Origin of the sequence: Microbacterium sp. Be9 (genome assembly GCF_011754135.1) — a bacterium.
GTDB classification, from domain to species: domain Bacteria; phylum Actinomycetota; class Actinomycetes; order Actinomycetales; family Microbacteriaceae; genus Microbacterium; species Microbacterium maritypicum_A.
Map to the genome: position 1 here is coordinate 1 of NZ_WNWT01000005.1, position 57,671 is coordinate 57,671.

The following is a 57,671-nucleotide window of genomic DNA, read 5'->3' on the forward strand; positions in this document are numbered from 1 at the left end:
GCGCATCACATCCGCTGGTGGAGACGCGATCGCGGGCCGACCGATCTCTCCAACGGGGTGCTGCTGTGTGAGACCTGTCACCATCGCATCCACGACAACGGGTGGGAGATCCGCATCGACGCTCCCGGGAACGGGAGTGGGAGTGGGAGCCGGGGTAGAGCGCGGGTGTGGTTCATACCGCCCCGATATGTGGACCCACAGCAGGCCCCGAGGCTCGGCGGGCGCGCACGCTTCGACATCGCCGCCTGACGACGACGCCCGCCTGACGACGACGCCGGCCTGATCACGCGGTGCCTGATGACGCGGTGCCTGATGACGTCGATGCGTGACGTCGGCGCCTGTGCTCTCGAGGCTCAGCGATGCCTGCGGACTCAGGCCCTGCGGACTCCGGCCCCGTCGCCACCGGTCGCACCGACTCCGGCTCTGCGCAGACGGTCGGCGACCAGAATGCCGAGGGCCGTGCCGCCCACGCAGCTCGCGATGGTCACGGCAAAGAACGCGATCTGGGCGAAGAGCGACATCGACCCGAGATCGAACCATGCCCACGCGGAGATCGGGTACACGATGCCGACCGTGACCGCACCGAGATAGTGCATCCACGTGCCCCAGTAGCGCCAGAGCACGAAGAGGAACGGCAGCTCCGTGAATGCCGCCCACCAGAGATTGGTCAGCACGGTGCGGAAACCATACCCGGAGAACGGCACCATGACGAGGCCGGCGATCAGGGCAACGAGCAGGCCGACGAGTGGGCGACGCAGCAACCGCAGCGCGATCACCGACGGCAGCAGCCAGAGACCGGCGAGCGCCATGCCCACGAACGGGAGCGGCCCGGTCAGCACGGTCGAGAACCAGTTCATCGGTGCGAGCAGCACCGCTCCGGCGACGCCGAGTGCCGCGCAGGTCAGCAGGATGGCGGTAGGGAAGCGGAACCGTCCGCCGGCGCGGGGCGTCCGGCCCGCGGCATCCGCGCTCATGCCAGGGGCTCCGCGGCAGCTTCGCGGGCGGCCTTCGACGCGGGGGAGGCCGCACCGATCTTCCAGTATCCGCAGAAGCTCACCGCGTTCTTGTCCACCCCGCGCTCGCCGACGAGGTGTTTGCGGGCACCCGATGCGAGCGCCTGCTCACCCGCCGCGTACGCATGGAACGGGGCCTCCGGCAGGGCGGTGCGGCCGAGCGTCTCCAGAGCGAGGGAACCGGGAGCGACATCGTGCGGACGCGCGATCCACACCACCTCGATGCCGGCGGGATGCGCGAACTCCAGCGCATCCTCCTCGCTCGGCGTCTCGACGATCGCTGTGCCGACCGCGTTCGCCGGCAGCGAGGCGCAGATCGAGGAGATCGCGGGCAGGGCGGTCTCATCGCCGACCAACACGACACGATCCGTTCCGCGCTGCGGATTGAAGGTGAGACCCTCGTCGATGATCAGCACGTGCTCGCCCGGCCGGCAGGCCTCGGCCCACCGAGACGCCGGGCCGGCCGTTCCGTCGGCCGCCGAGCCGTGCAGGACGAAGTCCACGTCGATCTCGGCGCCGGCGTCGGCCGTGGCCGCTCGATATGCCCGCACGCTGTAGTTGCGCATCACCGGACGTTCGCCGTCGGGGATGCGCAGGAACTTCAGGTAGCCGAACATCTTGTTGGCCTTCGCCGGCACCCGGTCGAGGCCCGCGTCGCCGCCGATGGGCAGGAACAGCCGGAACCACTGGTCGAACCCCATCGGGCGGAACTTCTCGATCTCGCCGCCGCCGAGGGTCACCCTGATCCAGTGCGCCGACAGGCGTTCCGTACGCAGCACCACCAGGTGGATGAGCTCGGTCGACTCGGGCTTGACCATCTTGCTGAATGCCATCGGGTGCCTTTCAGGGAAGCTGCCAGGGGAAGAAGGCGACGAAGATGGCCGCGGATGCCAGCAGGGTCGCGATGGTGAAGACGGTGTCGCGTGTGCGGAACGGGACGAGGTGCCGCTCGGTGCGGGTGGGATGCGCACCGAAGGCGCGCGAGTCCATCGCCAGCGCCACCCGCTCGGCGTGACGGATCGCGCCGGCGAGAAGCGGCACGATGTAGCCCCACCCGCGGGCGATGCGGGCGAACGGTCCGCGTCCGCCGTGGTAACCGCGCACCCGGTGGGCCGCCCGGATCACGGCGAGCTCATGCCCGAACCGCGGCACGAACCGGAACGCTGCCAGTGCCGTGTAGCCGATCCGGTACGGCACCCGCAGCTGCTGCACACTGGCGCGCACGAGGTCGGGCCCACTGGTCGTGAGCCCGCCGACGAGCGCGAGAGCGACGATCGATCCGAGCCGCAGCGCCGTCGCGAAGCCGATCAGGAGCGCTCCGCTGTAGAGGGTCCAGTCGCCGATCCGCAAGACGGGGGAACTGCCCGCGACGAGTCCGGTGTCGACCCATACGGAGAACCCGATGCCCACCAGGAGCATGCCGGCCGGGAGACCGAGCAGCAGGAGAGCGAGGAGCCGAACCGTGAGACGCGCCCCGACCAGGATCAGCGCGTAGGCGAGAATCAGGAAAGCGGCGGGCGTCGTCAGGTCGCGCACGAACACGAGCAGGACCATCGCCGGCGCGAACCCGGCGACCTTCGCGAGCGGATTCAACGCATACAGGAACTGCCGCCGCGACGTCGCCGTGATACGTGCGTACGGATCGAAGGTCGTCGTGGTCACGCGGTCGCCCCGAGCCCGGCCGAGGCCAGCACGCGCTGCAGCGGGGGCAGGCGCAGCCCCGCGTCGGCGAACAGCCGCTCGTCCTGCAGCAGGGTGGCGGTGGGGCCGACCGCCTGCACCCGGCCGGCCGCCAGGACCACGACGTGGCTGGTGTGCTCGGCCACGAGCTGGAGGTCGTGCGTGACGATCACGATGGTCGTGCCTTCAGCGCGCAGGCTCTGCAGCAGGTCGAGCAGCTCGGCGGCTCTGGCGCGATCCTGGCCGAACGTGGGCTCGTCGAGCGCCAGCACCCGCGGGCGGGTGATCAGGGCGGTCCCCACCGACAGTCTTCGCTTCTCGCCGCCGGAGAGCAGGAACGGATGCACGCCCGCCTTGTGCTCGAGGCCGAAGCGGGCCAGCATCTCGCCGACCCTGGTCGAGATCTCGTCATCCGATACGTGCCGCAGCCGCAGTCCGTGGGCCAGCTCGTCGAACACCGTGGGGGCGATGAACTGGTGCTCGGGATTCTGGAAGACGAACCCGATGCGCGCGGCGAGGTCGCGCGGCGATGCGGTGCCCGGATCGATCCCGTCGACCCGCACCTGGCCACGAGGCGGTGGCACGACCCCTGCGAGCGCCTGGATCAGCGTCGTCTTGCCCGCGCCGTTCGCACCGACGATCGCCGTGAGGCTGCCCGGTTCGAGATCGAGATCGATCCCGTGCAGGATCTCGGTGCGGCGTCGGCGCACGGTCAGCCCGCGAGCGCGGATGATCGGCTCGACACGTGCCGTCGCCTCGCCGGAGGGTGGAGAGATCTCGTCGGCTGCGCGCCGAGGGGTGGAGGGCGAGACGTTCTCACGATCGAGCGCTGCGGCGAGCTCCTGCGGCGACAGCGGCAGGGGGGCGAGCGAGAATCCCCGTTCCCGAAGGCGGAGTGCCGCCAGGGTGGCAGCGGGAAGCCACACTCCCATCCGGACCAGCTCATCCGCGTGGTCGCGGATGACCTCGGCGGCCGGGCCGTCGAAGGCGACCCGGCCGTCGCCGTCGAGCACGATCGCGCGCGTGACGAAAGCCATCGCCGCGTCGAGGTTGTGCTCCACGAGCAGGATCGCGCGGTCGCCGGTCGCGACGACCTCCGAGAGGGCGGCGTACACGTCGTCGATGCCCTGGGGATCGAGGTTCGCCGTCGGCTCGTCGAGCACGATGAGCGGAGAGCCCATCGCCAGGGCTCCGGCGATCGCGAGTCGCTGCCTTCCGCCGCCGGAGAGGTGGTCGGGGTTCTCGTCGCGCCGTTCCCAGAGTCCGACCCGACGCAGTGCCTCCTCGACGCGACTTTCGACCACGTCGAGCGGAAGCCGCAGGTTCTCGGGGCCGAACGCGACCTCGTCGTAGACGCTGCCGGTGACGATCTGCGCATCGGGATCCTGGAAGACCATCGCGACGTGTGTGCTCAGCGTGGCCGTCTGCGCGCTGGCGGTGTCGATGCCCCCGGCTTCGACGGTGCCGACCAGCGTCGCGGGGAGGGCGTGGGGGATCAGTCCGTTGAGCGCGAGGGTGAGCGTCGACTTGCCGGAACCGGAGGGACCGAGCAGGAGCACGACCTCTCCGGCATCGATGTCGAACGTCACGTCGCGCGGCGAGGGGTGCGCCGCATCGGCGTGGGTGAGGGAGAGGTCACGCACGCGGAGCAGGGGCGCGGATGGGCGCACGGCGAAGTCCCGGGTCGGCGGATCGTACGCTTCTAACTTAGCTGAGCCTTACCTGATTCTCCATGCGGGACGAGCGCCTATCGGCGGGCGACGCCCGCGCGACTGAGCGCGGAACCGATCGCGAGGCCGACTGCGGTCCACGCGATCGGTCCGAGCACCGAGATCGCGAGGTAGAGGATCTGCGCCCACAGGGGCATGACCGCGAGGTGGGCGGCGAAGAACACCACGACGGCCACGAATATCCCGATGATCGCTGCCGAGATGAAGAACCGCCACGGCCCCCAGGAGCGATATCGGGTGAGGGCGGCCACCCCCTCCTGGATCAGACCGAACAGCAACGCGGTGCCGATGAAGCGCAGTGCCCAGGCCGGGTTGAAGGCGCTCGCGATCAGCGCGGCGAACACATGAGTGATCAGTGCGACGAGCGGAAGGCGCAGCACCTCCTGCGCGATGATGCCCGGCAGCACGTGCGATCCGAGCACCAGTCCGTAGAGGAACAGCAGGGGGCTCGCCAGCAGCACCGGTGTCACCCATCCGGCGATGCCTGCGAGGATGCCCGTCGCGACGCCGATCGCCGCGCAGACGAGCAGCACTCGAGTCGACAGGACGGAGGTACGGGCCACCTCTCCAGCTTACTGTCGACCTATCGGGAGGGCGGCCGTGGATAACCCTGGTCGATCGGCGAATGCCGACTGGTCGATCGACCAGATCTCGCGTCGATCGCTGAGGGCGGGACTATGTTGGCCGCGGTGCAGCAACGCGGTTGCACCGTGATCATCGGGAGCACCACATGGGTCGAACACCCCTCCGGATGGCAGCGGCCGCCACCCTGGCCACGCTGTTCATCGCATCGACAGCAACCACCGGCTACGCCGCGACGGAGGAGGTGACGCACCCCGTCCCCGTCGCAGGAACCCCCGGACATTACATCGTCGTGATGAAGTCGGATCCGCTCGCCACCTATGAGGGCGACGTGAAGGGGCTGAAGGCCACCAAGCCCGCGGAAGGCGAGCAGCTCGAGACGCAGTCGCAGGATTCGCAGCGCTACGTCGAGCACCTCCAGACCGAGCAGACCGACCTCGTCAGCGACATCGGCGTGACCCCCGACACGACGTATCAGGTGGTGCTGAACGGGTTCAGCGCCGACCTCAGCGGCGAACAGGTCGATGCGCTCCGTGCCTCGAAGGACGTGCTCGGTGTCTACCCCGACGAGATCCGCCACCCCGATGCGCAGACCTCGACCGACTACCTCGGTCTCGGCGACGACCGCAAGGGCCGCGGCGGCGTGTGGCAGCAGACCGGAGGAGTCGAGAAGGCCGGAGAAGGCGTCGTCGTCGGTGTGATCGACACCGGCATCGCCCCCGAGCACCCCTCCTTCGAGGGCAAGAAGATCAAGAAGCAGAAGCAGCAGAACACTCGCAACAAGGGTGGTCAGCCCTACACCGACGGCACCTACGTCTACTTCGACAAGTCCGACGGTGGCCAGTTCCAGGCCGCGATGGTCGAGGGCCAGGACTGGGACAAGAGCGACTACTCCTCGAAGCTCATCGGCGGACAGTACTTCTACGCCGGAGCCGAGGCCGCCGGGTTCGACTTCCAGTACGACTACCTCTCGCCGCGTGACGGCGACGGCCACGGCTCGCACACCGCGAGCACTGCCGCGGGCAACTTCAAGGTCAAGGCCAGCATCGAGAACGTCGATTTCGGGACGGTCTCGGGAGTCGCACCGGCCGCGAAGATCTCGGCCTACAAGGCCTGCTACGTCGGCCCCGACACGTCGACCAAGGACGATGACATCTGCGCGCAGAGCGACCTCATCGCCGCGATCGATCAGGCTGTCGCCGACGGCGTCGACGTGATCAACTACTCCATCGGTGGCGGCGCCGCCAGCACTGTGATGGCCCCGGAGGACCTCGCGTTCTTCAACGCCGCGGCTGCCGGCGTCTTCGTCGCGACCAGCGCCGGCAACGACGGCCCCGCCCCGGTCACGGCCGACCACGCATCGCCCTGGTACACGACCGTCGCCGCCTCGACCATCCCGACCTGGGAGGGCACCGTGCAGTTCGACGGGTTCGCGCAGGCCGGAGCCTCGGTGAGCGTGCCGTTCGGTCAGAGGGTCACCGGCCCGTCCATCGCCGCCGTCGATGCCTCCGCAGCAGGAGCGAAGGATCCGCAGCTCTGCCTGCCGGGCACCCTCGATCCGGCCAAGGTCGCCGGACACATCGTGGTCTGCGACCGTGGCGGCAACGCCCGCGCCGAGAAGTCGCAGGTCGTGAAGGATGCCGGGGGCATGGGCATGGTCCTCGTGAACGTGCCCGGTGGCGCCGACTCGCTCGACAACGACTTCCACTCGGTGCCGACCGTGCACCTGAACGCGGTGCACCGCGCCGCGGTGCTCGCGTACGTGCAGGGCGGCGTGGATCGTCCGATCACGCTCGTCGGGGAGAACACCACGGGCGTCACCACCCCGACGCCGCAGATCGCAGGCTTCTCGAGCCGTGGACCGATGCTGGCAGACGGCAGCGACGTGATGAAGCCGGACATCGCGGCTCCCGGCGTCGCGATCCTCGCGGCGACCGAGAACGCTCCGGGCGAGAAGCCGACCTTCGGCATCCTCTCCGGCACGTCCATGGCCTCGCCGCACGTCGCGGGTCTCGCGGCCCTGTACCTCGGTGAGCGCCCGAAGGCGACGCCCGCCGAGATCAAGTCGGCGATGATGACCACCGCCTACGACACGGTGCTGCCCGACGGATCGAAGAACACGAACCCGTTCGAGCAGGGTGCGGGTCAGGTCAATCCGAAGCGGTACCTGAACCCGGGTCTGCTCTACCTCAACGGTGTGAAGGACTGGGCGGCGTTCCTCGACGGGAAGGGGTTGTCGGACTTCCCCGGCATCGATCCCATCGACGGCAGCGATCTGAACCAGGCGTCGATCTCGATCGGCTCGCTGACCAGCGCGCAGACCGTCACCCGCACGGTCACCTCGACCGAGAAGGGCACGTTCACCGCCAAGGCCTCCGTGCCGGGAGTGAACATCAAGGTCACGCCGCAGCAGCTGAAGTTCGATCGCCCCGGTCAGACGAAGACCTTCACGGTCACGTTCGACAACGCGAGCGCTCCGGTGGAGCAGTGGGCCACGGGTTCGCTGACCTGGACGAGTGCGAAGAACTCGGTGCGCTCTCCGATCGCGCTGTTCCCGGTCACGGCCGATGCTCCGGCCGAGGTCACGGGCAGTGGTGTCGACGGCAGTACGTCGGTGGACATCACCCCCGGTCTCACCGGAGATCTGGCGCTCGGACTCTCGGGTCTGACTCCGTTCGAGCTGCTCGCCGATGCGGACAACCCGGTCGAGGGTCACTCGGGTGACGAGAAGTCGGGTGATGCGAACAAGGACGTGTCGTGGATCGTGAACGTGCCGGAGGGTACGACGCTCTCGCGGTTCGACCTCGACTCGTCCGATGACAAGGGCAGCGATCTCGACCTCACCGTGTACCGCGTGGTGAGCCCGGACGACCTGCAGTACTACCAGCGCTGGCGCTCTGCGACCGGCTCGGCGGATGAGCAGGTTACGATCCCGTCGCCGACGGCGGGTACGTACCTCGTGGTGGCCAACATCTACTCGACGACGGGCCCGATGACGTGGGACATGACCTACGCCAACGTGCTGCCCGACGGCGAGGGAGACCTGACCGCCACGCCGAACCCGCTCGCCGCGGTCCGCGGCACGCAGACGTCGTACGACCTCAGCTGGACCGGCCTGGCCGCCGGCACCCGCTACCTCGGGGTCGTGCAGTACGGCGAGTCGGATGTCCGCACCGTGCTGACGGTCGACGTGCCGCAGGCGAAGGCTCCGGAGACCCCGGCGCCCGAGACTCCGGTACCCGAGACTCCGGCGCCCGAGACTCCCGCGCCGGAGACCCCGGCTCCGGAGACGACCGCGCCGGCGACTCCCGCACCGCAGACGTCAGCGCCGGCGACTCCCGCACCGCGAGGGGAGAAGCGGGAGTAATACGGAAGCACGACAGCACGGCACCTCGTGGTCGAAGGGCCACGGGGTGCCGTGCTGTCGTGTTGCGCGGGCGCATCCGTTCACCGCGTGAACGGCGCCGCTCGTCGCAGCACCTGCTCCCTCGGTCCTCTCCGACGGCGTCGTCTTCCTAACGTGGGGGAACGCAACGTCGCGTACCCCGAGGAGACCCCCATGACCGCACCTTCGTCGCGCCGCCGCGACGGCGCCGGACTCGTCGACGACGAGCCCGTGATCGTCACCGATCCGAAACTCCCCTCCGTCGCCCTCACCGAAGAGCATCACGAGAAGGCGAACCGCTGGACCCTGCCGAAGATCATCCTGTGGGCCGCGATCGCCCTGCTGGGTGCCGTCGCCTGGACCATGCTCGCGATCGTGCGCGGCGAGACCGTCAACGCGATCTGGTTCGTGTTCGCGGCGGTCTGCACGTACCTGATCGGCTACCGGTTCTACTCCAAGGTGATCGAGAAGTACATCACCCGGCCCGATGACCGCAGGGCGACTCCCGCCGAGGTCAAGCAGGACGGCAAGGACTATGTCCCCACCGACCGCCGTGTGCTCTACGGTCACCACTTCGCCGCGATCGCCGGCGCCGGCCCGCTCGTCGGACCCGTGCTCGCCGCGCAGATGGGGTACCTGCCCGGCACGATCTGGATCATCGTCGGCGTCGTGCTCGCCGGCGCCGTGCAGGACTACACGGTGCTCTTCTTCTCGATGCGCCGCGGCGGCCGCACGATCGGTCAGATGGCCCGCCAGGAGCTCGGCAAGATCGGCGGCACCGCGGCGATCATCGCATCGCTGCTGATCATGCTGATCATCGTCGCCATCCTCGCCCTCGTCGTCGTCAACGCGCTCGGCGAGAGCCCGTGGGGCGTCTTCTCGGTCGCCATGACCATCCCGATCGCCCTCTTCATGGGCGTGTACCTGCGTTATCTCCGCCCCGGCAAGGTCACCGAGGTCTCGATCATCGGCTTCGCCCTGCTGATGGCGGCGATCATCGGCGGCGGATGGGTCGCCGGCACCGAGTGGGGTCAGGCGATCTTCCACCTCGACCGCACCACCATCGCCTGGGGCATCATCGTCTACGGCTTCATCGCCGCCGTGCTCCCGGTCTGGCTGCTGCTCGCCCCGCGCGACTATCTGTCGACCTTCATGAAGATCGGTGTGATCGTCATGCTCGCCGGAGCCATCGTGCTGGTGCGCCCCGAGATCACGGTCCCCGCGGTCAGCATCTTCGGCGAGAACGGCATGGGTCCGGTGTTCGCCGGTCCGCTCTTCCCCTTCCTGTTCGTGACGATCGCGTGCGGGGCGCTCTCCGGGTTCCATGCGCTGATCGCCTCCGGAACGACCCCGAAGCTCATCGAGAAGGAGCGCCAGACGCGCTTCATCGGCTACGGCGGCATGCTCATGGAGTCGTTCGTCGCGATCATGGCCCTCGTCGCCGCGATCTCGATCGACCAGGGCATCTACTTCGCGATGAACGCACCGACGGCGGCGACAGGCGGCACGGTCGAAGGGGCCGTCGCCTTCGTGAACTCGCTGGGGCTGACGGGGGTGAATCTCACGCCCGAGATGCTCACCGGCACGGCGGCCGCGGTCGGCGAGGAGTCGATCGTGTCCCGCACCGGTGGCGCCCCGACGCTCGCCCTCGGACTCGCGCACATCATGCAGCAGGCCCTCGGCGGTCAGGCGCTCATGGCGTTCTGGTACCACTTCGCGATCATGTTCGAGGCGCTGTTCATCCTCACCGCAGTGGATGCCGGTACACGCGTCGCCCGCTTCATGCTGCAGGACTCGATCGGCGCCTGGTTCCCCAAGTTCCGCGACGTCTCGTGGCGCCCCGGCGTCTGGATCTGCACGGCGATCATGGTGGCCGGATGGGGCGCGATCCTCATCCTCGGTGTCACCGACCCGCTCGGCGGCATCAACACCTTCTTCCCGCTGTTCGGCATCGCCAACCAGCTGCTCGCCGCGATCGCGCTCGCCGTGGTGCTGGCCATCGTCGCCAAGCGCGGCCGCAGCTACTTCAAGTGGTTGTGGATCATCGCCCTGCCGCTGGCGTTCACCGCGGTCGTGACCATCACGGCGTCGCTCTACAAGATCGCCTCTCCGGTGCCGGCCATCGGCTACTGGGCGAACCACTTCCGCTACGTCGCGGCACGCGACAGCGGAGACACCTCACTCGGCGAGCCGCAGGTGCTCGACGCGGTCATCCGCAACACCGCCGTGCAGGGCACGCTGTCGATCATCTTCGTGACCCTGGCGATCATCGTGATGGTGACCGCTGTGATCGTCACGATCAGGGCCATCCGCAACGGCGGCGGCGAGAACACCGAGGAGCCGCCCGTGGCCTCGCGCCGCTTCGCCCCGGCCGGATTCCTGCCGAGCGCCGAAGAACGTGAGCTCGAGAAGCAGTGGGAGCCGATCCTCGCCGACGAGCGCAAGGCGTCGACCCACTGATGTCGATCCCCCTGAGATGGCCGACACCATGAGGCGGACGGATGCCGCGACCACCCTGCTGCGGACGCTGCTCAGCGCCGCGGCGCGGGCCGGTCGCGGCATCCGCTGGTACATGACGAGCCTGATGGGCGACACCGCCTATGCGACCTACGTCGCCCATCAGCGTCGACAGCATCCGGACGAGGAGCCGCTGACCGAACGGCAGTTCTGGCGGCAGCGGATGGACGACCAGGATCGCAACCCCGGTGCCCGCTGCTGCTGAGCGCAGCCACGCCGGTGCCTAGGCTGGGACCATGACCGACGTCGTTCTCGCAGCGATCCTCGGCGTGCTCGGCGGCATCGTCCTCTCGGTGCTCCTCCTGCTCGCACGCCGACTCGCGCGCGGGGCCGCCGACCTCGGAAGCGACGCCGAACAGGCCGCCCTCACCGCACTGCATCAGGCGAGCCTGGCGGCGCCGCATCTGCGCGCCGGACTCTCGGATCCCGATGTGGTCAAAGCCGCGCGTCACCTGCGAGTGCTGCTCGGCAGCGCGGCGGTCGCGATCGTGAGCGCGGAAGGCACGGTGTCGTTCGACGGTCCGTCCGATGGACTCGAATCCGCGGCCCGCCGCATCGCCGCCCAGGTCGGGGCCTCGGGGCGGAGGCAGGTGTTCCCGGCGCAGGGCAGGGAGGACGACCTGGAGGCGGTCGGGGCTCCGATCCTCGTCGACGGCCGCGTGGTGGGCGTCGTCGTGGCCTTCGCGGCACCGGTCAGAGCCGCGCTCGTGCGGGCGGCGGAAGAAGTCGCCGACTGGTGCGGGGCCCAGGTCGAACTCGGCGGACTCGATGCGCAGCGGACGCAGCTGGCCGAGGCGGAGCTGCGCTCGCTGCGGGCGCAGATCTCCCCGCACTTCATCTACAACGCCCTCACGGCGATCGCCTCGTTCATCCTCACCGACCCCGCGCGGGCCAGGGAGCTGGTGCTCGAGTTCGCCGACTTCACGCGCTACTCGTTCCGCCGTCAGGGCGAGTTCACGACGGTCGCCGAGGAGCTCGGCAGCATCCACTCCTATCTGGAACTGGAGCGCGCCCGCTTCGGTGATCGGCTCCGCGTGACCCTGCAGATCGCCCCGGAGACGCTGGCGACCGTCATCCCGTTCCTCTCGGTGCAGCCCCTGGTCGAGAACGCGGTCCGCCACGGGCTCGAGCCGGGTGAGGGCGGGGGAGAGATCCGCATCGCCTCGCGCGACGACGGCACCCACACCGAGATCACGGTCGAGGACGATGGCGTCGGCATGGATCCGGAAGCCTTGCGGACCACGCTGACGGCCGGTGACGACGGTGTGCACGTGGGGCTTCGCAACGTCGACACCCGGCTCCGCCAGCTCTACGGTGCGGACGGAGGGCTGGTGGTCGAGACGAACACCGGCGCCGGTACCCTGGTGCGCATGCGGGTCCCGAAATCTCAGCCGCAGCACGACCCGGACGCCGACTGACGATCATGACGAACAGCGCCCCCTCGATCGACGTCCTCGTCGCGGATGACGAGCGTCCAGCCCTCGACGAGCTCGTCCACCTGCTCGGCACTGACGCCCGCATCGGCGAGATCCTCACCGCGTCGTCGGGCGCGGATGCGCTGCGGCTGATGTCGGAGCGCGCGGTGCGGATCGCGTTCCTCGACATCCACATGCCAGGGTTGACCGGGATGGAGCTCGCGCGGGCGCTGCTGACCCTCGCCGAACCTCCGGCGGTCGTGTTCGTCACCGCCGACGAGGCGAAGGCGGTGGAGGCGTTCGAGCTGCGTGCCGCCGACTATCTGCTCAAGCCCGTGCGCCTCGAGCGTCTGCGGCGGGCGGTCGACCGGGTGGTCGAGCTCGGGGACGCCGCGGCATCGGGCGACGACGAGATGCTGCCGGTCACGGTCGGCTCGGTCGTGCGGTTCGTGAAACGCAGCGACGTGCGCTGGGTGCGGGCGCAGGGGGACTACTCCCGACTGCACACCGGAGATGGGACGGGTCATCTGGTGCGCATCCCGATCTCGGAGCTGGAGGCGCGATGGGCGGATGCCGGGTTCCTCCGCATCCACCGCTCTTCGCTCGTGCGCATCGCCGCCGTGACCGAGGCGCGGCTGTCGGGGTCGGAGCCCACCGTGTCGATCGGTGCGACGTCTCTCCCGGTCAGCCGGCGACTGGTACCCGCGGTGCGCGACGCGCTGCTGCGCGGAGAGGGGGCAGGATGACCGAGAAGCCGAAGCGGGTTCGTGTGACGGCCGACCTGCCCGATCGGAGGCCGACCACCTTCACCCGCGGCATCGCGCTCCCCGGCTCGCCCGTCGACGAGGCGGATGCCGTGTATGCGCGCGCCCTGATGCGCAGTCAGCTCCGGCTCGCGCTCGGGACCGTCGCGGGGTTCGTCGTCGTGGTCATCGCGCTGACCCTGACGATCGCTCTCGTCCCCGAGGTCGGACAGGTCGTGGTCTGGGGCCTGCCGCTGTCGTGGCTGCTGCAGGCCTACGCGTTCTATCCGATCATCCTCGTGTTCGCGGTGCTCTACGTGCGCACGGCCGCCCGCAACGAGCGCCGATACCGGGCGCTCCGTGATCGCGAATGAACGCGGTGCTCGACCTCATCGGCGTCGCGCTCGTCATCGTCGCGACCCTGCTGATCGGGGTCTACGGACTGCGCATCTCGCGCACGACGGGAGACTTCTTCGTCGCCTCGCGCACCGTGCGGCCGGTGTGGAACGCGTCGGCGATCAGCGGCGAGTACCTCTCGGCCGGCACTTTCCTCGGACTGTCGGGTCTCGTGCTGCTCGACGGCGCCCGCGGCTTCTGGTTCCCGATCGGCTATGCGGCCGGCTACCTGCTGGTGCTCGCGTTCGTGGCGGCGCCGCTCCGGCGCAGCGGCGCCTACACGATCCCGGACTTCATCGAGGCGCGGCTGGAGTCGACGTCGGCCCGGCGCGTGACCAGCATCGCGGTGCTGGTGATCGGCTGGCTCTACATCGTGCCGCAGCTGCACGGAGCGGGGCTGACGCTCCTCGTCGTGGCCGGCCTTCCGGAATGGGTGGGGGCCGTGACCGTCGCGGTGCTCGTGGCGGCGGCGGTCGCCGCGGGCGGCATGCGGGCCATCACCTATGTGCAGGCGTTCCAGTACTGGCTCAAGCTCACGGCGCTCCTGGTGCCGGTGGTGTTCATCGCGTTCGCCCTCAGCGACGGTCCGCACGACGTCGATCCCGCGCTGGTGTTTCCCATCGAGGCCGGGCCCTCGGGTTTCGACGCCTACGAGACGGCATCCCTGTTGCTCGCACTGCTGTTGGGGACGATGGGGCTCCCGCACGTGCTGGTGCGGTTCTACACGAGTCCGACCGGGGTGTCGGCGCGGCGGACCACCGTCATCGTGATCGGCATGGTGAGCGCGTTCTATGCGGTGTCGAGCACGATGGGGCTGCTGGCGCGCATCGCCGCTCCCGACCTCGCGGTTCCCGGTGTCGCCGACACGGTGGTGCTGCTGTTGCCGTCGCGAGTGTTCCCCGGAGCGTTCGGCGAACTGCTGACCGCGCTGATCGTCGCGGGGGCGTTCGCGGCGTTCCTGGCGACATCGGCCGGCCTCGTGGTGTCGCTCGCCGGCGTGATCAGTCAGGACGTGTTCTCCGGTTCGGTGCGGTCGTTCCGGCTGTCGGCCGTGCTCTGTGCGCTGGTGCCGCTCGTGGTGGCGCTGCTCACGGCACCAGCCGGCCTCGGGTCGAGCGTCGGCGTGGTGTTCGTGGTGGCGGCGTCGACGCTGTCGCCGGTCGTGCTGTTGGGAGTCTGGTGGCGAGGACTCACCGCCCGTGGCGCGGTCGCCGGGATGCTGTCGGGCGGGATCGCCGCCGGACTCGCGCTGCTCGTGCACGCGGCGGTCGGGGGAGTCGGAGTGGCCGCGCCCTACCTCGCGCAGCCCGCCGCCTGGACGATCCCGCTCGCCACGGCCGTGACGGTCGTGGTGTCGCTCCTCGATCCGCGGGGACCGTCGCCGCGTACAGAGCGCTTCCTCGCTCGTGTGCACACGCCCGAGCGCGGCTGAGTCAGAGTTTCCGGCTGCGCGGCATGAGCCGCACGTCAGGGAGCGGCGGAGCGGGGATGCGCACGTCGTGACCGTCGACCGCGCCGAAGCGGGGGGATGCCGCTCCCGTCACGGACTCCGCTTCCCACTCTTCGCGCGCCTCGACGATCTCGTCATGCGAGCGGCCGGCGAAGTTCCACCACATCACGATGTCGTCCTCGAAGGGCGCGCCGCCGAGCAGGAACAGCAGGGCCCCCTCGGTGCTCGACACCTCGACGGTGTCGCGGGAGTCGCCGAGGTAGAGCAGTGCGTTGCGATCGAGCGGATGCGCGGCCACCACGGCATCTCCCTCGACGAGCATGAGGGCGTGCTCCCAGTCGGAGCGCAGCGGCAGATGCACACGCGAGCCGGGAGCGAGCACGATCTCGGCCCCGACGATCGGGGTGTGCACCGTGGCGGGCGAGCGCACGCCGGCGAACTCGCCGAGCACGACGGTGGCTTCGGCATCCGCTCCCTCGTCGGCCGAGACGGTGAGTGCGGGCAGTGCGGTGTGCCGTTCGAACCCGGCAGCGCCGTGGCGGGCCGAATCCGGGAGCGCCACCCAGAACTGCAGCGCATCGAGGGGGACGGGATCCTCGCCGATCGAGTACTCCGAGTGCGAGATCCCGTTGCCCGCGGTCATCAGGTTCAGCTGCCCGCGACGCAGGTCGGCGTCGCTGCCGAGCGAGTCGCGGTGACGGATCTCTCCGACGAGCGGCCAGGTCACGGTCTGCAGACCGATGTGGGGGTGCGGCTCGACCCGCATCTTCGTGTCGGCCGGTCCGAAACGGTCGAGGAAGCACCAGGCGCCGATCGTGGGCAGGTTGCGGTGCGGCAGCGCGCGCAGCACGTTCATGCCGCGCACCCCGCCGAGCGGCACCTCGCGGGGCTCGAGGAGGAGGCGGTGCTGCCCGATCATTCGGCGCGGCCCGTCGGGTCCTCACCCGCGGTTCCCACAGGTGCAGAGGGGGTCTTCGGCCAGCGGATCTCGGCACCGGCCACCTCGTGCGTCTCGAGGTACTTGGCGATGTACGGGCACAGCGGCACGATGGCGTCACCCCGTCCTGCCGCATCCGCCAGCGCCTCGGCAGCGAGCTTCCCGGCCAGCCCCTGGCCTTGGAACGCCGGGTCGACCTCGGTGTGGATGAAGCGGATGGATCCGGGGCGCAGGTCGTACGCGGCGAAGCCGGCGAGCACGTCGTCGGAGCGGATCTCGTACCGCGATTCGTCGTCGTTGCGGGTCACGGTGATGTCGGTCATCGGAGGCTCCTTCGAACGGATGCCTCCAACCTACGCCCCGCGTGCGCGGTCGGGCCCGGCGGAAACCCAGACCGTCTGCTGCCGCACCGGCGCGTCGGAGTGCGACACTCCGTGGGGGAGGCGGGTGGTCTGGGTTTCGGCAGCCGGGCGGTCGAGGGTGTGGAGGAAGCGCCTCCCGCGTCGGCGGGGGTCGTTACGCTGGAGGGATGCCGCAGACTCCCCGTGACCCGTACGCGGACCTGCCGTACGCCGACGAGCCCTACGACGACGGCTGGGAGTCGTCCGCCCCGCCCGAGCCGATGGACTGGGAGCCGCAGGGGGCGGGCTACGAGCCGCCGCTCGACTGGGGTCAGGGTCCGGTCACGCCGGTGGCCCCCGCATCCGCGGCTCCGGCCGCTCGTCGCGCGACGCCGAGCCGGTACGCGACCGCGCGCGAGGCTCTGCACACCGTCTTCGGCTACGACGAGTTCCGTGGCGACCAGGCCGACATCGTCGAGCAGGTCATCGCCGGCGGAGACGCCGTCGTGCTGATGCCGACCGGTGGCGGAAAGAGCATCACCTACCAGGTGCCCGCCCTCGTCCGTGAGGGCACGGGCCTCGTGATCAGCCCGCTCATCGCGCTCATGCACGACCAGGTCGATGCCCTGCGGGCCAACGGTGTGAAGGCGGCCTACCTCAACTCCACCCAGGCGATCGACGAGCGTCGCGAGGTCGAGCGGGCCTACGTCGCCGGCGAGCTCGACCTCATCTACGTCGCCCCCGAGCGCCTCTCGAACGCACAGACCACCGCGCTGCTGCAGCGTGGAACGCTCAGCGTCATCGCGATCGACGAGGCCCACTGCGTGTCGCAGTGGGGTCACGACTTCCGTCCCGACTACCTGGCTCTCGGCGACCTGGGCGAGCGGTTCCCCGGGGTGCCGCGCATGGCGCTCACGGCGACGGCGACCGCGGCGACGCACAAGGAGATCACCGAGCGGCTGCACCTCGAGGGTGCCGCCCACTTCGTCGCGAGCTTCGACCGCCCGAACATCCAGTACCGCATCGTGCCCAAGGTCGACCCGCGCAAGCAGCTCGTCCAGTTCATCCGCTCGCAGCCGGAAGGCGCGGCAGGCATCGTCTACGCGCTCAGCCGCAAATCGGTCGAGCAGACGGCGACCTCCCTCGCCGCCCAGGGGTTCGATGCGCTGCCGTACCACGCGGGTCTGCCCGCCGAGGTGCGGGCGGCCAACCAGGCGCGCTTCCTCCGTGAAGACGGCGTGGTCATGGTCGCGACCATCGCGTTCGGCATGGGCATCGACAAGCCCGACGTGCGCTTCGTCGCGCACATCGATCTGCCGAAGTCGGTCGAGGGCTACTACCAGGAGACCGGTCGCGCCGGCCGCGACGGCGAGCCCTCTGTGGCGTGGATGGCGTACGGTCTGGGCGACGTCGTGCAGCAGCGCCGGCTCATCGACCAGAGCCCCGGCGACCGCACGTTCAAGATGCGGATGGGTCAGCACCTCGACGCGATGCTCGCGCTGTGCGAGACCGTGGAGTGCCGCCGGCAGAACTTGCTGGGGTACTTCGGTCAGGAATCGCAGCCCTGTGGCAACTGCGACACGTGCCTCGAGAACACCGAGACGTTCGACGGGCTCGTGCCCGCGCAGAAGCTGCTCTCGACGATCGTGCGGCTGAAGCGTGAGCGCAATCAGGCGTTCGGTGCCGGCCACCTCATCGACATCCTCCGCGGCGCCTCGACCGAGCGCATCCGGCAGCAGGGACACGAGAAGCTCGCGACCTACGGCATCGGCAACGACCTCTCCGATCAGGACTGGCGCAGCGTCGTCCGGCAGCTCCTCGCTCGTGGCATCCTGGTCGCGCAGGGCGACTACGGCACCCTCGCTCCCGGAGAGCAGGCCGCCGGAGTGCTGCGCGGCGAGACGGCTGTACCGCTGCGCAAGGACACGATCGGGCGTCCGACCTCGTCCGGTCGGGCTCGCAAGGCCAGTGCCGCCGATGCCCTGGACGCCGGAGACCGGGGTCTGTTCGAGGCGCTGCGCACCTGGCGGGCCGAGACCGCTCGCGAGCAGGGCGTCCCCGCCTACATCGTGTTCGGGGACGCGACCCTGCGCGCGCTCGCGGAGCATCGTCCTGCCTCCCTCGCCGACCTCGACGGGATCACCGGCATCGGCGCGAAGAAACGCGAGGCGTACGGCAAGGGTGTTCTCGCGGTCATCGCTGCGGCCTGATCTGAGCCCTGACCATCACCGCCCGACTCCGCGCGCGCTCAGCGCGGAGGCAGCACGTCGTCGAGATGTGCGCGCAGGTGGGTGGCGATGTCGAGCCGCTCCCTGTCGTACAGCCACTGGTACTGCAGTCCGTCCCACATCGCGATGAGCCACGTGGCCTCGTGCGCGGGGTCGCGGTGCGCCGGTAGGTCGCCGTCGACCTGGGCGAGCCGGAAGAGCTCGGTGAAGTAGTCGAGGGCGTTCGCGAACCGCATCGCGAAGTAGTCATGCGCGGGGTGGGTGGCGGGCACGGCCTCGCACGACAACACCGCATACACCTCGATCAGACCGGGTTCCTCCTGCGCGCTGAGCGCGGCACCGTCGGGGATGCCGCGCAGCAGCTCGCCCGCTGACGCGGCGCCGGCGAACCCCTGGTTCTGGTTGATGGCGCTGTCGCGTTCGGTCAGGACGGCGCTGAGCAGCAGTTCCTTCGACGGGTAGTGGTGCAGCAGCGTCGACTTCGACACCCCGACCGCGGTCGCGATGTCCTGCAGGCTGGTGTCGCCGTAGCCGTCGCGGGCGAACAGGCGGGTCGCATCGGCGAGGATCTGCGCGCGACGACGACGGCCGACCGCATAGCCGGGATCGACGTCGGCTGCAGCGGTCGTGCGCAGTGCGGGCAGGGGCCCCGCCGGGTCAGAGGTGTCCGACGAGGGCTCGTCGTCGGGGTTCCGCCACCCGAGCGGCAGTGCCCAGAGGTTCTCCCGCTCCTCGAGCATCTCCACCACGTCGACCCGATCAGGCAGATACTGCGACAGCAGCTGCAGCCCGTCCCATCCGGCGGTGTGTCGCACCGTCTCCCCGTCGACATCGCGATCGGCCGCGATGACGCCGTGGTGCTTCGCGTCTTCCAGGACGTCGATGCTCAGCGAGCGGAGTCGGCAGTACCGGGCGCGCATCCGCTCGTGCGCAGGGTGTCCGGGAGCAGAGGCTTCGCCCGTGAGCGCGGCGAACAGCTCGAGGTAGCCCGCGGTGCGCGCGTTCCGCTCGGCGATGCCGGCGAACACCAGCTCGCCCGGCTCGGAGGCGGCCGAGATGGCGCTGAACACGGTCTCGTTCTCGGCTTCGAGCTCGGCGACCACTTCGCCGAGCAGGTCGTCCTTCGAGGCGAAATGGCCGAGGAGCCCTGGATGGCTGACGGAGGCCGCGGTGGCGATATCGCGCAGAGACGTCGACCGGTAGCCGCGGGTGACGAACAGGTCATGTGCGGCGGTGAGGATCCGCTGGCGCGTGGCGGCAGCGCGCGCGTGCCGGGAGCCGGTCGCCGTCGTCGTCATCGCATCCTCCTTCCACATCCTATCCTCGCTCATTACCAATCGGTCTGGTTTCAGTTACCAGACGGTCGAGATTGGTGTATCGTCATCCCAGACCGCATCGCCCGAAGACGTGCGGTGAATCGAAAGGACTGTCATGACAGAGCTGTCATCCGCCGCCACGGCGGCCGCGGTCGGCACCACCGGGTTCAAGGCCCCCGGAACCACGCCGCCGAAGACCCCGCGCGGCTACACGCCGGGCCTCGCCGCCGTGAACTTCGGCGTCTACCTCGCCCTGCTCACCCCGGTCATGGTGTCGATGGCATTCAAGATCCAGCACATCGACCCCGTGAACACCGAGGGCAGCCTCGGACTCGTGATGGGCGTGGGCGCGATCTTCGCCTTGATCGCGAACCCCCTCGTCGGTCGACTCTCCGACCGCACCACCTCGCTCTGGGGCATGCGTCGTCCGTGGATCCTCGGCGGCGCGATCGTCGGGCTCGGCGGCTTCCTCCTCATCGGCTCGGCGACCTCCGTGTGGATGGTCCTGCTCGCCTGGTGCCTCGTGCAGACCGCGATGAACGCCGTGCTGGCCGCGGCCAACGCCACGCTGCCCGATCAGGTGCCGGTCACCAGCCGAGGCAAGGTCTCCGGCATCATCGGCATCACGACCCCGATCGGCATCCTCGCCGGCAGCTTCCTCGTGAACTTCCTCCCCGGCGACTTCGAGCGCTTCGTCGTCCCCGGCGTGATCGCACTGATCCTCGTGATCGTGTTCGTCCTGATCCTCAAGGACCGCCGCCTCACCGAGAAGCCGGCCGACAAGTTCACCGTCGGCATGTTCTTCGGCTCGTTCGTGTTCAACCCGCGCACGCACCCCGACTTCGGCTGGACCTGGCTCACCAAGTTCTTCGTGATGTTCGGCTACGCCGGTATCGCCACCTTCCTGCCGCTCTACCTCGTCACCAAGTTCGGCCTCGACGAGCAGGGCGCGGTCGGCATCATCCTGGCCGCCAACCTCGCCTCGATGGCGGCGATGGCGATCTCCTCGCCGCTGGGTGGATTCCTCTCCGACAAGATCGGCAAGCGTCGCCCCTTCGTCGCGATCGCCGGCGTGATCATGGTGGTCGGGCTGGTCATCCTCGCCGTCGCCCCCGACGTCACGACCGTCATCATCGCGCAGGCGATCATCGGTCTGGGCGCCGGGTCCTTCCTCTCGGTCGACCTGGCCCTCGCGACCGAGGTGCTGCCCAACCCCGACGACGTGGCCAAGGACCTCGGTGTGCTGAACATCGCCAATGCTCTGCCGCAGTCCATCGCCCCGGCCATCGCCCCCGGCATCATCGCCATCGGCGCAGCCACACCGCTCGGCGGCTACACCACCTGGTACCTGTTCGGCGCGGTCGTCGCGCTGGCCGGCGCCGTTCTCGTCTACCGCATCAAGGGAGTCAAGTGACCATGACCGAGACCATCACCGCACGCCCGTGGCTCGACACCGATCTCCCCGTCGACGAACGGGTGCAGCTGCTGCTCGACGCCATGACGATCGAGGAGAAGGCCGGGCTCTTCTTCCACACGATGATCGCGATCGGCGACCTCGAAGAGCCCAACCCGATCTTCGCGACCCCGTCGGCCCGTGAGTTCCTCGAGACCAAGCGGATGACGCATTTCAACCTGCTCGGCGCCGCGCCCACCGGTCGGGAGATCGCGGCGTGGCAGAACGCGCTGCAGCGCCTGGCGGCATCCACGCGCCTCGGCATCCCGGTGACGCTGTCCACCGACCCGCGGCACTCGTTCAGCGAGAACCCTGGGGCATCGATCCTCGCCGGCCCCTTCTCGCAATGGCCCGAGACCCTCGGCCTCGCCGCCACCCGTGACGAGGCGCTCGTCGAGCGCTTCGCCGACATCGCCCGACAGGAGTACACGGCGGTCGGGCTGCGCGTGGCCCTGCACCCGCAGGTCGACCTCGCGACCGAGCCGCGGTGGGCGCGGCAGACGGCGACCTTCGGCGAAGACGCGGAACTGTCGGGAAGGCTCGGCGCCGCCTACATCCGCGGGTTCCAGGGGGAGTCCTTCGGGCCCGGATCGGTGTCGACCATGACGAAGCACTTCCCCGGAGGCGGTCCGCAGAAGGACGGCGAGGACCCGCACTTCCCCTACGGCCGCGAGCAGATCTATCCTGGCGGCGAGTTCGAGCTTCACCTGAAGCCGTTCGAAGACGCGCTCGCCGCGGGGACCCGGCAGATGATGCCGTACTACGGGATGCCCGTCGGCACGGAGTACGAGGAGGTGGGATTCGGGTTCAACAAGTCCGTGATCACCGGCCTGCTGCGTGAGCGCTACGGCTTCGACGGTCTCGTGTGCACCGACTGGGGCCTGATCAGCGACTCCGAGATCTTCGGTCAGCCCTTCCCCGCACGTGCCTGGGGCGTGGAGGATCTCACGCCGCGCGAGCGCATGAAGAAGGTGCTGGAGGCCGGAGCCGACCAGTTCGGCGGCGAAGCGAACCCGGAGCTGCTGCTCGAGCTCATCGCCGACGGTGAGGTGACCGAGGAGCGACTCGACGTCTCGGCTCGCCGCATCCTGCGCGAGAAGTTCGAGCTCGGGCTGTTCGAGAACCCGTACGTCGACGAGGACGCGGCCGACGAGATCGTCGGGCGAGCCGATTTCCGAGCCGCGGGGGAGGCCGCCCAGCGCGCCTCGATCACGGTGCTCGCGAACGACGGTGCCCTGCCGTTGGCCCCCGGCCGCAAGCTCTACGTCGAGGGCGTCGACGCGACGGTCGCTGCATCGTTCGGGGAGATCGTCACGACGCCGGAGGAAGCCGACCTGGCCGTCATCCGCCTGCAGGCTCCGTTCGAAGAGCGCGAGACGATGTTCGAGAACTTCTTCCACGCGGGCTCTCTCGCGTTCTCGGACGATGTGGTCGCGCACGTCCGCGCGGTCGCCGCCGTCGTGCCGACCGTCGTCGACGTGCTCGCGGATCGTCCGCCGATCCTCACCCCGATCGTCGAGGCCGCGGCCGCGGTGACCGTGAACTGGGGGGCCTCGAGCGCCGCGCTCCTCGACGTGCTCAGCGCCGCGTTCCCCGCCCAGGGCAGGCTGCCGTTCGACCTGCCGCGGTCGATGGACGCTGTCGAAGCCTCCCGTCCCGATGTGCCGTTCGACACCGCCGATCCGCTGTTCCGGTTCGGTCACGGGCTCTCGCTCTAGTCCGGTCGCACCGTCCGGAAGACCGCCCCGCAAGCTTCGGCATGCGGGGCGGTTCGGCGTCCCGGCATCCTCTCGCCGGGAGCATCCCGTCGCTGCACGGTCACCACGTTTCGAAATGTCTCGCGCGAAGACGTTCACCGGACGATTTCTGGACGAATGCTGGACTTCTCATTCGGGATCCCGTAAGAATGAGCGCAACATCGCTCGGCCGACAGAAGTCGACCCGTGGGGGGGCCATGTGACGCGGAAGATCGCATCACACGGGAGTAGCGAATGGAATTGCAGGAGAGGACTCTGCGGCGACGCAGAGCGGTAGGAGGAGGCATCGCCGGCGTCACCGTCGGCGCGGTGATCCTCGCGAGTGCACTGGTGCCGACGGCGGCGAATGCGCTGGACGCGGCGAATCCGAATGATCCGTCTGTCGCGCAGGGGCAGATCATCCAGCTGCCCGCCGCCCTGCTCGGCGGCCTCGACATCGCGGCGCTCGGACACACGCTGACGAGCAACCCGGCGGCCCCCGGCTCTGAGCTCGGCGGGCTGGACGTCGGGCTGCTGGAGGCGCTGAACATCGACGTGGGCACGCTGAACGTGCCGCTCCTGACCGACGGCACCCCCGGGACGCCCGGTCTGCTGCGACTCGGCGATCTGGGCGCAGCGCAGAGCTTCAGCTCGTCGCCGACCCAGACGCAGTCGATCGCCTCATCCGGGACCATCACCTCGGGTGGCGCCATCGACACCGGTGCCATCGACGGCAGCGTGAACCCCGGCACCCTCGAACTCACCGATCTGTTCGACCAACTCGCCGTCGCCGGACTCACCGACGCGGTTCTCGACCAGGCGTCGGTCGGCATCGGCGCACTCGCATCGCGTGCCGAATCCAACGCCGGAACGGTCACCTCCCAGTACCGCATCGCCGACCTGAACCTCGATCTGCACAGCAACCTGGTCGCCGGTCTCTCGGGCACACTCGCCTCCGCGATCCAGGGCACCGTCACCCCCGTGAGCGATCTCGCCGGCCCCGGCGGAGCGCTGACCGCACTCACCACGACCATCGTCAACACGATCAATGCGATTCCCGACGTGCCGCTCGTCGCGGCGTTCACCGCGACCGGAGGAACGGTCGCGATCGCCGGACTCGACACGGTCGGACAGACCGTGACCACGCAGGTGCTGCAGACGCCGGTGGAGAACACCACGGGCTCGGTGCTGGTCGATCTGAACACCGGGACGGTGTCCGTCGATCTCGCCAAGATCCTCGTCGAGACCGGGGCGGGGGCCGACCTCAACTCCCTGCCGGCGAACACCCCGGTGCTGTCGGCCACGACGATCTCCGCGATCCAGCAGGGCATCACCTCCGCCCTCACCGGCACCCACCCGAACAGCTTGAACGGCAAGGTCTCCACCATCCTGAAGTCGACGTTGGACGCGCTCCAGGTGACGCTGACCGTCGGGGTCGATCTCACGGTGCCGCTCACCGGAACGCCACTGGTGTCGGGGGATGTGACGGTCAAGGGCTCGCTGGCGCAGTTCGCCGGCACCGCGACGCCGGTTCCCGTGGTCGCGACCGACATCAGCCTCGCCGGTCTCAACATCGGCGTCCTCTTGAACCCGGTGGTCGCTGCCGTCACGAATGCGGTCGCCACCACGACGGGTCCGCTCGTGAACACCGCGCTGAACAGCGTGATCCCGCTCGTGCAGCCCGCGCTCGCCGCGATCACCGGACCGGTGCTCTCGACGCTCGATCCCGTTCTGCAGGGCGTGCTGTCGCAGGTCGCGACCATCACCATCAACGAGCAGCCGGCGACAGGAGACATCCCCGGAGGGAGCTTCACCGTGCGCGCGCTCGGCGTGAATCTGCTCCCCGCCGTCGGTGGCGGAGTCTCGCTCGACCTCGGATCGTCGACGGTGAAGGCCGCGGCGGCGGCCGTCCCCGCGATCGACGCGGCCGCCACGGTCCAGGCGGGAACCGACCTCCCTGTGACGGGCTCGGGATGGCCTGCGAACACGCAGGTCACCATCCAGGTGACCACCGCCGGCGGCGGCATCGTCAACGACCCGTTGCCGGTCACGACCGATGCCAACGGCGCCTTCACCTTCGCGTACGGGATTCCGGTGGCGACGCCGCCGGGCACCGGCTACATCGTGACGGCGACCGACGGCACCAGCACGGCGACGGACACCACCGAGGTCACCGCTGCGGCAGCCATCGACGCGGCACCCGCGGTGCAGGCGGGCACGAATCTCGGTGTCTCGGGAACCAACTGGCCCGCGAACACCCAGGTGTCGGTGCAGCTGCGGGCTCCCGGCGGCGGTGCGAACATCGGTGGTCCCGAACTCGTGACCACCGACGGCTCCGGCACGTTCACGCTGGCCTATCCCGTCCCGGCGGGAACGCCGGCGGCGACCGGATACGAGGTCACGGCATCGGTCGGCGCCCAGACGGCGACCGACACCACCGAGGTGACGGCTGCGCCGGTCGCGTCGATCGACGCAGCCGCGACCGTCCAGGCGGGCACGAGCCTTCCCATCACCGGCACGAACTGGCCCGCGAACACGCAGGTGTCGGTGCAGCTGACGGCTCCCGGCGGGGGCGCGAACGTCGGGGGGCCGGTCACGGCGACCTCCAACGCATCCGGCGAGATCACGCTCGACTACCCGGTTCCCGCGTCTGCGGCGCCGGGCGCGGCGTACACCGTGACCGGGACGGCAGGAGCGGTCACCGCGATCGACACGACCGAGGTGACGGCGGCGGCGACCGTCGACGCGGCGGCGACCGTGCAGGCAGGGACGTCGCTTCCGGTCACCGGAGCGAACTGGCCGGCGAACACGCAGGTGTCGGTGCAGTTGACGGCTCCCGGCGGCGGGAACGTCGGCGGTCCGGAGACGGTGACGACGGATGCGTCCGGCGGCTTCACGCTGGACTATCCGGTGCCGGCCTCTGCGACTCCCGGAGCGGGCTACACCGTGACGGCGACCGTCGGCACCCAGACCGCGACCGACACGACCGAGGTGACGGCCGCGGCGGCGATCGACGCGGCGGCGACGGTGCAGGCAGGCACGTTGCTTCCGGTCACGGGGACGAACTGGCCGGCGAACACGGAGGTGTCGGTGCAGCTGACCGCTCCCGGCGGTGGTGCGAACGTCGGCGGTCCGGAGACGATCACCACCGACGGCACGGGCGGCTTCACGCTCGACTACCCGGTGCCGGCCTCCGCGACTCCCGGCACGGGCTACACCGTGACGGCGACCGTCGGCACCCAGACCGCGACCGACACCACCGAGGTGACGGCGGCGGCCGCGATCGACGCGGCGGCGACCGTGCAGGCCGGCAGCGATCTGCCTGTCACCGGGACGAACTGGCCGGCCGACACCGAGGTGTCGGTGCAGCTGACCGCTCCCGGCGGTGCGGCCATCGGCACGCCTCGAACCGCCACGACCGGTGCTCTCGGCGGCTTCGCACTCGACTACCCGGTTCCGGCCGGCACACCCGCAGGGACCGGCTACACGGTCGCGGCTTCGGTGGGCGCGCAGACGGCGACCGACACGACAGAGGTCACAGCGGCTCCGGTCGTGGTGGATGCGGCGGCGCAGGTCCCCGCGGGCACGAACCTGGCCGTCACCGGTTCCGGGTGGCCGGTGAGCTCCTCGGTGTCGTTGCAGCTGACGGCTCCGGGCGGCGGCGCCGACGTCGGCGGTCCGGTGACCGCGACCACGGATGCCTCCGGTGCCTTCACGGCGAGTTATCCGGTTCCGGCCGGCACCACGCCGGGAACGGGCTACACGCTCACGGCGACCGCGGGTGCGGTCACCGGATCGGACACCACCGAGGTGACTGCGGGCGATCCGGGCGACGTCAACACGAACGCGGCAGCCTCGGCGTCCGCCTCGGCTGACGCGACGGCAGACGGCGACCCGTCGGCTCAGGCAGCTGCGGAAGCCGCTGCCCTCGCGGATGCCACCTCCGCCGCCTCGGCGGCAGCGACGGCTGATGCCACGTCGGCGGCTCAGGCCGCGGCGACGACCGATGCCTCGACCACCGCGACCACGGATGTGACCTCCGCGGCCAACGCCTCGGCGCCGTCGCGGCGCAGGCGGCCGCGCAAGCGGACGCGTCGGACGACGCGAACGCCGCGGCATCGACGGCGGCGGAGTCGAACTCCTCGGCCTCGTCGGAATCGGCAGCGACCACGGATTCGTCCACGGACGCATCGTCTGAGGCTTCGGCGAACACGAACGCGACAGCCTCGGCATCCGCTTCGGCGAACGCCGACGCCACCACCGCCGCGGTCGCCGAAGCGTCCGCGCAGGCCGCGGCCTTCGCCGACGCCACGGCGGAGGGATCGGCTGCGGCCGACCCGGCGGCGGAAGCGGCATCGGAGGCAGCGGCGACCGCGACCTCGTCCACGGCGGCGACGGCGGATGCCACCTCGGAGGCGAACGCCGGCGCGGCGATCGCCGCCCAGGCGGCAGCGCTGGCCGACGCCACGACGAACACCGCGGCCGACACATCGGCCACGTCGGATGCGAGTACGAGCGCGGCGTCGAACGCGAGCGCGGCAGCCATCGCGAACGCATCGACCGATGCGTCTTCGGATGCGGTCGCCTCGGCGGACGCATCGGCGGAGATCAACACCAACGCCTCCGCGTCGGCGTCGGCCTCTGCGCAGGCCGACGACGACAGCAACGCCTCGGCGGAAGCAGCGGCAGTGGCTGCGGCACTCGCAGACGCGACCAGCCAGGCATCCGCTGCGGCGGACGTGTCGGCCAACGCCGCGGCCCAGGCGGCGGCGACCACCGATGCCTCCACGGATGCCTCGACCACGGCCACCACAGCGGCGAATGCCTCTGCGGCGGCAGCGGCTCAGGCGGCAGCGCAGAACGACGCGACCTCCACCAGTGCGGCGGATGCCTCGGCTTCGGCCGATGCGGATCCGAACGCCTCGGCGGCAGCGGCGGCGAACGCCTCGTCGTCGGCCACGGCATCGGCATCGGCTGCAGCTGACGCCTCGGCCGAAGCCACGGCTGCGGCCTCCGCCGATGCCACCGCCAGCGCCTCGGCGGACGCGGCGGCCGACCCGACCGGGAACATCGCCATCGCGCTCAAGTCCCCGGTGCTGGAGCGTGGCAAGCAACAGACCGCGGTCGGCACGGGCTTCAGGCCCGGCGAGACGGTGACGGGTGTCATGACCTCCGCCCCCGTGGCGCTGGGAACCCAGGTCGCGAACGCGCAGGGCACGGTCACCTTCACCTGGACCGTTCCCACCGACACCGATCTCGGAACCCACACCGTGACGCTGACCGGAGCGACGTCCGGCAGCGTATCGGCCTCGTTCCAGGTGGTGGCGTCGGGTCTGGCCACGACAGGCGGACAGGTCCAGGGCGGATGGATCGCTCTGGCCGCACTGCTCCTCATGCTCGGCCTGGGGGCGATGAGACTCGCGAGATCCCGACGGCCCCAGGTGCAGACGGAGTGATCGCGATGCAGGAACGCTGAGTGGTCGGGACCGTTTCCCCACGGCGGTCCCGACCCTCGGCGGTACGGAGGGAAGTGAATGAGCACGAAACTCGAGTCCTCACCGGAGACCGACGTGTCCGCGTCGGGTGACACGGCCGTGGTGCGTCCGCGTCCGACCTGGTGGGTGAAGCTCATCGCCTTCGCCGCCTGCCTCCTGACGTTGTGGCATATCGGGGCGTCCTTCCTGTGGATCGCGCCATACTCCGCCCTGCGGGAGATCCCCACACAGGAGGTGCTGGCCGGGTACATGCTGCCGATGTTCGGACAGTCCTGGAGCGTCTTCGCGCCGGAGCCGATCAACGGCGACTACCACTTCAACGTCCGTGCCGTCATCGAGAAGGACGGCGAGCAGGTCGAGACCGGCTGGGTCAGCGCCACCGACGTCGAGCTGTCGATGATCCGCTACAACCTCTTCCCGCCCCGCGCCGGTATCCAGTCCAGCGAGGTGGCGAGTGGACAGATGAACGCCTACAACAAGCTGAACGCCGATCAGCAGGCCGTGGTCGGTCTTGACTTCGCGAAGGACGACGGGGAGGAGTGGATGGTGCGCTCGTTCGAGAAGCTCGAGGGCGACAACCCGTCGACGGAGGCGTACATGGCCGAAGAGCACCTCTCCACCGCGTACGCGACCCAGGTGGCCTATGCGATCTGGGGTGCGGATGCCGTGGTCAAAGTGCAGTACCGCGTGAGTCGTCAGAACGTGGTCCCGTACGAGGATCGCAACGATCCGAGCGCACAGCGGCCCGATCCGACGTTCTCGACCACCGGATGGAGACTTCCCATAGAAGAGGAAGGGCAGAGCCGTGAGAACTTCGCGGACACCTTCCGCGCCCAGTTCGAGAGGATCCAGCCGTGAGCGCGCCGACGAGGACCGCGCCGCGGAAGCCCGGCGCGAAGCAGGACGTGACGAAGAAGGAAGCCCTGCCCCGGAGCACGACGACCGCGCCGGCGCCGGTGTCCACGCCTCCCGCTCCTCCTCGTGAACCCGCGCCCGCTCCTGCGAGCACTGTGCCCCCGCGGTCGTTCCTCACTCGGCTGCTGACGTTCGCCTCGTCGATGATCGGCGGGCTCTGGGCGATGGTGCTCTCGGCGATCGACCGCATCTCTGCTTTCGTCGGCGACTGGCTCTTCAACGGCAAGAAGGCACTCTACGGGCTCGCGGTCACACGCATCCTCTTCGGCGTCACCGCCATCGGCCTGCTGGCCTCGAACTTCAGCACCCGCCTCTACACGTTCGGATCCGGATCGGCCTGGAACGGCGAGCTCGCCGAGCCGGTGAGCGAGTTCCCGAAGATCTGGGTGTTCAGCGCCTTCCATGCCGCGATGGGCAACGACGTGCTGTACACGGCGCTCTACCTCCTCCTCGGAGCGCTCGCGGTGCTGTTCGTCCTGGGGTGGCGGTTCCGGATCGTGCTCCCGATCTTCTTCTGCCTCTGGGTGGGCTTCATCGAGGCCAACGACATGGTCGGCGATCAGGGCGACAACATGTTCCGCATCGCCCTGCTGCTGCTGTTCTTCGCCGACCCCGCGGCCCGGTGGTCGCTGGACGCGAGGCGTCGGGCGAAGTCGGGGGAGTGGTTCGCCCCGAACAGCCAGCCGGCGCTGCTGGGAACCATGTTCCACAACCTCGCCCTCGTCGCCCTCACCGCGCAGGTGTGCTTCGTGTACGCCTCGGGGGCGCTGTACAAGGCGGGGGGTGCCCCGTGGGAAGAGGGGTACGCGATCTACAACCCGCTGCAGACGGCACGGTTCGGTACCTGGCCGGTGCTCAGCGACCTCGTCACCGCCTGGGGGCCGATGGTCACGATCGCGAGCTGGGGGTCGATCATCCTGCAGGTCGCCTTCCCCCTCATGCTGTTGACGCGTCCGACGCGGCTGATCGGCTTGCTCGGCATCCTCTCCTTCCACATCGGCATCGCGGTGCTCATGGGACTGCCGTGGTTCTCGCTCACGATGATCGCGATCGATGCGATCTTCATCCGTGACCGGACCTGGGGGCGGTTGAGTGCGGGGACGAGGCGGCGCTGGCGGGAGGCCGGGGTCGAGCGGCAGCCGACGACGCCGCGAACGGTGAGCCCCGACGCGGAGGCACAGGCGCGGACTGTGGTCTGACGACAACGCGGCGGGGAGATGTGCCCGCCGGGTGTTGGAGGAAGTGGACAGAGCACTTCGCCCGTGGTTGTGGCAGACCTACCATGGCAGTATTCCCACTTCCCTCTGAGAGGAACGCTCATGGTCGACGCCGCCGTCCGTCCGAAGACGACTCGCCCCTCCACCGACACCGCGGATGCGCACCTGCGCCTGGATGTCGCCCGCGTCAACGACGCCCTGATGGGCACGTGGGGTGACGTGCGCCGCCAGGCCCGCGAGATGATCAAGGACTCGGCGTTCTGGCGCAAGGATGAGCTCGGCAAGGACGAACACCGCGAGCGCGTGCTCAGCCAACTGCACCTGCTGGTCGAGAACAAGGCCGTGCACCGCGCGTTCCCCAAGTCGCTCGGCGGCGAGGAGAACAACGGCGCCAACATCGCCGGCTTCGAGGAGCTCGTGGTGGCCGACCCCAGCCTGCAGATCAAGTCGGGCGTGCAGTGGGGGCTCTTCGGCTCGGCGATCCTGCAGCTCGGCACCGAGTCGCACCACGCGAAGTGGCTCCCCGGGGTGATGGACCTCTCCATCCCCGGCGCCTTCGCGATGACCGAGATCGGTCACGGCTCCGACGTCGCGGCGGTCGGAACGACCGCGACCTACGACCCCGAGACGGAGGAGTTCGTCATCAACACCCCGTTCCGCGGGGCGACGAAGGAGTACCTCGGGAACGCGGCCCTGCACGGGGTCGCGGCGACCGTGTTCGCGCAGCTGATCACGAACGGCGTGAACCACGGCGTGCACTGCTTCTACGTGCCGCTGCGCGGCGACGACGGCGTCGATCTTCCCGGCATCGGCCGCGAGGACGACGGCCTCAAGGGCGGACTCAACGGCATCGACAACGGGCGCCTCTCGTTCGACCACGTGCGCATCCCGCGCACCAACCTCCTCAACCGCTACGGCGATGTCGCGGCCGACGGCACGTACTCCAGCGCGATCGACAGCCCCGGCCGCCGCTTCTTCACCATGCTCGGCACCCTCGTGCAGGGGCGCGTGTCGCTCGACGGCGCGGCGTCCTGGGCGTCGGCGCTCGGCCTGCACATCGCGATCACCTATGCCACCCAGCGCCGCCAGTTCGACGGCGCGGACGGGCAGGAGGTCGTGCTCATGGACTACGGCAAGCACCAGCGCCGTCTGCTCCCGCGCCTGGCGACGACGTACGCGCAGATCTTCGCGCACGACGAGTTCCTGCAGAAGTTCGACGGCGTCTTCTCCGGTCGCACCGACACCCCGGCCGACCGCGAAGACCTCGAGACGCTGGCTGCGGCTCTCAAGCCGCTGTCGACCTGGCACGCGCTCGACACGCTGCAGGAGGCCCGCGAGGCCACCGGCGGCGCCGGTTTCATGTTCGAGAACCGTCTGGTGGGTCTGCGCGCCGACCTCGACATCTACGTGACGTTCGAGGGCGACAACAACGTGCTGCTGCAGCTCGTCGGCAAGCGTCTGCTCACTGACTACGCCAAGCAGTTCCAGGGCAAGGATGCGGCGGCGCTCGCGAAGTTCGCTGTCGGGATGACGGCGGGCAAGCTGTTCCACGGCGCCGGCCTGCGTCAGCTCGGTCAGGCCGTCTCCGACTTCGGACAGGTGAGCCGCTCGGTCGAACGGGGCCTGCGCGAGGAGCAGCAGCACGACCTGCTCGCGGGCCGTGTGCAGCAGATGGTGGCCGACATCGCCTCGCGTCTGCGCCCCGGCGCGAAGGACAAGGCACTCGGTGCCCGCCTGTTCAACGAGAACCAGGCAGAGCTCATCGAGGCGGCCCGCGCGCACGGCGAACTGCTGCAGTGGGAGGCGTTCACCGACGCCGTGCGCCAGATCGACGACGAGGACACGAAGAAGGTGCTCACCTGGCTGCGTGACCTGTTCGGTCTGCAGCTCATCGAGAAGCATCTCGCCTGGCACCTCATCAACGGACGGCTGTCGACGCAGCGCGCCGCGGCCGTGTCGAGCTACATCGACCGCCTGTGCACCCGCCTGCGCCCGTATGCGCTCGACCTCGTGAACGCGTTCGGCTACGAGCCCGAGCACGTGCGTGCCCCCATCGCGAGCGGTCTGGAGAAGCAGCGTCAGGATGAGGCCCGTGCGTACTACGCCGACCTCGCGGCGACCGGCCGGGCGCCGATCCAGGAGAAGGCGCTGAAGAAGAAGCAGCGCTGACCCCGCCCGCGGTTCATGGTCCAGGAATCCCGCCCCGTCTTCACGATCGAGGCGGGATTCCTGTGTCGGGTGTCGTTCTCAGGGCGCCGCGGTGAGGTCCACGCCGCGCGCGGCGGCCAGCGCCTGGAGCTTCTCGGCGGCATCGGTCTCGACGCACACGCATGCCTGCAGCCCCACCGCGTCTTCGTCGCGCAGGAGGTAGTAGCTGTCGGTGTCGGTCAGCTGCGCGCCGCCGGCATCGAAGAACAGCCACCGCACCCGGACGAGCACGAGACGGTCGGAGAGATCGCGGCGCTCGCGCAGCTCGAATCCGACGGAGGCCAGCCCCAGTCGCTGGTAGATCGGATAGGACTGCCGCAGACCGTCGATCATGGCGTCGCGGGATTCCAGCACACCAGAGGAGCGGTCGTTCACGATCGTCCCCGGCGTCGACCACAGCCCCGCCGCGGTCTCGGCATCGAACGCGGTGAGGCTGTCCGCGTAGCGGGTGAGGTACTCGGAGATCCTGTCGTCGGTGGTGGTCATGGCGCGAGCCTAGACGCGGCCGAGCGGAGCGCCCCCGGCCTTGACAATCGCCGATCCGCGCGGATGGCCGATTCCCATTCGGGGCTGGGTAGTCTCGGCAGGTACCCGATCCGAGGAGTCCGAGATGTCTGCCGTGAACGCCTATGCCGCACCCCGTGAAGCGGCCCCGCTCGAGAAGACCGTGATCGAACGGCGCGAGCTCGGCCCACTCGACGTGCTGATCGACGTCGCCTTCGCCGGGATCTGCCACTCCGATATCCACACCGTGCGCGGCGACTGGGGTCCGCAGCAGTATCCGCTCGCTCCCGGGCATGAGATCACCGGCACGGTGGCGGCAGTCGGCGCGGACGTCACCCGGCACGCAGTGGGCGACCGCGTCGGCGTCGGATGCCTGGTGAACTCGTGCGGCGAGTGCCGCAACTGCCTGCGCGACGAGGAGCAGTTCTGCACACAGGGGGCCGTGCTCACCTATGGCAGCACCGACCGTGACGGCACCGTCACTCAGGGCGGGTACTCCGAGCAGGTCGTCGTGACCGAGGCCTTCGTCCTGCGCATCCCCGATGCTCTGGCGCTGGATGTCGCTGCACCCCTGCTGTGCGCCGGCATCACGACCTACTCGCCGCTGCGGCACTGGAACGTCGGACCCGGCACTCGTGTCGCGGTCGTCGGTCTCGGCGGACTCGGGCACATGGGCGTGCAGATCGCGCACGCGCTCGGCGCCGAGGTGACCGTGCTCTCGCAGACCCTGAGCAAGAAGGACGACGGTCTGCGTCTCGGCGCCGACCACTATCGCGCCACGAGCGACCGCGAGACCTTCCGCGACCTGCGGTCGTCGTTCGACGTGATCCTCAACACGGTGAGTGCCGTGATCGATCTGCGCTCGTACCTGAGCCTGCTCGACGTCGGCGGAGCCATGGTGTGCGTCGGTGCTCCCGGCGAGCCCCTCGAGGTCGGCGTGATGTCGCTGATCGGCGGACGCCGCTCGCTCGCCGGCAGCAACATCGGCGGCATCCGCGAGACTCAGGAGATGCTCGACTTCTGTGCAGAGCACGGCATCGCCGCCGAGATCGAGACCATCCCCGCCTCCGACATCAACGCGGCCTATGAGCGCGTGCTGGCGTCGGACGTGCGGTACCGGTTCGTGATCGACGCGGCCACGTTCGGTTGAAGGCGGTGTCGGTCACCGCGGCTAGCCTGAGCGGATGACCTCTCTTCTCACGGGCCCCGACGCCCGCGACCGCTGCGCCTGGGTGGGCGACGACGACGAGTACCGCCGCTATCACGACGAGGAGTGGGGCACGCCCCTGCACGGCGATCGTGCGCTGTTCGAGAAGATGGCGCTCGAGGGCTTCCAGGCGGGGCTCTCGTGGATCACGATCCTGCGCAAGCGACCGCGGTTCCGCGAGGTGTTCGCAGGATTCGAGCCCGGGATCGTCGCGGAGTTCGACGAGTCCGACGTCGAGCGTCTGATGGGCGATGCCGGCATCGTCCGCAACCGCGCGAAGATCGAGGCGACCATCGGCAACGCCCGCATCGTCCGGGGCATGGCCGAGGGCGAGTTCGACGCGCTCATGTGGTCGTTCGCTCCGACGGCCGCGGGTGATCGCCCGGCATCCTTCGCCGACGTCCCGGCGGTCACGCCGGAATCGACCGCGCTGAGCACAGAGCTGCGCCGTCGCGGATTCCGCTTCGTCGGGCCGACCACGATGTACGCGCTGATGCAGTCGGGCGGGATGGTCGACGACCACATCTCGGGGTGCTGGCGAGCCTGACCCTCGGCGATGGGCAAATATCCCCATCGAGCAGTATTCCAGGACGCAGTTAGGATGAACGGGTGCTCGGTGGGCCCGTCGGGACTGCACAGGAGCAATCGAAGAGTGTCACCCTGGGGGGGGAACCGGGAATGAAGGCGTTGTCATGGATGCGCGCACGACCGAAGACGCTGGCGTCGGCCGCCGGCGTCACCGTCGGCGTCATCGCCATCACCACGATGGCTTTCACCTATGAGGGATTCCCGACCACCAAGGTCGATCTGAACGACGGCGGCGTCTGGATCACCAAGACCTCGAGCCTGCTCGTCGGGCACTTCAACAACGAGTCGACCGTCCTCGACGGTGGCCTGCGCACCACGGGTGAGAACTACGACATCCTGCAGGACACGAGCAACATCCTCGTCGTCGATGAGAACGCCTCGACCCTGACCGCCGTCGATCCGGCACGCGTCTCGCTCAACGACTCCGCGAAGGTCCCCTCCTCCTCGAAGGTCGCGCTGGGCAACCGCACGGCCGCGATCCTCGACCAGAAGACCGGCGAGCTCTGGGTCGTTCCGGCGCAGGGTGTCTCCTCCTTCGAGGCCGAGGTCAACGAGCCGGTGGCGGAGCTGGGAGCCGGTGCCGACGTCGCGGTGGCCAAGGACGGCACCGTCTTCGGACTCGCGCCGGAGCGCGGCGAGGTCGTCACCGTCCCTGTGGACAATGAGGGGGAGGCGCTCGACGCCTCCGCAGCCTCGGTCGGCGAGCTCGATGCGGCCGCGAAGCCGACCATCACAGCCGTTGGACGCACACCGGTCGTGCTCGATCGCGCCGCCGGGGTCGTGACCTCGCCCGGTGGCATGCGCACCGAGATCCGCGGTGCCGACAAGGCGGTCCTGCAGCAGTCGTCCGAGAACACCGACGCGGTGGCGATCTCGACTGCGAACGCCCTCGTCAGCGTCCCCCTCGACGGCAGCGAGCCGACCGAGGTCGACGCGGGGGGCGACGGCACCGCGGCCGCTCCCGTCTGGCTGCGCGGATGCACCTACGGCGCGTGGGCCGGCACGGCGACCTTCATCCGCGAGTGCCCGGGCACGACCAACGACGTCAACGCCCAGGTCGAGGGCGCCGAAGACGCGAAGAGCCTCGTGTTCCGTGTCAACCGCGACGTCATCATCCTCAACGACGCCGTGGGCGGCGCGGCCTGGCTGGCCAACGAGAGTCTGCAGCGCGTCGACAACTGGAACGACCTCACCCCGCCGGAAGGCGAGACCGAGAACGAGGACGACTCGACCGAGGAGACCGTCGAGACGACGCTCCCGGAGCGCAAGGAGGAGAACACTCCTCCGATCGCCGAGGACGACACCTTCGGCGTGCGCCCCGGTGTCACGACCATGCTCCCGGTGCTCGACAACGACAACGACCCCGACGGCGACGTCCTGGTCGCCACGCTCGCCGAGGCCCAGCCCGCGATCGGCACGATCCAGCAGGTGCAGAACGGCGGATCACTGCAGATCGCGGTCGAGGAGGGCGCGTCCGGCTCGACGACGTTCACCTACGAGGCCGATGACGGCCGCGGTGGCAAGGACACGGCGGCCGTCACGCTGACCGTCTTCGACAAGAGCGTCAACACCGCCCCTGTCCCCAAGCGCAGGACGACCTTGACGGTCGAGACCGGCGGCACGATCTCGTACAACATCCTCCCGGACTGGCTCGACCCGGAGGGCGACGACGTCTACCTCAAGGACGTGGTCGCCGCTCCCGGAGACGAGGTCGACTTCAACACAGACGGTCAGATCACCTACAAGGCCACGGCGAGCCAGCAGGGGCACAAGGAGGTGCAGGTCACGGTCGCCGACGGATACGGCGAGACGGCCACCGCCACGGTGATCCTCGACGTGCGGCCGGAGGGCTCGACGAAGCCGAAGACCAACGCCGACCACGTCGTCACCCGCGTCGGCGAGCAGGTCACGGTGGCGCCGCTCGCCAACGACACCAGCTCGGGCCGAGAGCTGCTGCGTCTCGGGCGCGTGAACGAGGTCCCCGGCGCGACCATCGTGACCGACGGCCCCAACAAGACGTTCACATTCACCGCCGATGCCCCCGGCACCTACTACGTGCTGTATCTCGCGACCGCCGGTCCCGAGAACGGCGAGGGGATCGTGCGCGTTGACGTGCTGGAGGCGAGCGAGACGGATCTGCCCCCTGTCGCCGTGCGCGACGTGGCGCTGCTGCCGACCGGTGGTGACGTGCTCATCGGTGTGCTCGCGAACGATGTCGACCCCGCCGGCGGCATCCTCGTCGTGCAGTCGGTCTCGATCGAGGACGACTCCGGCGTCTCGGTGTCGGTCATCAACCATGAGACCCTCCGTATCACCGACCAGGGATCGCTCACCGATCAGGCCCGCATCAAGTACCGGATCTCGAACGGTTCCAAGTCGGCCGAGGGCGAGGTCGTGGTGATCCCGATCCCCGCGCCCGACCAGCTCCTCCAGCCGGTCGTGAACGACGACACCGCGATCGTGCGTGCCGGCGACGTCGTCACCATCCCGGTGCTCGACAACGACACGCATCCGAACGACGACGTCATGCACGTCGTGCCCGAGCTGGTCGAGCCCCTCGTCGACCCGGAAGACGGCGAGGCGTTCGTCTCGCAGGACACGATCCGCTTCAAGGCCGGACCCGTCGCGAAGACGGTCTATCTGACGTATGAGGCCGTCGACTCCCGCCAGCAGAAGGACGCCGGCTACGTCACGATTCAGATCCTCCCCGTCGACGCGGACACCAACGCCGCTCCACGCCCTCAGGATCTCGTTGCGCGCGTGCTCGCCGGATCCACCGCGAACATCGCCGTGCCTCTGGACGGCATCGACGCCGACGGCGACTCGGTCGAGCTGATCGACATCGCCTCCAGCCCCACGAAGGGCCGCATCACCGAGACCGCGCAGAACTACTTCACCTACGAGGCGTTCGACGACTCCTCCGGTGTCGATGTGTTCCGCTATCGAGTGCGCGACCGCCTCGGCAAGGAGGGCATCGCCACGATCCGCGTGGGCATCGCTCCGGGCGAGCAGGTCAACCAGAGGCCCTTCGCGGTGAAGGATGCCGTGGTCGTGCGACCCGGCCGTGAGATCTCGGTACCGGTGATGCTCAACGACTCCGACCCCGAGGGCGACAAGATCAGTCTCGTCAAGGACGGTCTCGAGGTTCCGACCGACACGGGGATCACGGCCCGCGTCTCGGGTGACCGCGTGCTGGTGCAGGCGCCGAACCGCGAGCTCGAGACGTCGCTGCAGTACACGATCCGCGATGCGCGGGGCGCGGAAGCCACCGCGGCCCTGCAGATCACGGTCGACGAGGACGTGCCGTTGCAGGCGCCCGTCGCGCGAGACGACCGCGTGCGCCCGACCGACCTCACCGACGGCACGATGAGTGCCGACCTCGACATCCTCAAGAACGACGAGGACCCGGACGGCACGACCGACCGCCTCAAGCTCGCGCTCGGTGAAGGCGCCACGCAGCTCGAGAACGGCAAGGTGCGGGTCACCGTGACGGAGAACCTGCAGCTCATCCGCTACACGATCACCGACCAGGACGAACTGGCCGCATCGGCCTTCATCTTCGTTCCCGCCGAAGCGGACCTCCGGCCGATCCTCGACTCGACGAAGCCGCTCGAGGTCATGAGCGGCGAGACCAAGGAGATCCCGCTCTCGAAATTCGTCACCGTCGCCGGCGGCGGTACGGCTCGGATCACCGAACACGCCAAGGTCACCGCCGTGTATGCGAACGGCGACGACCTCGTGAAGGACGAGACGACGCTGGTCTACACCTCGGCCGACGGGTACTTCGGACAGGACTCGCTCACCTTCGAGGTCACCGACGGCACGGGCCCCGACGACCCCGAGGGCCGCACGGCGACGCTGAGCATCCCGATCAACGTGCTGCCGCCGGAGAACCAGCAGCCGGTGTTCACGGGGGCAGAGGTCATCGTCGCCCCGGGGGAGAAGGCGTCGACGCTCGACCTCGCTGCGCTCACGACCGACCCTGATCCGGAGGACGAGGGCACGCACAGGTACAAGTACGTCAGCGGCGCCGGCAAGGGCATCACCGCCAAGATCGATGGCTCGAAGCTGCTCGTGGAAGCGTCGTCGGATGTCGAGAAGGGCACGGTCGCCTCGCTCAAGCTCGAGATCACCGACGGAACGACCGAGGCGGTCGAAGGCACCGTGACCGTGCGCGTCGGCGCGTCGACCCGCCCACTGCCCGCGGCCAACACCGACACGATCTCGGAAGCGGATCAGGGCAAGAGCATCACGGTGCCCGTGCTCGCGAACGACTACAACCCGTTCCCGGAGACGCCGCTCAAGCTGATGACGGCCGCCACGGAGTCGGGCTCCGGCGGCGCGGCCGTCAAGGGCGATCAGGTGGTCGTCACGCCCGACCCCAGCTTCGTCGGGACCATGGTCGTGCGCTATCGCATCCAGGACGCGACGAAGGATGCCGAGCGCGAAGCCAACGGGCAGATCATCGTCACGGTGCAGGGTGTTCCGGACGCGCCGGGAACCCCTCTCGTCTCGAGCGTGCAGGACCGTACCGTCGTCGTCTCCTACGGGGCGCCGGCGAACAACGGCGCCGAGATCACGAAGTACACGGTGAAGTCCGTCAGCGGCAACCCGTACTCGAAGGAGTGCCGCTCCACCACCTGCACGCTGGACGGCTTGACCAACAACGTCGAATACACCTTCCAGGTGACCGCGACGAACCGCGTCGGCGAGTCGAAGCCGTCAGGCTCGTCGGCGGTCGCCCGTCCGGACGCTCGGCCCGACACCCCGAACCCGCCGACCCTCGCCTTCGGCGACAAGTCGCTCAAGGTCTCCTGGGCCACCCCGACAACTCCCGGATCTCCTGTCGAGAGCTACACACTGGAGATCTCCCCGGCTCCGCCGTCCGGGGTCTCGCAGAAGCAGGCCACCGGGAACTCGATGACCTGGGAGGGGCTCGAGAACGGCGGCATCTACCAGGTGCGCGTGCAGGCTCACAACCGCGCGCCCGAGCCGTCGAGCTGGAGCGGCTGGTCGGCGTCGGAGGTACCGGCAGGTCCTCCGATGCCCGCGGCCGCCCCCACCGTCGCGCAGCTGCAGGCCGTGGGCAGCCAGGCGCAGATGCAGGTGAGCTGGGTGCCGGGGAATCCCAACGGTGATCCGATCGACTCCTTCGAACTGCAGGTATGGGAGGGCGGAACGCTCCGCAACACACTCACCCCGGGGGCGTCCATACGGTCGCAAGCGGTCTCGGTCCCGACATCAGAGGTGCCGTACACCTACCGCATCCGTGCCCAGAACAAGGCGGGCTGGGGCGACTGGAGCCCCATGTCGGCACCGCGCCGCGGTGTGAACAAGCCCGACGCTCCTGTTCTCTCGGCCGTCACGCCGGGCGATCGCTCGCTCACTCTCACCTGGTCGCGGAGCGCCCTCAACGGCGCGAAGACGACCGAGGTGCAGTACCAGTACTCGATCAACGGCGGTAGCAGCTGGGCGGCGATGCCGGGCAACAACGTGGTCACCGGACTCGCCAACGGAACCAACTACAACGTGCGGGTGCGCGCGGTCGCGACGGTCGACGGGTCGACGTACGCGAGCGATCCCTCCGGACAGATCGTCGGCAACCCGTACGGTCCGCTGAAGCAGCCGGCGGTCAGCGCTTCGCAGAACCCCACCAGCGTCACCTTCAACTGGGACGCGGGGCCCGCCGCGAACGGCCGCTCCATCAAGACCGTCCGCATCCGCATCGACGGCGGCGGCTGGCAGAACGTCGCCGCCAGCGGCAGCCGTACGGTCGGCGACGGGTACAGCCAGCGACACACGATCGACGTCGAGGTCACCGACCAGGCAGGCCAGCAGATCACCCGATCCGCGGAGCAGACGTCCGGACCGAAGCCCGACCCGCGCGCCTGGGTCACCTCGACCGGAAACGCGAACGGACAGCCCAACTGCAACGACGGCACGTGCGCATACTTCTACCTCACCGGCCGCGGCTTCCCGGCGAACTCCAGCATGTGGGTGCAGTGCGCCAGCAACGCGCCGCCTCCCTACGGCGGCACATTCGGCGGACGGACCGTCACGACCGACGGCAACGGCAACATCGATCAGCAGCTCGGCTGCTACCTCGGCATGCGCCGCGGGACGATCGAGGCCTGGGTCGTGATGGACGGCAAGGAATACGAACACAAGGTCTGGCAGTGATGCCGCGCGACACCTCTCCACGAGAACAAGGAACGACACCCTCATGACAATGACCCCCGAGCAGGCCGCCTGGTTCCAGGGCACCTTCCAGCGCCTCGTCGAGAACATCGACAAGGCCGTGCAGGGCAAGCAGGAGATCGTCGGCCTCGTGCTGGCCTCGATGCTCGCCGAGGGCCACGTGCTCCTCGAGGATGCACCGGGAACGGGCAAGACCAGCCTCGCCAAGGCGCTGGCCGCGACCGTGCAGGGCACCAGCGCGCGCATCCAGTTCACGCCCGACCTGCTGCCGTCCGATGTCACCGGCGTGACGATCTACGATCAGCAGTCGCACCGCTTCGAGTTCCACAAGGGCCCGATCTTCGCGTCGATCGTGCTCGCCGACGAGATCAACCGCGCATCGCCCAAGACCCAGTCCGCGCTGCTCGAGGTCATGGAGGAGTCGCGCGTCACGGTCGACGGCGTCACGCACGAGGCCGGTCGCCCCTTCCTCGTGATCGCGACGCAGAACCCCATCGAGCAGGCGGGCACCTACAAGCTGCCCGAGGCGCAGCTCGACCGCTTCCTGATCAAGACGTCGATCGGCTACCCCGACCTCGCCGTGACCGAGAGCATCCTCGCCGGTGCCTCCGACCGCAACCCCTCGGCCGGCCTGTCCGCGGTCATCACCACGAGCGCGGTGGCCGATATGGCCGACCTCGCCGCGACCGTGCACGTCGAGCCCGCCGTGCTCCGCTACGTGGCCGAGCTCGCCGAGGCCACGCGCGAGGACGGCGCCATCCGTCTCGGCGTGTCGGTGCGCGGGGCGATCGCGATGGTGCGCATGGCCAAGGTGTGGGCAGCGGCCCAGGGGCGCCACTTCGTGCTTCCCGACGACATCAAGGCCCTCGCCCGCCCGGTCTGGCAGCACCGCCTGCTTCTCGACGCCGAGGCCGAGTTCGCCGGCACCAGCAGCGACACCGTGATCGCCCGTGTTCTCGACGCGGTGGCAGCGCCTCAGGCCCGAGTGGCGGCCTGATGACCGCGGAGGCCCTTCCGGCATCGACGCCGCAGATGGAGCGCGACGCCGGTTGGCGTGACATCGCGGCCGTCCTCGGTGCGCGCGCCCTGACGCGCCTCCGCAAGATCACCTCCGCCGTCCGCCCGCTGGCCTGGGTGCTGATGGCTCTCGCCGTCGGCTTCTGGGTGCTCGGCCAGACCGCCGGATGGGCGGAGTTCACCATCGCCGCCGTCGTCATCGCGATCGCCGTGGTCCTGTGCGCGCTGTTCCTCATCGGCCGCACCGCCTACGACGTCGCGCTCGACCTCGCCCGCACCCGTGTGGTCGTGGGAGAGCGCGCGGTCGGTGCCCTGACCCTCGCCAACCGCGGCACCAGGGCCATCCTCCCGTCTCGTGTGGTGCTCCCCGTCGGTTCCGGACGCGGCGAGTTCGGCATCCAGCGACTCGCGCCGGGGGAGGAGGCGGAGGAACTCTTCGCGATCCCCACCCAGAAGCGCGGCGTGGTCAAAGTGGGGCCGGTGAGCGTCGTGCGCGGCGACCCGCTGGGCCTGTTCGAGCGGGCTCACCGTCGTGACGACCCTGTCGACCTCTTCGTGCACCCGCGCACCGTGCTGTTCGACGGTCAGTCGCTCGGCTACCTGCGCGACCTCGAAGGGCTTCCCGCAGCGGATCTGTCTCGCGACGATGTCTCGTTCCACGCCCTCCTGGAGTACCAGCCGGGCGACGACCTGCGTCACGTGCACTGGCGGTCGACGGCCCGCACCGGCACCATGATGGTCCGGCAGTACGAGGAGACCCGACGCTCGCACTTCGTGATCGGGCTCTCGCGCTCGCTCGCCGACTACGCCACCGAAGACGACTTCGAGCTCGGGGTCTCGGCTGCGGGGTCGATCGGCCTGCGCGCTCTGCGCGACTCTCAGCGCGTCGACATGCGCGTGCAGGGCCGGGAGCTTCCCGCGGGCACCGGCAAGCAGCTGCTCGACTCGCTCTCGGCCGTGGAGAACAGCAAGCCGAAGGAGGGTGGCATCGCCGAGCTCGCGGGCGTCGTGTCCGCCACCATGCCGTTGGCGAGCGTGGTGGTCCTGGTCTGCGGCGCTCGGGTGAAGTCCGACGATCTCCGCCTCGCGTGCGCGCGTCTGCCGTTCGGCGCCCGTGTCCTCGTCGTGGTCGCCGACACCACGGCCTCCGCCCCGGCGCTGCGCCGCATCGGCGATGCCGACGTCGTCACGGTGGGTGCGCTCGAACAGGTCCCGCTCGCTCTGCAGAAGGTGCTCGCATGACCGGGTCCTCCGCCGCGTTCGGCGACCTCCCCCTCCGCCGCTGGATCCTCGACCTGGGAGCGACGGCGCTCCTGGTCCTCACGGCCCTCGTGGGCTTCTGGCCGACGTTCGCCGGTCCGTCGTTCCTGGCAGCCGCCATCGGTGGAATCCTGATCGGCCTGGCGATCGCGGTCATCACGACCTGGCGTCATTGGGGCATCCTGATCGTCGCGGGTCTCACGATCGCCGCGTACTTCGTGTTCGGCGGAGCTTTCGCTCTGCCGCAGACGTCGATCCTCGGCTTCATCCCGACCATCGAGACGCTGCAGAAGCTCGCGCTCGGGACGGTCACCGCGTGGAAGCAGATGCTCACCACGGTCGCCCCCGTCGCGGCGGCCGACGGACACCTCGTCGTCCCGTTCCTGCTGGCGCTGGTCGTCACCACCGTGACCGCCTCCCTCGCGCTCCGGCTGTCGCAGGTGGCGTGGGCCCTGATCCCGGCCGGCGTGCTGCTCATGCTGGTGATCGCGCTCGGCACGCCCGAACCCGCGTTCCCACTCGTGCAGGGACTCGTCTTCGCGGTCGTGAGCATGTCGTGGCTCGCCCTTCGCCAGTTGTGGGCACCGCAGAACACGGCGATCTCCGTCAGCGAGGTCGATCCCTCCCGCGCCGCGCACATGCGCACCCGGCGTCTGCTCGCCGGGGTGGCCGTGTTGGCGATCGCCGGTGGCGCGGGGGTGGCCACGAGCGCCGTCGCGAACCCGGCGCAGCCACGACACGTGTTCCGCGACGTGATCATCCCGCCGTTCGACATCCGGGATTACCCGAGCCCCCTGCAGGCGTTCCGGAAGAACGTGCGCGACGAGGCGGACCAGACGCTGTTCACGGTGCAGGGCCTGCCCAAGGGCGCGCGCGTGCGCACCGCGGTCATGGACCAGTTCGACGGGATGGTCTACAACGTCACCGACGGCGGGCCCACCTCGTCGAGCGCCTTCAGCCCCCTGCGCTCGAACATGTCGCCGGATGCCGAGGGTGTCCCGGTGACGCTCAACGTCGAGATCGGTGCGTATCGCGGAGTATGGATGCCCACCGCGGGTGAGCTGTCCGAGATCAGGTTCTCCGGCGACGATGCCGAGCAGCTGCGCCGCGGCACCTACGTGAACACCGAGACGGGCACCGCCGTCTCCACCACGAAGCTGACGAAGGGTGACGAGTACACGGTGGATGCCGTGATGCCGAACGTACCCGACGACGAGCAGCTCGCCGAGGTGCCGTTCGGCAAGGTGTCGATGCCGAAGCCGAGCAACGTGCCGGAAGAGCTCACGGCCCTCGCCGCCGAGACGATCGCCGGTGCCGAGACGCCGATCGAACGGGTGCGGGCCCTCGAGAACTTCCTCTCCAAGGAGGGCTTCTTCAGCCACGGGCTCGAGGGAGAGGTCATCTCCCGCGCCGGCCACACCGCCGAGCGCATCTCGACGCTCGTCGGCGGGGAGCAGATGATCGGTGACGACGAGCAGTACGCCGTCGCCATGGCGCTGCTCGCCGGGCAGGTCGACATCCCCGCCCGGGTGGTCATGGGCTATTACCCCGACGAGGACAAGGCAGGCGAAGCCACGTTCGCCGCCACCGGCGACAACGTGCACGCCTGGGTCGAGGTCAACTTCGAGGGACTCGGGTGGATGGCGTTCAACCCCACCCCGCCCGAAGACCAGGTGCCGAACGACCAGAACACCAAGCCGCGCGTCGACCCGAAGCCGCAGGTGCTGCAGCCCCCGCCTCCGCCGCAGGAACCCGTCGACCTGCCACCCACCCTGCCCGACGACCGCGAGGCCGAGGACGAGAGTCTGAACCTCGCGGGCATCATCGGGGCGATCCTCGTGATCGGCGGCATCTCCCTCGGAGTGATCGCACTGCTGGCATCGCCCTTCATCGTGATCGGCGCGTGGAAGGCGGCGAAGCGTCGTTCCCGCCGCGCGGCCGCGCGCACCGCCGACCGCATCAGCGGCGGCTGGGACGAGCTCACCGACCGTGCCGTCGACTACGGCGCCCGCATCCCTCCCGGAGGCACGCGGATCGAAGAGGCGGCGGTCGTGGCGTCGTCGCTCACGGTCCCGCAGGTCACCGCCCTCGCCGAGCGGGCCGACGCCGACGTGTTCGGCCCCGCCGAGCCGAGCCCGGAGGATGTCGAGTCCTTCTGGCACGAGGTCGACGACATCGTCGGCGGACTGGGCAAGGAGGCCGGCTTCTGGAAGCGCCTCCAGGCGCGACTGAGCGTCCGCTCCCTGATCGGCGGCACCGCCATCTCGAACGGATTCCAGAACCTGAAGGACGCGGCGGCCGTGCGCGTCCGCCGCGAACCTGGCACCATCAAGAACAGCACGACGCCCCCGTCCCCCGAGAGCGAGACCTCATGACGCAGCCCGCGCCCGACCAGATCGCGCCGGTCTCCCGTCGCGCCGTCGCCTATCTCATCGACGCCTTGATCGCCGGGGGCGTCGCGATCGTGCTCGGCGGCGGACTCCTTGTCGCCGTGTCGCTCGCCGGCAGCGTCGAGGCCGGCCTCGGAGTCCTGCTGATCGGCGGCCCCGTGGTGGGCCTGGTGCTGCTCGGCTGGTTCTTCGTCTACACGGTGATGCAGGCGGGGGCCGGCTCGATCGGCATGCGCGCTCAGAGTCTGAAGCTCGCCTCGGCCGCGGACGGGAGTCCGCTCGGCTTCGGACGCACGCTGCTGCGCAACGTCATCTTCGGCCTCGCCGCCTCCGTCGTCGTGGGGTACTTCACCCCGCTCTTCGACGGCTCCGGACGGTTCCAGGGGTGGCACGACAAGGTCGCCGGATCCCTGATGCTGGACGCGCGGGTACCGGCGCCCGTCAGGGCGGACGCCGCGGCGCCCGCTTCGGCTCCGACGGTGCGGGGAGCCGCGGTCGCGCCGGCTGCGGCTCCGACGGCGCAGGCGCCAGCGATCCCCGGTCTCCCGCAGCCGCCGGCAGCAGCCCCGGCTGCGCCCGCCTCTCCGGCACCGGCCTCCATCCCTCCGCGACCGGCCGCCCCCGCGGCGCCCGTCGCCGAGGCAGGATCGCTCATCGCCTTCGTTCCCGGCATCACGCAGGACGCCCCCGTGCGGTCCGCGCCGGCGGTGGAGCCCGAACCCGAGATCGACGCGACCATCCAGCAGCACCCGGTGGCTCCCGTCGCACCGCCTGCGCCGCCAGTGCCCCCGGTGCCGGCAGCCGCGCCTGTCCCGGACGCCTCGGCTGTTCCTGCGGCTCCCTCCTCGGCTCCCTCCTCGGCGGTCGTCGAGGAGGACGATCTCGAGGACACCAGGATCAGTGTTCCGGGGCATCGCCTCGTCTTCACCTGGGATGACGGCACGCGAGTATCCGTCTCACGACGCACGGTGTTCGGGCGCAACCCCGCTCCGGAAGAGGGAGCCACGCTCGTCCCCGTGCGCGACGAGACGCTCTCCCTCTCGAAGACGCACTTCGAGGCCGCAGCGGAGACGTCGGGCGGGTGGGTGATGGATCGCCATTCCACGAACGGCATGACCATCGTGCGCGCAGGACAGCGGATCGCCTGCCCCGCGGGGCAACGCGTGCCCGTGCGTCTGGGCGACGCCATCGAGATCGGCGACCGCATCGTCACGATCGGCGGCTACGCGTGAGGCCGGGACTCATCGTCTCGACCGGATCCGCGACGCATCCGGGGCTTCGGCGTGCGCTGAACGAGGACGCACATCTGGCGGCCGCTCCGATCTTCCTGGTCGCCGACGGAATGGGTGGCCACGAGGCCGGAGAGCGCGCGAGCGCCGCCGTGATCGCCGAGTTCGCGCGGTACATCGGACGTTCGGCGCTCGTGCTCGACGATGTCCGCCACGCGCTGTCGCTCTCGAGGGAGAGCGTGGAGGAGCTGTCCACCTCCGGCAACGGCCGCGCGGGGACCACTCTCAGCGGAGTGGTGATCGCGTCCGTCGACGGCATGGGGTATTGGCTCGCGCTCAACATCGGAGACTCGCGCACCTACCGCTTCGCCGACGGCGAGCTCGAGCAGATCAGCGTCGACCACTCCGTGGTGCAGGAGCTGATCGAGTCGGGCGAGCTCACGACCGAGGACGCCGTCTCCGATCGACGCCGCAACATCATCACCCGGGCCATCGGCGCGAGCAGCACGGGAGACGCCGACTACTGGATGTTCCCCGCAGAACTGGGCGACCGCATCCTGGTGTGCTCCGACGGACTCACCTCCGAGGTGCCGGACGCGCGCATCCGCGAGGTTCTGAACGCCGAGTCGGATCCGCAGCGGGCCGCTGATGTGCTCGTCGACGAGGCCGTCAGCGCCGGGGGCAGGGACAACATCACCGTCCTCGTCGTCGATGCCGTCTCCGTCGCCTCACGGCCGGGCACGCTGATGGCCACCGACACGGACATCGACCAGGACACACGTCCACGAGAAGCCGCAGCAGGAGGGGTTCGCTGATGCAGACCATCTACCGACCGGGACAGTGGTACCTGATCGTCATCCCGGGAGCGCTCGTCGCGCTGCCCCCGGACGTCCCGGGCGATGTCGTCGCGCGGCTGTGGGAGCGGATGCCGGAGGAGAAGACGCTCGCGACGGTCGTCGATGTGCTCACCGCACACGCGGGAGGCTCGTTCACGTCGCTGCCGTCCTTCGTCGCCGCCGTCGCCGAAGGTGCCGATGTGCGCATCGCCCTGCGAGGCGCGGTCTCCGCCCAGGTCGCGACCCCGACCGACTCGTTCGAGCTGTCCGGCGCTGAGGTCACGACCTGGAACGAGCGATTCCTCGGCGGTGCGTCGAAGATCGAGATCACCGTCGAGGCCCCGACCGACGCCGACGGCCTGCCCGTGCAGAGCGGCATCGTGCGTGCCGCGGCCGTGAGCGCCGAGCTCGAGCCGAGCGACGCCGATCCGCTCACCTCCGTGCTCGGGCCGTCGCCCGTGGTCGGCGCCGTGCTCTCGGAACCGGCTCTGCCCGAGGCCGTCGCCGCCGAGCCGGTCGTGCCGGAGCCCGAAGCGGAGCCCGAGCCCGCACCCGAGCCGGAGCCCGCACCCGAGCCGGAGCCCGCACTCGAGCCGGTCGTGCCGGAGCCCGAGGCCGAGGAGCCGCTTCCCCTCATCGAAGACGCCTTCCTGCCGCCCACGGAGGTGACGCTCGCGCCACCGGTCGACGACGACTTCGACCAGCTGTGGGGTGCCACCGTGCACTCGGTCGGCGGGGCGGCACCGGTGGTGCCGGTCCCCGTCGAGGGCGACCACGACGGCGCCACCGTCTCGGCAGCGGACCTCCGTGCTCTCCGCCAGCAGCCGCCGGTCGCGAACGACGCGCCGACGGAGGTGCTCGATGTGGCGCCGGCACCGGCCGTGGCCTCGGTCGGCCGCATCCGGCTCTCCACCGGTCAGGTGGCCGCCCTCGACCGCACCGTGATCATCGGGCGCCGGCCGCGGTCGACACGTGCGAGCGGGGCGAACCTCCCGCACCTGATCGCCGTCGAGAGCCCCCAGCAGGACATCTCACGCAGCCATCTCGAGGTCAGGCCGGAGGGCGACACCGTGGTGGTCATCGACCTGCACACCACCAACGGGTCCACGCTCCTGCGCCCGGGCGCCGACCCCGTGCGGTTGCACCCCGGGGAGCAGACGCTGGTGCTCTCCGGCGATGTCGTCGACCTCGGCGACGGCGTGACCGTCGCCTTCGAGGATCTCCCGTGACGCGTCGCCCGTCGCCGCCGCCGGATCTTCCCGGCTTCACCTATGTGGAGCCGTTGGGCACCGGTGGCTTCGCCGACGTGTTCCTCTACGAGCAGGAGATGCCTCGCCGCCGCGTCGCGGTGAAGGTCCTGCTCGCCGATCGCATCTCGAGCGGCGCCGCGCAGGAGTTCGCCGATGAGGCGAACGTCATGGCCATGCTCTCGACGCACCCCGCGATCGTCACGATCTACCAGGCCGGGGTCGCCGGCGACGGGCGCCCCTATCTGGTGATGGAGTACTGCCCGCGGCCGAACCTCCAGCTGCGCGCACGGAAGGACCCGTTCTCCGTCGCCGAGGCTCTCCGGGTCGGCGTGCAGGTGGCCGGCGCTGTCGAGACGGCGCACCGCGCAGGCGTGCTGCACCGCGACATCAAGCCCGCCAACATCCTCGTCACCGAGTACAACCGGCCGGCGCTCACCGATTTCGGCATCGCGTCGACGACGGGCGCGACGGGTGAGGCGTCGGGCATGTCGATCCCGTGGTCGCCACCGGAGTCGTTCGCCGAGCCGCCCCAGAGCGGGCCGCGCACGGACGTGTGGGCGCTGGGGGCGACGCTGTACACCCTGCTCGCCGGACGATCACCGTTCGAGCGCCCCGGGGAACGGAACTCCAGTGCCGACCTCATCGAGCGCATCGAGCGCGCCGCCCTGCCGTCTCTGAAGCGGCCGGACTCCCCGGAGAGCCTGCAACGACTCCTCGAGCGCTCGATGGCGAAGAATCCCGACGATCGCTTCCCGAGCGCCGTGGCGTTCGCGCGAGCGCTGCAGAAGGTGCAGATCGAGCTCTCCCACTCGGTGACCCCGATCGACATCGTCGACGATCACCCGCCGGCGGAAGACCTCGACGACGACGGCGACGGTCTCACCCGGGTGCGGGAGATCGTCAGCATCGATCCCGACATGGCCTCGTTCACCCGCCCGTCGGCGACGACGCAGCGGAAGGAGCCTCCGGCCGCGCTGCAGGGGGTGCCGCGCTTCGACGCGCCGGTCGCCCAGGAAGCGGCGGTCGAGCAGACGCAGCTGCGCACGCCGTCTCCCGTTGCTGCACCTCCGACCGTGCCGGGCGCCGACGACCGGACCATCGCCCGTGCGCCGATGGTCGTGGCCCCGGACGCCGCCGTGCCGCCGACGATGGTTCCCGGAGTCCCCGTCGAGGCCCCGGTCGCACCCGAGCCGCCCCGCAGTCGGAAGGGGCTGTGGATCACCCTCGCCGCCGCGGGAGTCGTGCTCGTGATCGGCGGCATCGTCGGACTCAACCTCCTGGTCGCGGGTATCGCGCCCGAACCGCAGGAGACCGCGGAAGCCGTCGATCCGAAGGACGTCGGAACGGACGTGGTGCCGAAGGTGACGGAGCTCGCCGGGACGCGACAGGGCGAACAGGTGGTCTTCACCTGGACGAACCCGAGCCCGCTCGACGGCGATTCATACATCTGGACCCCGGTGGCGGTCTCGGGCGAGGTCGATCCCCAGCAGACGCCGGATCCGACCGCCACGGTGCCCGCCGCGGCGGGGACCGTCTGCATCGACGTGATGCTGCGACGCGACGACGGGCGCGCGTCCGAGACCGTGCGGGGGTGCGTGGAGTGAGTGGTGAAGGCGGCGTGACCGTCGAGTTCGCGGGGGAGTACTTCCCGATCCGTCGGGGCGGGCGGTTCATCGTCGGGCGCGAGGGAGATCTCGAGCTCGACGACAACCTGTTCCTGCACCGGCACTTTCTGGAGATCACCGACGCCGACGGGTTGTGGTGGCTGTCGAACGTCGGCACGCGACTCACGGCGACCGTGACCGATTCGGCCGGTGGCGTGCAGGCCTGGCTCGCTCCCGGTGCCCGCCTTCCGCTGGTCTTCGAGACCACGACTGTCGTGTTCAGCGCGGGACCGACGACCTACGAACTCACCTTGCACGCGGCGGAGCCGACGTTCCGTGCGACCAGGCGCGAGCACGACGACGGGGGTGCTTCCACGATCGGCGACGTTCCGTTGACCCTCAGCCAGAAGCTCCTCATCCTCGCGCTGGCGGAGCCGCAGTTGCGCAGGGACGGTACGGGTATGAGCGAGATCCCGACGTCGGCGAAGGCAGCGGAGCGCCTCGGCTGGACCGTCACCCGCTTCAACCGCAAGCTCGACAACGTGTGCGACAAGTTCGACCGGATCGGTGTGCCCGGAATGCGCGGCGGACAACGCAGCTTCGCGACCAACAGACGTGCGCGCCTGGTGGAGCACGTGATCGCGTCGCGACTGGTCGGCAAGAGCGACCTGCCGTTGCTCGACACCGCGCACGCCGTCGACGAGGTCGAGGGAGAGCAGGAGTGATCTGGGAGATCGACGACCACGCTCCCGAGGTCGAAGGGCTCGACGCGCACGGACGCCCGGATCCCGCGTACGCGGAGGCACTCGGGCTCCGCACAGCAGGGCGAGGGCCGCGCGTGCTCGCCGCGCTGATCGAGTGGGCGGTGGCCGTGCTCATCGCGCTCCCGGCGATCGTCGCGCTCACCCCGGTTCTGGCGCAGGTCGTGGCAGGGCGGTTCGACGCCGAGAAGTTCTTCGCCCGCGGTGACCTGGTGTGGCTCATCGTCGCGGCAGCCGTATCGCAGGGCTTGATGATCGCCTATATCGTCGTCCAGCTCGTCCTGCACGGACGCAAGGGAGTGACGCTCGGCAAGGCGATCTGCGGCATCCGCTCGGTGAACGTCCGAACCCTCGAGCGCCCCGGTTTCTGGCGCGGAGCCGTGGTCCGCTTCCTCCTCGCCTACGCCTCGTTCATCGTCCCGGTCATCGGTCCGGTGCTGGTGATCATGCTCTCCCCGCTGTTCGACATCGAGAGGCGAGGACGCGGCTGGCTCGATCTCGCTGCCGCGACCTGGTTCGTCGACGTGCGCGGCGGGTTGAATCCCTACGATGCGAAACGCATGCGCATCGCGCGCAAGCGCGTGAAGACGCCCGAACACGAGGAGAAGGCTCCGCTGCCGTCACTGGCGACGCCGGTGCATCGCGACGCGCCGGCCGAGTACGTCCCGAGTGCGCGCCTTTCCGGAGGCGTCATCGGTGCGCACCGCTCGGCCGCGGCGGCTGCGACGGAGCAGGCAGAGCCATCTGGAGCCGGCTCCATGGTGTCGGCGGCGCCGCCGTCGCTCGCGACGGGCGCACCGGCTCCGGCAACGTTCTCCCCGGCTCCCGCCCCGGCGCCCGCTCCGGCTCCGGTCCCCGCTCCGGCACCGGTCGCGGCGCCCGCCCCGCCCGCGGCGGAACCGCCCGCCCTTGCAGCACCTGCACCTGCGCCTGCTGCTCCCGCACCCGCGGGCGTCCGTGCGATCCTCGTGCTCGACACGGGCGAGCGCATCGAGGTGCGCGGCACCACGCTCTTCGGGCGGTCTCCGAGTGCGGCCGCCGGCGAGGGGGAGGCGCTGCTCGTGCCGGTGATCGACGACACTCGCTCGGTGTCCAAGACGCACATCGCGGTGATGCCGGCTCGACGAGGTGTCTTCGTCGTCGACCGGGCGTCGACCAACGGCAGCGCGATCATCCGGGGCGGTGCGGAGACGGTCCTCCCGGCCGGACACCCCGCCGAGCTGAAGACCGGCGACACGGTGCGCTTCGGCGACCGGTCCCTCCAGGTGGAGTGGGCATGACCCTGAGTAGTGAGATGCGCCCTCGGCGCGGTGAGGACGAGCGATGAGAGTCAAGCTGACCCTGCGTCGACCCGCAGCACCCCTGACCGATGTGGTCGTGATGGCCGACTCGACGGCGACGATCGCCGACGTCGCGCGTCAGATCGCCACGACCGACCCCGCACGCAGTATCGCCGCGGCTCCGGCCGACGTGCTCACTCTCTCGGTGGCGCCGCCGACCAGCGAGCAGCTCACCATGCTCAACCCCGACCTGCTCGTCGGTGACGCTCCGATCGGCTCCGGCTTCCTCGCCGAGGTGGTCAACGTCGGCCCGAACCGGGTATCGGTGGGAGGAGCCGGCACGCGCCCGGCCGCCGTGCTCACGGTCGTCGCCGGTCCCGCCGCGGGCCAGGAGTTCCCGCTGCCGATCGGTCACTTCCTGATCGGCCGTGATAGCGCGAACGACGTCACGATCGCTGATCCGCTGGTCTCGAAGCGGCACGCTCGTATCGAGGTCGCCGCGACCTTCGTCGAGCTGGTCGATCTGAACTCGGCGAACGGAATCCTCGTCGACGGCGGACTCGTGCAGCGGCTCCGCGTGATTCCTGGACAGAGCTTCGCGCTCGGCGACTGCGAGTTCGTCGTGCACATGGTGAGCGACTTCGACGGATCGGCCAGCGGCGACCCGGTGCTCGAGCGCGGGGGTGCTCTGATGTTCAATCGCAGCCCCCGCGTGGAGGAACGGTTCACGGGGCAGGAGCTGGATGAACCGCGCTACCCACGCGACCAGCCGTCTCGGCTCTTCCCCTGGCCCATGCTCGTCGCGCCGATCCTGTTGGCCGTGACGATGTTCAGCATCACGCAGCGTCCGGCCTCTCTGCTCATCGCCGCCGCCTCCCCGATGATGATGTTCGGTAACTTCATCTCCCAGAAGACCAACATCGGTCAGCGTCTGCGCAAGGAGGCGGAGTCGTTCGAGGAGCAGTTCGAGCGGCTCGAGGAGACGCTCTACCACTCGCACCCGAAGGAGCGGGAGGTGCGGCAGAACGAGGTTCCCGCCGTCGCCGTCGTGTTCGATGAGGCGATGCGCCTCGGACCCCTGCTGTGGACGCGTCGACCGGAGCACTGGAATTTCCTCGCCCTGCGCCTCGGCGTCTGCGAGAGCGAGGCGCGCACGCGCATCAAGCGCACCGAGACCCCGGAGGCGCTCGTCGAGTACGTCGAGCGCGTCGACCGCCTCGAGGAGCGGTACCGGATGATCGACGACGTCCCCATCCTGGAATCGCTCCAGAGCGTGGGATCCATCGGCGTCGCGGGGCCGACGTCGCTCGCGAGCGATGCGCTGCGCGGGATCGCGGTGCAGCTGTTCGGTACGCATTCCCCCAATGAGCTGGTGACCGTCGCCCTCACCGAGCCGGGCTGGGCGAACGAGCTCGACTGGCTCAAGTGGCTGCCGCACACCTCGAGCGAGCGCAACCCGTTCAAGGAGATGCCCCTCGCCGATTCCGCCTCGACAGGCACGGCGCTGCTCAGCGGCCTGGAGGAGATCGTGCTGCGTCGCTCGCGGGAATCGAAGTCCGCGCGGCCGCCGTACGGCGCCGACTGGGATCCGATGCGCTACGGGACCGACGTCAAGCGGGCAGCAGAGGACGCGACGTTCCCCGGCCAGACGGCCATCCTGGTGATCATCACGAACGACGCTCCCGTCGACCGGGCTCGACTGACCCAGATCCTGGAACGCGGCGCCGACGTCGGCGTGTACGCGCTCTTCGTCGCTCCGGTCGTCGAGGCGCTGCCCGCCGCGTGCCGCACGTTCGTCGATGTGAGCGCCGGCCTCGCCGATGCCGTGGTCGGTACCGTCCGCAGCGGCGTGGACTACCGCGGGGTGCAGGTCGAGGGCGTCTCGCACGCCTACATGACCATGTTCGCGAAGCGCCTCGCCCCGGTCGTCGACTCCAGCACGGTGATCGAGGATTCCTCCGACATCCCGAACTCCGTCAGCTTCCTCTCGCTGGTGGGCAACGAGGTCGCCGAGGATGCGAGCGCCGTGATCGACCGGTGGCGTCAGAACAACACCATCATCGATCGCTCCGGTGCTCCGCAGTCCCGACTCAAGAAGGCCGGAAACCTGCGCGCCATCATCGGGCAGTCGCAGACCGACGCGATGACCCTCGACCTGCGCACCCAGGGGCCGCACGCGCTCGTCGGCGGGACGACCGGTGCCGGCAAGAGCGAGTTCCTGCAGGCGTGGGTGCTCGGCATGGCCGCGGCCCACAGCCCCGATCGCGTCACATTCCTCTTCGTCGACTACAAGGGCGGTTCCGCGTTCGCGGACTGCGTCGACCTGCCGCACACCGTGGGGCTGGTCACCGACCTGAGCCCGCACCTGGTGCGTCGCGCCCTCACCAGCCTGCGCGCCGAGCTGCACCATCGCGAGCACCTCTTCAACCGCAAGAAGGCGAAGGACCTCCTCGAGCTCGAGAAGCGTCGCGATCCCGAGACGCCACCGGCTCTGGTGCTGGTGATCGACGAGTTCGCCGCGCTCGCCGGAGAAGTGCCGGAGTTCGTCGACGGCGTCGTCGACATCGCCCAGCGCGGTCGTTCCCTCGGCATCCACCTGATCATGGCCACCCAGCGCCCCGCGGGCGTCATCAAGGACAATCTGCGCGCGAACACGAACCTGCGCGTCGCGCTGCGGATGGCCGATGAATCCGACTCGAAAGACGTCGTGGACGATCCGGTGGCGGCGACGTTCCCGCCCTCGCTGCCCGGACGCGGCATCGCGAAGACCGGTCCGGGTCGCCTCGTGCCCTTCCAGTCCGCCTACGCGGGCGGGTGGACGACCGATGAGGCGCAGGTCGCCGAGGTCAAGGTCGCCGAGCTCCGCTTCGGCTCGATCCAGACCTGGGAGGCCGAGCAGGCTCCGGAATCCGACTCCCACGATGAGGATCTCGGACCCAACGACCAGAAGCGCATCGTGGCGACACTCGTGAACGCGGCACGCGAGGCCCGCATCCCCGCGCCTCGGCGTCCGTGGCTCGACGACCTCGAGGGCGCCGTCGATCTGCGCGACCTCCCGGTGCTCGGCGACGGGCAGGTGCTGCTCGGCAAGATGGATGTCCCGGAGCGGCAGCTGCAGGAGCCCGCGTACTTCCATCCCGACAAGGACGGGTCGCTTCTCGTCTACGGGACCAGCGGATCGGGCAAATCGACGGTCCTGCGCACGATCGCGATCGCGGCGGGTTTCGAGCCCGCGCATTCGAACGTCGAGGTGTACGGCCTCGACTTCGGATCGGGTGCGCTGAAGAGCCTCGAGATGCTGCCCCACGTCGGCTCGATCATCTCCGGCGACGACTCCGAGCGCGTGCAGCGCGTGCTGCGTTCGCTGGCCGCCGTGCTCGACGACCGCGGCAAGCGCTTCAGCGCCGCCAACGCTTCCAGCCTGACCGAGTACCGGGAGATCACCGGAAAGGATGAGGCCCGCATCCTGATCCTGATCGACGGGTTCCCGCAGTTCCGCAGCGAGTGGGAGTCGACCACCGCGCGGATGCCGTTCTACCAGACGTTCATGCGCATTCTCGGAGAGGGGCGCCCGCTGGGCGTGCACGTGATCGCGAGCGCCGACCGTTCGGGCTCCGTGCCCACCGCGGTCAGCGCCAACGTGTCGCGGCGCGTGGTCCTGCGGCTCTCCGACGAATCCGGGTACGCGATGCTCAACGCGCCCAAGGACGTGCTCGACGAGCGTTCGGCTCCCGGTCGCGCGATCGTCGACGGGCGGGAGACGCAGATCGCGACGCTGGGCGGCACCCCGAACGTGGCTGAGCAGACCAAGCTGTTGGAACAGCACGCGACGGCTCTGCGCGCGGCCGGGGCGAGGGAGGTGCCGGAGATCGGCGCCCTGCCGACCCGCCTGTCCGTGCGCGATCTCCCGGATCGTCTGGGCGAGTTCCCGGTGCTCGGCGTCGCGGAGGACACGCTGGCCGCACGCGACTTCGACCCTGTCGGCACCTTCGTGGTCGCCGGTCCGCCATCGTCGGGCAAGACCACCGCGCTCAAGGGGATCATCACGTCGATACGGCGGTTCGACCCCGAGGTCAAGCTGTTCCACTTCGGCGGTCGCCGAGCCCAGCTCAAGGGCTACGTCGACTGGACGCGGAGCGCGGTCACCCCGGAGGACGCGAAAGAGCTCGCGAAGGAGATCGCCGAGATCGCCGTCGACGAAACCATTCCGGTGCGCATGCTCGTCATCGTCGAGGACGTGCCCCAGTTCGCGGACGGCCCCGCCGAACGCGAGATGAAGGCGCTCTTCCAGGCGATCAACCGGAGCGATCACCTGCTGGTGGGCGACGCCGACGTCACCCAGGTGACGAGCGGCTTCGGATTCATCGGCGACTTCAAAGCCGGGCGCAAGGGCATTGTTCTCAAGCCGGATGCGTTCGACGGCGATGCGATCTTCAAGGTCCCGTTCCCCAAGGTCAAGCGCACGGATTTCCCGGACGGTCGAGGCATCTTCGTACAAGCGGGACGCCAGGTCACGGTACAGCTGCCACTCATCGAAGGAGACACATGGACGCCAGTCCGCTGAGCGCGAACGCGCACACGCATCGGTTCCGAAGGAGGGGCGAACGATGACGGTCACCTTCGACGACGCCGCGCTGCGCGCGCGCGTGGATCCGGTGCGTGCGCGGCAGGAGAGCCGTGAGCGTGTGACGAGGGAGGGGCGCCGGTTCGGCGTGGTGCTCGGTTCCGGCTGGGTCGTCTTCCAATCGGTCGTGCTGGTCGTCGGCGCCGGTGCACTCGCGGCCCTGGCC

Annotated in this window: 39 protein-coding genes (1 of these 39 running past the window's edge); 30 read left to right on the forward strand and 9 right to left on the reverse strand. The window is 69.7% G+C overall.

Going from position 1 to position 57,671, the window contains the following annotated elements; all coding sequences use genetic code 11:
* The first annotated feature begins 9 nt into the window (after window positions 1-9).
* Entirely contained in the window at window positions 10-249 is a 240-nt protein-coding gene (locus GLO27_RS10605) for an HNH endonuclease (protein ID WP_347878404.1), read from the forward strand.
* A gap of 122 nt (window positions 250-371) precedes the next feature.
* Here GLO27_RS10605 and GLO27_RS10610 read toward each other — a convergent pair whose 3' ends face one another.
* From GLO27_RS10610 to GLO27_RS10630, 5 genes are all read right to left on the reverse strand, one after another.
* Entirely contained in the window at window positions 372-974 is a 603-nt protein-coding gene (locus tag GLO27_RS10610; RefSeq protein WP_167254815.1) for an ECF transporter S component, read from the reverse strand.
* Window positions 971-1,846 carry a siderophore-interacting protein gene (locus tag GLO27_RS10615; protein ID WP_167254817.1) on the reverse strand — a complete coding sequence of 292 codons (876 nt, stop codon included), beginning with the start codon at window positions 1,844-1,846 and terminating at the stop codon, window positions 971-973. The genes GLO27_RS10610 and GLO27_RS10615 overlap by 4 nt, the downstream gene beginning before the upstream one ends.
* A 10-nt stretch (window positions 1,847-1,856) precedes the next feature.
* A complete protein-coding gene (locus GLO27_RS10620; protein WP_167254819.1) occupies window positions 1,857-2,675 on the reverse strand; it encodes a CbiQ family ECF transporter T component in 819 nt (272 codons plus the stop codon).
* Window positions 2,672-4,363 (reverse strand): ABC transporter ATP-binding protein, encoded by a 1,692-nt coding sequence (locus GLO27_RS10625; RefSeq protein WP_167254821.1) that lies wholly within the window; start codon window positions 4,361-4,363, stop codon window positions 2,672-2,674. The genes GLO27_RS10620 and GLO27_RS10625 overlap by 4 nt, the downstream gene beginning before the upstream one ends.
* A 77-nt stretch (window positions 4,364-4,440) precedes the next feature.
* Window positions 4,441-4,986: an ECF transporter S component gene (locus tag GLO27_RS10630; RefSeq protein ID WP_167254823.1), complete on the reverse strand. Its 546-nt coding sequence runs from the start codon at window positions 4,984-4,986 to the stop codon at window positions 4,441-4,443.
* Between the two features lie 167 nt (window positions 4,987-5,153).
* Between GLO27_RS10630 and GLO27_RS10635 the strand changes: the two genes are divergently transcribed.
* From GLO27_RS10635 to GLO27_RS10665, 7 genes are all read left to right on the forward strand, one after another.
* The gene (locus tag GLO27_RS10635; RefSeq protein ID WP_167254825.1) at window positions 5,154-8,372 is read left to right on the forward strand and encodes a S8 family serine peptidase; all 3,219 of its coding nucleotides are present in this window, start codon (window positions 5,154-5,156) and stop codon (window positions 8,370-8,372) included.
* Between the two features lie 192 nt (window positions 8,373-8,564).
* Window positions 8,565-10,850 carry a carbon starvation CstA family protein gene (locus GLO27_RS10640; RefSeq protein ID WP_021198459.1) on the forward strand — a complete coding sequence of 762 codons (2,286 nt, stop codon included), beginning with the start codon at window positions 8,565-8,567 and terminating at the stop codon, window positions 10,848-10,850.
* 16 nt (window positions 10,851-10,866) lie between these two features.
* Window positions 10,867-11,112: a YbdD/YjiX family protein gene (locus tag GLO27_RS10645; protein ID WP_021198460.1), complete on the forward strand. Its 246-nt coding sequence runs from the start codon at window positions 10,867-10,869 to the stop codon at window positions 11,110-11,112.
* A 31-nt stretch (window positions 11,113-11,143) separates the two neighbouring features.
* Window positions 11,144-12,325 (forward strand): histidine kinase, encoded by a 1,182-nt coding sequence (locus GLO27_RS10650; RefSeq protein ID WP_021198461.1) that lies wholly within the window; start codon window positions 11,144-11,146, stop codon window positions 12,323-12,325.
* 5 nt (window positions 12,326-12,330) lie between these two features.
* Complete coding sequence (locus GLO27_RS10655; RefSeq protein WP_021198462.1) at window positions 12,331-13,068, forward strand: LytTR family DNA-binding domain-containing protein; 738 nt, start codon at window positions 12,331-12,333, stop codon at window positions 13,066-13,068.
* Window positions 13,065-13,439 (forward strand): hypothetical protein, encoded by a 375-nt coding sequence (locus GLO27_RS10660; RefSeq protein ID WP_021198463.1) that lies wholly within the window; start codon window positions 13,065-13,067, stop codon window positions 13,437-13,439. Before GLO27_RS10655 ends, GLO27_RS10660 begins: the two co-directional genes overlap by 4 nt.
* Window positions 13,436-14,893 (forward strand): cation acetate symporter, encoded by a 1,458-nt coding sequence (locus tag GLO27_RS10665; RefSeq protein ID WP_167254827.1) that lies wholly within the window; start codon window positions 13,436-13,438, stop codon window positions 14,891-14,893. The genes GLO27_RS10660 and GLO27_RS10665 overlap by 4 nt, the downstream gene beginning before the upstream one ends.
* Before the next feature lies 1 nt (window position 14,894).
* Here the strand turns inward: GLO27_RS10665 and GLO27_RS10670 are convergent, their stop codons facing one another.
* On the reverse strand, window positions 14,895-15,830 hold the full coding sequence (locus tag GLO27_RS10670; RefSeq protein WP_167254829.1) for a pirin family protein: 936 nt from the start codon (window positions 15,828-15,830) through the stop codon (window positions 14,895-14,897).
* The gene (locus GLO27_RS10675; protein ID WP_167254831.1) at window positions 15,827-16,171 is read right to left on the reverse strand and encodes a GNAT family N-acetyltransferase; all 345 of its coding nucleotides are present in this window, start codon (window positions 16,169-16,171) and stop codon (window positions 15,827-15,829) included. The genes GLO27_RS10670 and GLO27_RS10675 overlap by 4 nt, the downstream gene beginning before the upstream one ends.
* Before the next feature lie 206 nt (window positions 16,172-16,377).
* Between GLO27_RS10675 and recQ the strand changes: the two genes are divergently transcribed.
* Window positions 16,378-18,399, forward strand: a complete 2,022-nt coding sequence (recQ, locus tag GLO27_RS10680) for a DNA helicase RecQ (RefSeq protein ID WP_167254833.1) — start codon at window positions 16,378-16,380, stop codon at window positions 18,397-18,399.
* A gap of 38 nt (window positions 18,400-18,437) precedes the next feature.
* Here recQ and GLO27_RS10685 read toward each other — a convergent pair whose 3' ends face one another.
* Entirely contained in the window at window positions 18,438-19,715 is a 1,278-nt protein-coding gene (locus tag GLO27_RS10685; protein WP_167254835.1) for a TetR/AcrR family transcriptional regulator, read from the reverse strand.
* A gap of 133 nt (window positions 19,716-19,848) precedes the next feature.
* On the opposite strand from GLO27_RS10685, the gene GLO27_RS10690 reads away from it, so the two are divergent.
* The 7 genes from GLO27_RS10690 to GLO27_RS10720 all read left to right on the forward strand — a co-directional run bounded on the left by GLO27_RS10690 (window position 19,849) and on the right by GLO27_RS10720 (window position 32,718).
* Window positions 19,849-21,147, forward strand: a complete 1,299-nt coding sequence (locus tag GLO27_RS10690) for an MFS transporter (RefSeq protein ID WP_167254837.1) — start codon at window positions 19,849-19,851, stop codon at window positions 21,145-21,147.
* 2 nt (window positions 21,148-21,149) lie between these two features.
* Window positions 21,150-22,904 (forward strand): glycoside hydrolase family 3 N-terminal domain-containing protein, encoded by a 1,755-nt coding sequence (locus GLO27_RS10695; RefSeq protein WP_167254839.1) that lies wholly within the window; start codon window positions 21,150-21,152, stop codon window positions 22,902-22,904.
* Window positions 22,905-23,177: 273 nt separating this feature from the next.
* Window positions 23,178-28,079, forward strand: a complete 4,902-nt coding sequence (locus GLO27_RS10700; protein ID WP_167254841.1) for a choice-of-anchor G family protein — start codon at window positions 23,178-23,180, stop codon at window positions 28,077-28,079.
* Between the two features lie 8 nt (window positions 28,080-28,087).
* Window positions 28,088-28,378, forward strand: a complete 291-nt coding sequence (locus GLO27_RS10705) for a hypothetical protein (protein WP_167254843.1) — start codon at window positions 28,088-28,090, stop codon at window positions 28,376-28,378.
* 78 nt (window positions 28,379-28,456) lie between these two features.
* Window positions 28,457-29,275 carry a DUF5819 family protein gene (locus GLO27_RS10710; protein WP_021198472.1) on the forward strand — a complete coding sequence of 273 codons (819 nt, stop codon included), beginning with the start codon at window positions 28,457-28,459 and terminating at the stop codon, window positions 29,273-29,275.
* Window positions 29,272-30,531, forward strand: coding sequence for an HTTM domain-containing protein (locus GLO27_RS10715; protein ID WP_051670987.1), 1,260 nt, complete (start codon window positions 29,272-29,274; stop codon window positions 30,529-30,531). The genes GLO27_RS10710 and GLO27_RS10715 overlap by 4 nt, the downstream gene beginning before the upstream one ends.
* Before the next feature lie 120 nt (window positions 30,532-30,651).
* A complete protein-coding gene (locus GLO27_RS10720) occupies window positions 30,652-32,718 on the forward strand; it encodes an acyl-CoA dehydrogenase (RefSeq protein ID WP_021198474.1) in 2,067 nt (688 codons plus the stop codon).
* Window positions 32,719-32,796: 78 nt separating this feature from the next.
* Here the strand turns inward: GLO27_RS10720 and GLO27_RS10725 are convergent, their stop codons facing one another.
* Window positions 32,797-33,243 carry a hypothetical protein gene (locus tag GLO27_RS10725; RefSeq protein ID WP_021198475.1) on the reverse strand — a complete coding sequence of 149 codons (447 nt, stop codon included), beginning with the start codon at window positions 33,241-33,243 and terminating at the stop codon, window positions 32,797-32,799.
* 124 nt (window positions 33,244-33,367) lie between these two features.
* Here GLO27_RS10725 and GLO27_RS10730 point away from each other — a divergent pair, with 124 nt between their 5' ends.
* From GLO27_RS10730 to GLO27_RS10795, 14 genes are all read left to right on the forward strand, one after another.
* Window positions 33,368-34,411 carry an NAD(P)-dependent alcohol dehydrogenase gene (locus GLO27_RS10730; protein WP_167254845.1) on the forward strand — a complete coding sequence of 348 codons (1,044 nt, stop codon included), beginning with the start codon at window positions 33,368-33,370 and terminating at the stop codon, window positions 34,409-34,411.
* 34 nt (window positions 34,412-34,445) lie between these two features.
* Window positions 34,446-35,015: a DNA-3-methyladenine glycosylase I gene (locus GLO27_RS10735; RefSeq protein WP_167254847.1), complete on the forward strand. Its 570-nt coding sequence runs from the start codon at window positions 34,446-34,448 to the stop codon at window positions 35,013-35,015.
* 149 nt (window positions 35,016-35,164) lie between these two features.
* Entirely contained in the window at window positions 35,165-41,236 is a 6,072-nt protein-coding gene (locus GLO27_RS10740) for an Ig-like domain-containing protein (protein WP_167254849.1), read from the forward strand.
* 43 nt (window positions 41,237-41,279) lie between these two features.
* On the forward strand, window positions 41,280-42,251 hold the full coding sequence (locus GLO27_RS10745; protein ID WP_029258893.1) for a MoxR family ATPase: 972 nt from the start codon (window positions 41,280-41,282) through the stop codon (window positions 42,249-42,251).
* Window positions 42,251-43,513 carry a DUF58 domain-containing protein gene (locus GLO27_RS10750; RefSeq protein ID WP_167254851.1) on the forward strand — a complete coding sequence of 421 codons (1,263 nt, stop codon included), beginning with the start codon at window positions 42,251-42,253 and terminating at the stop codon, window positions 43,511-43,513. Before GLO27_RS10745 ends, GLO27_RS10750 begins: the two co-directional genes overlap by 1 nt.
* Window positions 43,510-45,906, forward strand: coding sequence for a transglutaminase domain-containing protein (locus GLO27_RS10755; RefSeq protein WP_167254853.1), 2,397 nt, complete (start codon window positions 43,510-43,512; stop codon window positions 45,904-45,906). Before GLO27_RS10750 ends, GLO27_RS10755 begins: the two co-directional genes overlap by 4 nt.
* Window positions 45,903-47,153, forward strand: coding sequence for an RDD family protein (locus tag GLO27_RS10760; protein ID WP_167254855.1), 1,251 nt, complete (start codon window positions 45,903-45,905; stop codon window positions 47,151-47,153). The genes GLO27_RS10755 and GLO27_RS10760 overlap by 4 nt, the downstream gene beginning before the upstream one ends.
* Complete coding sequence (locus tag GLO27_RS10765) at window positions 47,150-47,965, forward strand: protein phosphatase 2C domain-containing protein (RefSeq protein ID WP_021198482.1); 816 nt, start codon at window positions 47,150-47,152, stop codon at window positions 47,963-47,965. The genes GLO27_RS10760 and GLO27_RS10765 overlap by 4 nt, the downstream gene beginning before the upstream one ends.
* Entirely contained in the window at window positions 47,965-49,215 is a 1,251-nt protein-coding gene (locus GLO27_RS10770; protein ID WP_208323766.1) for an FHA domain-containing protein, read from the forward strand. Before GLO27_RS10765 ends, GLO27_RS10770 begins: the two co-directional genes overlap by 1 nt.
* Window positions 49,212-50,840 (forward strand): serine/threonine-protein kinase, encoded by a 1,629-nt coding sequence (locus GLO27_RS10775; RefSeq protein ID WP_167254859.1) that lies wholly within the window; start codon window positions 49,212-49,214, stop codon window positions 50,838-50,840. The genes GLO27_RS10770 and GLO27_RS10775 overlap by 4 nt, the downstream gene beginning before the upstream one ends.
* Window positions 50,841-50,854: 14 nt before the next feature.
* Window positions 50,855-51,565 carry a hypothetical protein gene (locus tag GLO27_RS10780; protein ID WP_292775516.1) on the forward strand — a complete coding sequence of 237 codons (711 nt, stop codon included), beginning with the start codon at window positions 50,855-50,857 and terminating at the stop codon, window positions 51,563-51,565.
* Window positions 51,562-52,881 (forward strand): RDD family protein, encoded by a 1,320-nt coding sequence (locus GLO27_RS20265; RefSeq protein ID WP_167254863.1) that lies wholly within the window; start codon window positions 51,562-51,564, stop codon window positions 52,879-52,881. The genes GLO27_RS10780 and GLO27_RS20265 overlap by 4 nt, the downstream gene beginning before the upstream one ends.
* A gap of 43 nt (window positions 52,882-52,924) precedes the next feature.
* Entirely contained in the window at window positions 52,925-57,445 is a 4,521-nt protein-coding gene (locus GLO27_RS10790; protein ID WP_167254865.1) for an FtsK/SpoIIIE domain-containing protein, read from the forward strand.
* A 43-nt stretch (window positions 57,446-57,488) separates the two neighbouring features.
* On the forward strand, window positions 57,489-57,671 hold the 5' end (the start) of the coding sequence (locus GLO27_RS10795; RefSeq protein ID WP_029259846.1) for a hypothetical protein. It continues 876 nt past the right edge of the window; only the first 183 of its 1,059 coding nucleotides appear in the window; its start codon is at window positions 57,489-57,491; its stop codon lies off the right edge, out of view.

What these genes read in the sequence shown, in the direction of transcription:
- GLO27_RS10610 (WP_167254815.1), bottom strand. Translation starts at nt 974, where the DNA reads ATGAGCGCGGATGCCGCGGGCCGGACGCCCCGCGCCGGCGGACGGTTC.
- GLO27_RS10615 (WP_167254817.1), bottom strand. Translation starts at nt 1,846, where the DNA reads ATGGCATTCAGCAAGATGGTCAAGCCCGAGTCGACCGAGCTCATCCAC.
- GLO27_RS10635 (WP_167254825.1), top strand. Translation starts at nt 5,154, where the DNA reads ATGGGTCGAACACCCCTCCGGATGGCAGCGGCCGCCACCCTGGCCACG.
- GLO27_RS10640 (WP_021198459.1), top strand. Translation starts at nt 8,565, where the DNA reads ATGACCGCACCTTCGTCGCGCCGCCGCGACGGCGCCGGACTCGTCGAC.
- GLO27_RS10645 (WP_021198460.1), top strand. Translation starts at nt 10,867, where the DNA reads ATGGCCGACACCATGAGGCGGACGGATGCCGCGACCACCCTGCTGCGG.
- GLO27_RS10650 (WP_021198461.1), top strand. Translation starts at nt 11,144, where the DNA reads ATGACCGACGTCGTTCTCGCAGCGATCCTCGGCGTGCTCGGCGGCATC.
- GLO27_RS10655 (WP_021198462.1), top strand. Translation starts at nt 12,331, where the DNA reads ATGACGAACAGCGCCCCCTCGATCGACGTCCTCGTCGCGGATGACGAG.
- GLO27_RS10660 (WP_021198463.1), top strand. Translation starts at nt 13,065, where the DNA reads ATGACCGAGAAGCCGAAGCGGGTTCGTGTGACGGCCGACCTGCCCGAT.
- GLO27_RS10665 (WP_167254827.1), top strand. Translation starts at nt 13,436, where the DNA reads ATGAACGCGGTGCTCGACCTCATCGGCGTCGCGCTCGTCATCGTCGCG.
- GLO27_RS10670 (WP_167254829.1), bottom strand. Translation starts at nt 15,830, where the DNA reads ATGATCGGGCAGCACCGCCTCCTCCTCGAGCCCCGCGAGGTGCCGCTC.
- GLO27_RS10675 (WP_167254831.1), bottom strand. Translation starts at nt 16,171, where the DNA reads ATGACCGACATCACCGTGACCCGCAACGACGACGAATCGCGGTACGAG.
- recQ (WP_167254833.1), top strand. Translation starts at nt 16,378, where the DNA reads ATGCCGCAGACTCCCCGTGACCCGTACGCGGACCTGCCGTACGCCGAC.
- GLO27_RS10685 (WP_167254835.1), bottom strand. Translation starts at nt 19,715, where the DNA reads ATGACGACGACGGCGACCGGCTCCCGGCACGCGCGCGCTGCCGCCACG.
- GLO27_RS10690 (WP_167254837.1), top strand. Translation starts at nt 19,849, where the DNA reads ATGACAGAGCTGTCATCCGCCGCCACGGCGGCCGCGGTCGGCACCACC.
- GLO27_RS10695 (WP_167254839.1), top strand. Translation starts at nt 21,150, where the DNA reads ATGACCGAGACCATCACCGCACGCCCGTGGCTCGACACCGATCTCCCC.
- GLO27_RS10700 (WP_167254841.1), top strand. Translation starts at nt 23,178, where the DNA reads ATGGAATTGCAGGAGAGGACTCTGCGGCGACGCAGAGCGGTAGGAGGA.
- GLO27_RS10705 (WP_167254843.1), top strand. Translation starts at nt 28,088, where the DNA reads ATGACCTCCGCCCCCGTGGCGCTGGGAACCCAGGTCGCGAACGCGCAG.
- GLO27_RS10710 (WP_021198472.1), top strand. Translation starts at nt 28,457, where the DNA reads ATGAGCACGAAACTCGAGTCCTCACCGGAGACCGACGTGTCCGCGTCG.
- GLO27_RS10720 (WP_021198474.1), top strand. Translation starts at nt 30,652, where the DNA reads ATGGTCGACGCCGCCGTCCGTCCGAAGACGACTCGCCCCTCCACCGAC.
- GLO27_RS10725 (WP_021198475.1), bottom strand. Translation starts at nt 33,243, where the DNA reads ATGACCACCACCGACGACAGGATCTCCGAGTACCTCACCCGCTACGCG.
- GLO27_RS10730 (WP_167254845.1), top strand. Translation starts at nt 33,368, where the DNA reads ATGTCTGCCGTGAACGCCTATGCCGCACCCCGTGAAGCGGCCCCGCTC.
- GLO27_RS10735 (WP_167254847.1), top strand. Translation starts at nt 34,446, where the DNA reads ATGACCTCTCTTCTCACGGGCCCCGACGCCCGCGACCGCTGCGCCTGG.
- GLO27_RS10740 (WP_167254849.1), top strand. Translation starts at nt 35,165, where the DNA reads ATGCGCGCACGACCGAAGACGCTGGCGTCGGCCGCCGGCGTCACCGTC.
- GLO27_RS10745 (WP_029258893.1), top strand. Translation starts at nt 41,280, where the DNA reads ATGACAATGACCCCCGAGCAGGCCGCCTGGTTCCAGGGCACCTTCCAG.
- GLO27_RS10750 (WP_167254851.1), top strand. Translation starts at nt 42,251, where the DNA reads ATGACCGCGGAGGCCCTTCCGGCATCGACGCCGCAGATGGAGCGCGAC.
- GLO27_RS10755 (WP_167254853.1), top strand. Translation starts at nt 43,510, where the DNA reads ATGACCGGGTCCTCCGCCGCGTTCGGCGACCTCCCCCTCCGCCGCTGG.
- GLO27_RS10760 (WP_167254855.1), top strand. Translation starts at nt 45,903, where the DNA reads ATGACGCAGCCCGCGCCCGACCAGATCGCGCCGGTCTCCCGTCGCGCC.
- GLO27_RS10770 (WP_208323766.1), top strand. Translation starts at nt 47,965, where the DNA reads ATGCAGACCATCTACCGACCGGGACAGTGGTACCTGATCGTCATCCCG.
- GLO27_RS10790 (WP_167254865.1), top strand. Translation starts at nt 52,925, where the DNA reads ATGAGAGTCAAGCTGACCCTGCGTCGACCCGCAGCACCCCTGACCGAT.